Annotated in this window: 50 protein-coding genes and 1 pseudogene (2 of these 51 running past the window's edge); 31 read left to right on the plus strand and 20 right to left on the minus strand. The window is 73.1% G+C overall.

Features of this window, described 5'->3' with window-relative positions; genetic code table 11:
* From ACF07S_RS13110 to coxB, 4 genes are all read right to left on the minus strand, one after another.
* Positions 1-893: the 5' portion of an Ig-like domain-containing protein gene (locus ACF07S_RS13110; RefSeq protein WP_391965204.1), read on the minus strand. Its footprint begins 385 nt before the window's first position; only the first 893 of its 1,278 coding nucleotides appear in the window; its start codon is at positions 891-893; the stop codon falls past the left edge of the window.
* A gap of 129 nt (positions 894-1,022) precedes the next feature.
* Positions 1,023-1,421: a cytochrome c oxidase subunit 4 gene (locus tag ACF07S_RS13115; protein ID WP_391965205.1), complete on the minus strand. Its 399-nt coding sequence runs from the start codon at positions 1,419-1,421 to the stop codon at positions 1,023-1,025.
* Positions 1,418-3,154, minus strand: coding sequence for a cytochrome c oxidase subunit I (gene ctaD / locus ACF07S_RS13120; protein WP_391965206.1), 1,737 nt, complete (start codon positions 3,152-3,154; stop codon positions 1,418-1,420). Before ctaD ends, ACF07S_RS13115 begins: the two co-directional genes overlap by 4 nt.
* Positions 3,151-4,110: a cytochrome c oxidase subunit II gene (gene coxB / locus ACF07S_RS13125; RefSeq protein ID WP_391965207.1), complete on the minus strand. Its 960-nt coding sequence runs from the start codon at positions 4,108-4,110 to the stop codon at positions 3,151-3,153. Before coxB ends, ctaD begins: the two co-directional genes overlap by 4 nt.
* A gap of 272 nt (positions 4,111-4,382) precedes the next feature.
* Here coxB and ACF07S_RS13130 point away from each other — a divergent pair, with 272 nt between their 5' ends.
* Complete coding sequence (locus ACF07S_RS13130; protein ID WP_391965208.1) at positions 4,383-5,771, plus strand: cysteine desulfurase/sulfurtransferase TusA family protein; 1,389 nt, start codon at positions 4,383-4,385, stop codon at positions 5,769-5,771.
* Positions 5,772-5,820: 49 nt separating this feature from the next.
* On the opposite strand, the gene ACF07S_RS13135 is transcribed toward ACF07S_RS13130, so the two are convergent.
* Positions 5,821-6,795 carry a carbohydrate kinase family protein gene (locus ACF07S_RS13135; protein ID WP_391965209.1) on the minus strand — a complete coding sequence of 325 codons (975 nt, stop codon included), beginning with the start codon at positions 6,793-6,795 and terminating at the stop codon, positions 5,821-5,823.
* Positions 6,796-6,924: 129 nt separating this feature from the next.
* Between ACF07S_RS13135 and ACF07S_RS13140 the strand changes: the two genes are divergently transcribed.
* Both ACF07S_RS13140 and ACF07S_RS13145 read left to right on the plus strand, forming a co-directional pair.
* Positions 6,925-7,134, plus strand: coding sequence for a hypothetical protein (locus ACF07S_RS13140; RefSeq protein ID WP_391965210.1), 210 nt, complete (start codon positions 6,925-6,927; stop codon positions 7,132-7,134).
* Between the two features lie 141 nt (positions 7,135-7,275).
* Positions 7,276-8,952 carry a hypothetical protein gene (locus tag ACF07S_RS13145; protein ID WP_391974188.1) on the plus strand — a complete coding sequence of 559 codons (1,677 nt, stop codon included), beginning with the start codon at positions 7,276-7,278 and terminating at the stop codon, positions 8,950-8,952.
* 83 nt (positions 8,953-9,035) lie between these two features.
* On the opposite strand, the gene ACF07S_RS13150 is transcribed toward ACF07S_RS13145, so the two are convergent.
* Positions 9,036-9,392, minus strand: a complete 357-nt coding sequence (locus ACF07S_RS13150) for an iron-sulfur cluster assembly accessory protein (protein WP_184763313.1) — start codon at positions 9,390-9,392, stop codon at positions 9,036-9,038.
* Positions 9,393-9,677: 285 nt separating this feature from the next.
* On the opposite strand from ACF07S_RS13150, the gene nadA reads away from it, so the two are divergent.
* A complete protein-coding gene (nadA, locus tag ACF07S_RS13155; protein WP_391965212.1) occupies positions 9,678-10,862 on the plus strand; it encodes a quinolinate synthase NadA in 1,185 nt (394 codons plus the stop codon).
* Between the two features lie 216 nt (positions 10,863-11,078).
* On the opposite strand, the gene ACF07S_RS13160 is transcribed toward nadA, so the two are convergent.
* The 5 genes from ACF07S_RS13160 to ACF07S_RS13180 all read right to left on the minus strand — a co-directional run bounded on the left by ACF07S_RS13160 (position 11,079) and on the right by ACF07S_RS13180 (position 17,515).
* Positions 11,079-14,195: an efflux RND transporter permease subunit gene (locus ACF07S_RS13160; protein WP_391974189.1), complete on the minus strand. Its 3,117-nt coding sequence runs from the start codon at positions 14,193-14,195 to the stop codon at positions 11,079-11,081.
* A gap of 175 nt (positions 14,196-14,370) precedes the next feature.
* Positions 14,371-15,057, minus strand: coding sequence for a response regulator (locus ACF07S_RS13165; protein ID WP_391965214.1), 687 nt, complete (start codon positions 15,055-15,057; stop codon positions 14,371-14,373).
* A 22-nt stretch (positions 15,058-15,079) separates the two neighbouring features.
* Positions 15,080-16,303: a sensor histidine kinase gene (locus ACF07S_RS13170; protein WP_391974190.1), complete on the minus strand. Its 1,224-nt coding sequence runs from the start codon at positions 16,301-16,303 to the stop codon at positions 15,080-15,082.
* A gap of 105 nt (positions 16,304-16,408) precedes the next feature.
* Complete coding sequence (locus tag ACF07S_RS13175) at positions 16,409-16,690, minus strand: hypothetical protein (RefSeq protein WP_391974191.1); 282 nt, start codon at positions 16,688-16,690, stop codon at positions 16,409-16,411.
* Between the two features lie 39 nt (positions 16,691-16,729).
* On the minus strand, positions 16,730-17,515 hold the full coding sequence (locus ACF07S_RS13180; RefSeq protein ID WP_391965217.1) for a PspA/IM30 family protein: 786 nt from the start codon (positions 17,513-17,515) through the stop codon (positions 16,730-16,732).
* A 267-nt stretch (positions 17,516-17,782) separates the two neighbouring features.
* Between ACF07S_RS13180 and ACF07S_RS13185 the strand changes: the two genes are divergently transcribed.
* Positions 17,783-18,427: a DUF3043 domain-containing protein gene (locus tag ACF07S_RS13185; RefSeq protein WP_391965218.1), complete on the plus strand. Its 645-nt coding sequence runs from the start codon at positions 17,783-17,785 to the stop codon at positions 18,425-18,427.
* An 83-nt stretch (positions 18,428-18,510) separates the two neighbouring features.
* Complete coding sequence (locus tag ACF07S_RS13190; RefSeq protein ID WP_391965219.1) at positions 18,511-19,179, plus strand: class I SAM-dependent methyltransferase; 669 nt, start codon at positions 18,511-18,513, stop codon at positions 19,177-19,179.
* 54 nt (positions 19,180-19,233) lie between these two features.
* Here ACF07S_RS13190 and ACF07S_RS13195 read toward each other — a convergent pair whose 3' ends face one another.
* A complete protein-coding gene (locus ACF07S_RS13195) occupies positions 19,234-19,446 on the minus strand; it encodes a hypothetical protein (protein ID WP_391965220.1) in 213 nt (70 codons plus the stop codon).
* A gap of 116 nt (positions 19,447-19,562) precedes the next feature.
* Between ACF07S_RS13195 and ACF07S_RS13200 the strand changes: the two genes are divergently transcribed.
* Positions 19,563-20,762, plus strand: a complete 1,200-nt coding sequence (locus tag ACF07S_RS13200) for a bifunctional adenosylcobinamide kinase/adenosylcobinamide-phosphate guanylyltransferase (protein ID WP_391965221.1) — start codon at positions 19,563-19,565, stop codon at positions 20,760-20,762.
* Between the two features lie 12 nt (positions 20,763-20,774).
* Here the strand turns inward: ACF07S_RS13200 and ACF07S_RS13205 are convergent, their stop codons facing one another.
* Entirely contained in the window at positions 20,775-21,824 is a 1,050-nt protein-coding gene (locus tag ACF07S_RS13205; protein ID WP_391965222.1) for a class I SAM-dependent methyltransferase, read from the minus strand.
* Between the two features lie 257 nt (positions 21,825-22,081).
* On the opposite strand from ACF07S_RS13205, the gene cobT reads away from it, so the two are divergent.
* Positions 22,082-23,230 (plus strand): nicotinate-nucleotide--dimethylbenzimidazole phosphoribosyltransferase, encoded by a 1,149-nt coding sequence (gene cobT / locus ACF07S_RS13210; RefSeq protein ID WP_391965223.1) that lies wholly within the window; start codon positions 22,082-22,084, stop codon positions 23,228-23,230.
* A gap of 112 nt (positions 23,231-23,342) precedes the next feature.
* Here cobT and ACF07S_RS13215 read toward each other — a convergent pair whose 3' ends face one another.
* Positions 23,343-24,095, minus strand: a complete 753-nt coding sequence (locus tag ACF07S_RS13215) for a hypothetical protein (protein WP_391965224.1) — start codon at positions 24,093-24,095, stop codon at positions 23,343-23,345.
* 60 nt (positions 24,096-24,155) lie between these two features.
* Here ACF07S_RS13215 and ACF07S_RS13220 point away from each other — a divergent pair, with 60 nt between their 5' ends.
* Positions 24,156-24,947 carry an adenosylcobinamide-GDP ribazoletransferase gene (locus tag ACF07S_RS13220; protein WP_391965225.1) on the plus strand — a complete coding sequence of 264 codons (792 nt, stop codon included), beginning with the start codon at positions 24,156-24,158 and terminating at the stop codon, positions 24,945-24,947.
* 44 nt (positions 24,948-24,991) lie between these two features.
* Here ACF07S_RS13220 and ACF07S_RS13225 read toward each other — a convergent pair whose 3' ends face one another.
* Positions 24,992-25,780 (minus strand): endo alpha-1,4 polygalactosaminidase, encoded by a 789-nt coding sequence (locus ACF07S_RS13225; RefSeq protein ID WP_391965226.1) that lies wholly within the window; start codon positions 25,778-25,780, stop codon positions 24,992-24,994.
* A gap of 300 nt (positions 25,781-26,080) precedes the next feature.
* Here ACF07S_RS13225 and ACF07S_RS13230 point away from each other — a divergent pair, with 300 nt between their 5' ends.
* From ACF07S_RS13230 to ACF07S_RS13260, 7 genes are all read left to right on the plus strand, one after another.
* On the plus strand, positions 26,081-27,616 hold the full coding sequence (locus ACF07S_RS13230; protein WP_391965227.1) for a leucyl aminopeptidase: 1,536 nt from the start codon (positions 26,081-26,083) through the stop codon (positions 27,614-27,616).
* Positions 27,617-27,930: 314 nt separating this feature from the next.
* A complete protein-coding gene (gene lpdA / locus ACF07S_RS13235) occupies positions 27,931-29,319 on the plus strand; it encodes a dihydrolipoyl dehydrogenase (protein WP_391965228.1) in 1,389 nt (462 codons plus the stop codon).
* Between the two features lie 62 nt (positions 29,320-29,381).
* On the plus strand, positions 29,382-31,232 hold the full coding sequence (gene sucB / locus ACF07S_RS13240) for a 2-oxoglutarate dehydrogenase, E2 component, dihydrolipoamide succinyltransferase (RefSeq protein WP_391974192.1): 1,851 nt from the start codon (positions 29,382-29,384) through the stop codon (positions 31,230-31,232).
* A 210-nt stretch (positions 31,233-31,442) separates the two neighbouring features.
* Positions 31,443-32,066, plus strand: a complete 624-nt coding sequence (locus ACF07S_RS13245; RefSeq protein ID WP_391965230.1) for a GntR family transcriptional regulator — start codon at positions 31,443-31,445, stop codon at positions 32,064-32,066.
* A 390-nt stretch (positions 32,067-32,456) separates the two neighbouring features.
* Positions 32,457-35,159 carry a pyruvate dehydrogenase (acetyl-transferring), homodimeric type gene (gene aceE, locus ACF07S_RS13250; protein ID WP_391974193.1) on the plus strand — a complete coding sequence of 901 codons (2,703 nt, stop codon included), beginning with the start codon at positions 32,457-32,459 and terminating at the stop codon, positions 35,157-35,159.
* Between the two features lie 57 nt (positions 35,160-35,216).
* On the plus strand, positions 35,217-36,194 hold the full coding sequence (locus tag ACF07S_RS13255) for a helix-turn-helix transcriptional regulator (RefSeq protein WP_391965232.1): 978 nt from the start codon (positions 35,217-35,219) through the stop codon (positions 36,192-36,194).
* A 52-nt stretch (positions 36,195-36,246) separates the two neighbouring features.
* Complete coding sequence (locus ACF07S_RS13260; RefSeq protein ID WP_391965343.1) at positions 36,247-36,765, plus strand: DUF4240 domain-containing protein; 519 nt, start codon at positions 36,247-36,249, stop codon at positions 36,763-36,765.
* A gap of 253 nt (positions 36,766-37,018) precedes the next feature.
* Here the strand turns inward: ACF07S_RS13260 and ACF07S_RS13265 are convergent, their stop codons facing one another.
* Complete coding sequence (locus ACF07S_RS13265) at positions 37,019-37,906, minus strand: peptidoglycan recognition protein (RefSeq protein WP_391974194.1); 888 nt, start codon at positions 37,904-37,906, stop codon at positions 37,019-37,021.
* Between the two features lie 197 nt (positions 37,907-38,103).
* Here ACF07S_RS13265 and ACF07S_RS13270 point away from each other — a divergent pair, with 197 nt between their 5' ends.
* Positions 38,104-39,288, plus strand: coding sequence for a MarP family serine protease (locus ACF07S_RS13270; protein ID WP_391974195.1), 1,185 nt, complete (start codon positions 38,104-38,106; stop codon positions 39,286-39,288).
* Between the two features lie 11 nt (positions 39,289-39,299).
* Here ACF07S_RS13270 and ACF07S_RS13275 read toward each other — a convergent pair whose 3' ends face one another.
* On the minus strand, positions 39,300-39,791 hold the full coding sequence (locus ACF07S_RS13275) for a GNAT family N-acetyltransferase (RefSeq protein ID WP_391974196.1): 492 nt from the start codon (positions 39,789-39,791) through the stop codon (positions 39,300-39,302).
* Between the two features lie 72 nt (positions 39,792-39,863).
* On the opposite strand from ACF07S_RS13275, the gene ACF07S_RS13280 reads away from it, so the two are divergent.
* Positions 39,864-40,766, plus strand: coding sequence for a TIGR01777 family oxidoreductase (locus ACF07S_RS13280; protein WP_391965236.1), 903 nt, complete (start codon positions 39,864-39,866; stop codon positions 40,764-40,766).
* Between the two features lie 215 nt (positions 40,767-40,981).
* Positions 40,982-42,382, plus strand: coding sequence for an NAD(P)/FAD-dependent oxidoreductase (locus ACF07S_RS13285; RefSeq protein ID WP_391965237.1), 1,401 nt, complete (start codon positions 40,982-40,984; stop codon positions 42,380-42,382).
* 150 nt (positions 42,383-42,532) lie between these two features.
* Here the strand turns inward: ACF07S_RS13285 and ACF07S_RS13290 are convergent, their stop codons facing one another.
* Positions 42,533-43,999, minus strand: coding sequence for a regulator (locus ACF07S_RS13290; RefSeq protein WP_391965238.1), 1,467 nt, complete (start codon positions 43,997-43,999; stop codon positions 42,533-42,535).
* Positions 44,000-44,316: 317 nt separating this feature from the next.
* Here ACF07S_RS13290 and lipB point away from each other — a divergent pair, with 317 nt between their 5' ends.
* The 4 genes from lipB (at position 44,317) to ACF07S_RS13310 (ending at position 47,539) form a co-directional block, all read left to right on the plus strand.
* The gene (gene lipB / locus ACF07S_RS13295) at positions 44,317-45,117 is read left to right on the plus strand and encodes a lipoyl(octanoyl) transferase LipB (protein WP_391965239.1); all 801 of its coding nucleotides are present in this window, start codon (positions 44,317-44,319) and stop codon (positions 45,115-45,117) included.
* A gap of 153 nt (positions 45,118-45,270) precedes the next feature.
* On the plus strand, positions 45,271-46,236 hold the full coding sequence (gene lipA / locus ACF07S_RS13300) for a lipoyl synthase (protein ID WP_391965240.1): 966 nt from the start codon (positions 45,271-45,273) through the stop codon (positions 46,234-46,236).
* 294 nt (positions 46,237-46,530) lie between these two features.
* Entirely contained in the window at positions 46,531-46,731 is a 201-nt protein-coding gene (locus tag ACF07S_RS13305) for a hypothetical protein (RefSeq protein ID WP_391974197.1), read from the plus strand.
* A gap of 103 nt (positions 46,732-46,834) precedes the next feature.
* Positions 46,835-47,539 (plus strand): DUF4191 domain-containing protein, encoded by a 705-nt coding sequence (locus ACF07S_RS13310; protein WP_391965242.1) that lies wholly within the window; start codon positions 46,835-46,837, stop codon positions 47,537-47,539.
* A 113-nt stretch (positions 47,540-47,652) separates the two neighbouring features.
* Here ACF07S_RS13310 and ACF07S_RS13315 read toward each other — a convergent pair whose 3' ends face one another.
* Positions 47,653-48,123, minus strand: coding sequence for an RDD family protein (locus tag ACF07S_RS13315; RefSeq protein ID WP_391965243.1), 471 nt, complete (start codon positions 48,121-48,123; stop codon positions 47,653-47,655).
* A 210-nt stretch (positions 48,124-48,333) separates the two neighbouring features.
* On the opposite strand from ACF07S_RS13315, the gene glnA reads away from it, so the two are divergent.
* Together glnA and ACF07S_RS13325 are read left to right on the plus strand one after the other, a co-directional pair.
* Positions 48,334-49,743, plus strand: coding sequence for a type I glutamate--ammonia ligase (gene glnA / locus ACF07S_RS13320; protein WP_391965244.1), 1,410 nt, complete (start codon positions 48,334-48,336; stop codon positions 49,741-49,743).
* A 187-nt stretch (positions 49,744-49,930) separates the two neighbouring features.
* On the plus strand, positions 49,931-50,188 hold the full coding sequence (locus ACF07S_RS13325) for a hypothetical protein (RefSeq protein ID WP_391974198.1): 258 nt from the start codon (positions 49,931-49,933) through the stop codon (positions 50,186-50,188).
* A gap of 200 nt (positions 50,189-50,388) precedes the next feature.
* Here the strand turns inward: ACF07S_RS13325 and ACF07S_RS13330 are convergent, their stop codons facing one another.
* On the minus strand, positions 50,389-50,703 hold the full coding sequence (locus ACF07S_RS13330; RefSeq protein WP_391965246.1) for a hypothetical protein: 315 nt from the start codon (positions 50,701-50,703) through the stop codon (positions 50,389-50,391).
* A gap of 228 nt (positions 50,704-50,931) precedes the next feature.
* Here ACF07S_RS13330 and ACF07S_RS13335 point away from each other — a divergent pair, with 228 nt between their 5' ends.
* From ACF07S_RS13335 to ACF07S_RS13360, 6 genes and pseudogenes are all read left to right on the plus strand, one after another.
* The gene (locus ACF07S_RS13335) at positions 50,932-51,291 is read left to right on the plus strand and encodes an arsenate reductase family protein (protein ID WP_391965247.1); all 360 of its coding nucleotides are present in this window, start codon (positions 50,932-50,934) and stop codon (positions 51,289-51,291) included.
* Positions 51,292-51,406: 115 nt separating this feature from the next.
* Positions 51,407-52,069 (plus strand): hypothetical protein, encoded by a 663-nt coding sequence (locus ACF07S_RS13340; protein WP_391974199.1) that lies wholly within the window; start codon positions 51,407-51,409, stop codon positions 52,067-52,069.
* 267 nt (positions 52,070-52,336) lie between these two features.
* Positions 52,337-53,374 carry a glutamine synthetase gene (gene glnII, locus ACF07S_RS13345; protein WP_391965249.1) on the plus strand — a complete coding sequence of 346 codons (1,038 nt, stop codon included), beginning with the start codon at positions 52,337-52,339 and terminating at the stop codon, positions 53,372-53,374.
* Between the two features lie 64 nt (positions 53,375-53,438).
* Positions 53,439-53,624, plus strand: a pseudogene (locus ACF07S_RS13350) (winged helix-turn-helix domain-containing protein); the annotation flags it as partial.
* A 69-nt stretch (positions 53,625-53,693) separates the two neighbouring features.
* On the plus strand, positions 53,694-54,719 hold the full coding sequence (locus ACF07S_RS13355) for an SDR family oxidoreductase (protein ID WP_391965250.1): 1,026 nt from the start codon (positions 53,694-53,696) through the stop codon (positions 54,717-54,719).
* A gap of 420 nt (positions 54,720-55,139) precedes the next feature.
* Positions 55,140-56,571, plus strand: the 5' portion of a protein-coding gene (locus ACF07S_RS13360) for a DUF1996 domain-containing protein (RefSeq protein WP_391974200.1). 110 nt of this gene lie beyond the right edge of the window; the window shows 1,432 of its 1,542 coding nt (coding positions 1-1,432); it begins with the start codon at positions 55,140-55,142; its stop codon lies off the right edge, out of view.

Raw genomic sequence — 56,571 nt, forward strand, 5'->3', positions numbered from 1 at the left:
AGGCGTTCCCTGGCGAGGACGACCTTGACGCCGTTGCGGGTCTCGAAGCCGGGCTTGCCGGTGGTGACGGGGATCTCCTTGATCACCTCGCCGTTCCGGTGGACGGTCAGCCGGTGCGCGGCGGCGTCGGTAACGGCCGTCACCCGGTCGCCGGTGCGGATCGTCAGCGGCTCGGCCGTGCCGCCCCGCAGCCGGTCGCCGATCGCGACGCCCTCCAGGGCGCTGCGCACGCTGATGGTGGCGTGGGCCGGCCAGTAGTCCTTCGGGCGGTAGTGCAGCTTCTTGTCGTCCACCCAGTGCCAGGTGCCGGTCACGGCGGGCGTGGACTCGACCTTCAGGGCGCGTTCCACGACGGCCCGCCGGGCCCGGTCCGCGACGGGCGCGTCCAGTTCGGCGGTGAGGGGCTGGCCGACGCCGTAGGTGCCCGCCGGGGGGCCGAAGGTCACGGCCAGGCGCTTGCTCGTGGTGGGCTTGCCGGTGGTGAAGGTGAGGACCCTGCGGCCGGGGGCCCCGTCCTCGTCCTCGGTGCTCACCCGGACCGTGTACCGGGTGTGGGTGGCGAGCGGGGAGGTGCTGTGCCAGCGGCTGCCGTCGGCGGCCAGTTCGCCCGCCAGGTGGCGCCCTGAGGCGTCCACGGCGGTGACGTCCGTGACGCGCCCGGCCGGGTCTTCGGCGACGACCTCCAGGGGCTTGTCGGGGTCGGCCGTCCCGCCCGCTTCGACGGAGCCGCCGAAGGAGATCCGGTCCGTCGCGTCGTACGGCTCGGCGGACAGCGGGTCGCCGTCGGACGTGCAGCCGGTGACGCCCGCGCCGAGGGTGATCGCCAGCAGTGCGCAGCCGACGACGCGGCTCCGGCCGGCGCCCGCGCCACGAGGGGACTCCGTGTGTCTCATGGCCTCACGGTAGGAACGCGTCCGCGCTCCGGCTCACCGGGCGGCCCGAACGGGTGAGGCGGGCGGGCAACGGCAGGGGCCCGGACGCTCCTGGCGGAGTGTCCGGGCCCCGAAGTGCCGTGCCGCGTGTTACTGGGTGCGGTTCTCACCGCGGTAGTACTCGAAGACCCAGCCCCAGAGGCCGACCAGGAGCAGCGGCGCCGAGAAGTACATCAGCCACCAGCCGATCGCGACGGACATGAAGGCCAGCGCGCCGCCCACGGCCAGGGAGAGCGGCTGCCAGCTGTGCGGGCTGAAGAACCCGACCTCGCCGGCGTCGTCGGCGACGTCCGCCTCCTTGTCGTCCTGCGCTCCCACGTCGACCCGCTTGGCCGTGAAGCCGAGGTAGAAGCCGATCATGATGCTCAGGCCGAAGGCCAGGAAGAGGGCGGTGGTGCCGGCCGGCTCCTTCGACCACACGCCGTAGACGACCGCCATGGCGAGGAGGAAGACGCTCAGCCAGATGAACATCTTGCCCTGGATCTTCACTTGCCGGCCTCCTTGCCCCCAGCGAGGGCCTTCTCGCCGTGACCGGCGTTCTCGAGTTCGTCGAGTGCGGCGATCTCCGGGTGGTGCAGGTCGAACGCCGGGGATTCACTGCGGATCCGCGGCAGGGTGAGGAAGTTGTGGCGCGGCGGCGGGCAGGAGGTGGCCCACTCCAGGGAGCGGCCGTAGCCCCACGGGTCGTCGACGCCGACCGGCTTGCCGTACTTGGCCGTCTTCCAGATGTTGTAGAAGAACGGCAGGACCGACAGGCCGAGCAGGAACGAGGCGATCGTGGAGACGGTGTTCAGGGCGGTGAAGCCGTCGGCCGCGAGGTAGTCCGCGTACCGGCGCGGCATGCCCTCGGCGCCCAGCCAGTGCTGGACGAGGAAGGTGCCGTGGAAGCCGATGAACAGCGTCCAGAAGGTGATCTTGCCGAGACGCTCGTCGAGCATCTTGCCGGTGAACTTCGGCCACCAGAAGTGGAAGCCGGCGAACATCGCGAACACCACGGTGCCGAACACCACGTAGTGGAAGTGCGCCACCACGAAGTAGCTGTCGGAGACGTGGAAGTCCAGCGGCGGCGAGGCCAGGATGACACCGGTCAGACCACCGAAGAGGAACGTCACCAGGAAGCCCATCGACCACAGCATCGGCGTCTCGAAGGACAGGGACCCCTTCCACATGGTGCCGAGCCAGTTGAAGAACTTCACACCCGTGGGGACCGCGATCAGGAAGGTCATGAACGAGAAGAACGGCAGCAGCACACCGCCCGTGACGTACATGTGGTGCGCCCACACCGTCACCGACAGACCCGCGATGGCGATCGTCGCGCCGATCAGACCCATGTAACCGAAGATCGGCTTGCGGGAGAAGACCGGGATGACCTCACTGATGATGCCGAAGAACGGCAGCGCGATGATGTACACCTCGGGATGGCCGAAGAACCAGAACAGGTGCTGCCACAGCAGCGCCCCTCCGTTGGCCGAGTCGAAGATGTGGCTGCCGAACTTGCGGTCCGCCTCCAGGGCGAACAGCGCCGCGGCCAGCACCGGGAAGGCCAGCAGGACCAGCACACCGGTCAGCAGCACGTTCCAGGTGAAGATCGGCATGCGGAACATCGTCATGCCCGGGGCGCGCATGCAGATGATCGTGGTGATGAAGTTGACCGAGCCGAGGATGGTGCCGAAGCCGGAGAACGCCAGACCCATGATCCACATGTCGGCGCCGATGCCCGGCGAGCGGACCGCGTCCGACAGCGGGGAGTAGGCGAACCAGCCGAAGTCGGCCGCGCCGTCCGGGGTGAGGAAACCACCGACCGCGATCAGCGAGCCGAACAGGTACAGCCAGTAGGCGAACATGTTCAGCCGGGGGAACGCCACATCGGGCGCGCCGATCTGCAGCGGCATGATCCAGTTCGCGAAACCGGCGAACAGCGGCGTCGCGAACATCAGCAGCATGATCGTGCCGTGCATCGTGAACGCCTGGTTGAACTGCTCGTTCGACACGATCTGCAGACCCGGCCGGGCCAGCTCGGCGCGCATGAGCAGAGCCATGACGCCACCGATGCAGAAGAACGCGAACGACGTCACCAGATACAGCGTGCCGATCGTCTTGTGGTCCGTGGTCGTCAGCCACTTGATCACGAGGTCGCCACGGCTCTGGCGCCGGGCCGGCAGTTCGTCCTCGTAGTGGGACCCTGCCGCCGCGGCATCGCGGGGTTCGTTGAGGATGCTCACAGGATGTTCGCCTCCCGGTTCCTCTCGTGCTCCGTCTGGGAGATGCCAGCGGGCACGTAACCGGTCTGCCCCTTCTTCACAAGGTCCTTCAGGTGCTGCTCGTAGCGCTCCTGGGAGACGACCTTCACGTTGAACAGCATCCGGGAGTGGTCCACGCCGCAGAGCTCGGCGCACTTGCCCAGGAAGGTGCCCTCACGGTTGGGGGTCACCTCGAAGGCGTTGGGGTGTCCCGGGATGACGTCCTGCTTCATCAGGAACGGCACCACCCAGAAGGAGTGGATGACGTCGCGCGAGGTCAGCACGAAGCGGACCCGCTTGCCCTCGGGCAGCCACAGGGTGGGGCCCGGGTTGTTCGTCTGCGGGTTCCGGGTACCGGGGACGCCGCAGTCGTAGACGCCGCCGGCATCGGCCGGGAAGGCGTCCTTGTAGCGGTTCGGGACCGACTCCAGTTCCTTGGACGTCTTGGCGTCGCCCGTGGAACCGTCGACGTTCTCGACGTAGTTGAAGCACCAGCTCCACTGGAAGCCGACCACGTTGACGGTGACGTCGGGCTTCTTCTCGAGCTTCAGCAGCTCGGACTCGTCACGCGCGGTGAAGTAGAAGAACACCGAGACGATGATGAGCGGAACCACCGTGTACAGCGCCTCGATGGGCATGTTGTACCGGGTCTGCGGAGGAACCTCCACCTTGGTGCGGCTGCGCCGGTGGAAGAAAGCACTCCACAGGATCAGGCCCCACACCAGCACGCCGACGGCGAGCGCGGCAGCCCAGGATCCCTGCCAGAGGGAGAGGATCCGCGGAGCCTCTTCCGTGGTGGGGGTGGGCATACCAAGGCGGGGGAAGTCCTCCCATGTGCAACCGGTGGCGGTCGCCAGGACCAGGCCCGCGGTCAGTGCCTGCAGCAGCTTCCGCCGCATCGGGCGCCGCGGCGAGCGGTCGGAGCCGTTGGGACTCACGTAGCGCCTTCCCGAGAGTCTCGCCCGCGCTGTACGGCTGCGGCCTTCTCGCTGGTCGGTCGCCGCCCTGCGTCGGGCAGGGGTTTGGATGTTTATGCGGACCAAACCCTAGCCGACGCCCTCCGGGGGTTCGCGGGGAGGGGTGCCATACGCGCCGCGGGTTACACCGAGCGCCTCACGACCCGGGCTTGCGGGTTTGTCCCGCGGTCCCGGCGCCCTCGCGGTCGGTCGCGCGGTTCCCCGCGTTCCGTCAGGGCGCTTAGCGTTGGGGTGTGTCCTACTTCGATGCTGCTTCCGGCGCTCCCCTCCACCCCGTGGCCCGTCAGGCGTTGACGGCCTCCCTCGACGAGGGGTGGGCGGATCCCGCCCGTCCGTACCGGGAGGGAAGGCGCGCCCGGCTGCTGCTGGACGCGGCGCGCGAGGCCGCCGCCGAGGCCGTGGGGTGCCGGCCGGACGAGTTGGTGTTCACGACGTCCGGCACCCGGGCGGTGCACTCCGGGATCGCGGGGGCGCTGGCCGGGCGGCGGCGCGTCGGACGTCACCTGATCGTGTCGGCGGTCGAACACTCTTCGGCGCTGCACGCGGCGGAAGTTCACCGGGCCGACGGGGGGTCGGTCACCGAGGTCGCGGTGGGGCGTACGGGAGCGGTGAGCCCGTACGCCTACGCCGAGGCGCTGCGGCCGGACACCGCGCTGGCCTGTCTGCAGTCGGCCAACCACGAGGTGGGGACCGTGCAGCCGGTGGCCGAGGTGGCCGGGGCGTGCCGGGCGGCGGGGGTGCCGCTGCTGGTGGACGCGGCCCAGTCGCTGGGCTGGGGCCCGGTCGGGGGCGACTGGTCGCTGCTCACGGCGAGCGCCCACAAGTGGGGCGGTCCCCCGGGGGTCGGCCTGCTCGTCGTGCGCAAGGGGGTGCGGTTCGCTCCCCAGGGGCCGCGGGACGAGCGGGAGACGGGCCGGGCGGCCGGGTTCGAGAACCTGCCGGCGATCGTGGCCGCGGCGGCGTCGCTGCGGGCGGTGCGGGCGGAGGCGGCGCAGGAGGCGGTCCGGCTGCGGGAACTGACGGAGCGGATCCGGGCGCGGGTGCCGCGGCTGGTGCCGGACGCGGAGGTGGTCGGGGATCCGGAACGGCGGCTGCCGGGGATCGTCACCTTCTCCTGTCTCTATGTCGACGGGGAGGCCCTGCTGCACGAGCTGGACCGCGCGGACTTCTCCGTCTCGTCCGGGTCGTCCTGTACGAGCAGCACGCTGACGCCCAGCCATGTGCTGAGGGCGATGGGCGTGCTCAGCGAGGGCAACGTCCGGGTCTCGCTGCCGCCGGGGACGCGTGAGGAGGACGTCGAGCGGTTCCTGGCCGTCCTGCCGGAGGTGGTGGCGGGGGTGCGGGAGAAGCTGGGCGCCGCGGTGTCCGGTGGGGACGTCCTGACGCGGGAGAGGGGCGACGTCCTGGTCGTGGACGCGCTGGGGCGGCGGTGCCCGGTCCCGGTGATCGAGCTCGCCAAGGTGATCGGGGACGTGCCGGTGGGCGGCACGGTGCGGGTCCTCGCGGACGACGAGGCGGCCCGGCTGGACATCCCGGCGTGGTGCGAGATGCGCGGCCAGGAGTACGTGGGCGAGGAGCCGGCGGACCGGGGGACGGCCTACCTGGTCCGCCGGGTGGACTGACGCCCGGGGGGCGCGGGGCCGCGACCGGGTGCGGCCCCGCACCCGGCACTCAGCTCAGATGCCCCCGGAGCTCTTCCGCGGCCTCGTCGCCGTACGCCTTCGTGAAGCGCTCCACGAAGTGGCCGCGCCGCAGCTGGTACTCCTGTGTGCCGACGGTCTCGATGACCAGCGTCGCGAGCATGCAGCCGATCTGTGCCGCGCGCTCCAGGGAGACGCCCCAGGCCAGACCCGACAGGAAACCGGCGCGGAAGGCGTCGCCGACGCCGGTCGGGTCGGCCTTGCGCTCCTCGTCGGGGCAGCCGACCTCGATGGGGTCCTCGCCGGTCCGCTCGATGCGTACGCCGCGGGCGCCGAGAGTGGTGACGCGGTGGCCGACCCGGGCGAGGATCTCGGCGTCGGTCCAGCCCGTCTTGGTCTCGATGAGCCCCTTCTCGTACTCGTTGGAGAAGAGGTAGGTCGCGCCGTCCAGCAGGATCCGGATCTCGTCGCCGTCCATGCGGGCGATCTGCTGGGAGAAGTCGGCGGCGAACGGGATGCCGCGCGAGCGGCACTCCTCGGTGTGCCGGAGCATGCCCTCCGGGTCGTCGGCGCCGATGAGGACCAGGTCGAGGCCGCCCACGCGGTCGGCGACGGTCTTCAGCTCGATCAGCCGGGCCTCGCTCATCGCGCCCGTGTAGAAGGAGCCGATCTGGTTGTGGTCGGCGTCCGTGGTGCACACGAAGCGGGCGGTGTGCAGGGTGTCGGAGATGCGGACGGAGTCGGTGTCGACGCCGTGCCGGTCGAGCCAGGCCCGGTAGTCGTCGAAGTCGAAGCCGGCGGCCCCGACGAGGACCGGCCGGGTACCGAGCTGGCCCATCCCGAAGGCGATGTTCGCGCCCACGCCGCCCCGGCGCACGTCGAGGTTGTCGACCAGGAAGGACAGCGAGACCGTGTGCAGCTGGTCCGCGACGAACTGGTCGGCGAAGCGGCCGGGGAAGGTCATGAGATGGTCGGTGGCGATGGAGCCGGTGACTGCGATGCGCACGGCGTGGATTCTCCTGAGGGAGGCGGGTTGACACCTCACGCTACCGGGTGCGGACCACCCGCAGAAGCGGCCGAAACTACCCGATAGTAGATCTTTCTCCGCGACCTTCCGCGCGCATACGGTGCAGACATGACGAACCGCGAGCCGCAGTTGCATGTTCCGGCCGATCCCGAGGGCGATCTTGCGTCGCTGCGCGGCGACGGTGCCCGGATGGCCCCCCACTGGACGGTTCCGGACCGGGGCGCCGCCCGGCCGGTCTCCCCCTCCCTGATCCACGGCGTGAGCGTGCCGGCGGCGTCGGCCCGGATGCTGGACGCCATGTCGGAGTACGGCGACTGAGCAGCCGGGGGAACCGTGCGCTCCCCCGGCGCGTCCCATCGCTGTCCCCCGTAAAGGGGATGCGGGATACGACCCGCCAGCGGCCCCGGTGCGATCGGGCAGGGTCCATGGGGACAGTTGGGCAGCCGAAGGAGCGATGCGGTGAACACCGAGCGACCCGACAACGACGACGCGGAGGCGCGCGACACCTCCGGCGGCGCGCGCGGCACCGGGAGCGCTTCGGGCGACGACGGGCCGACGGGTGCGCCGGAGCGACGGGAGCGGACGCCCGCCGCCGCCGGACCCGGGACGGCCGGCGCGGCCGGCGCGGGGAGGACCGGCGTCGGGGAACACCTCGTGGACGGGCGGCGCTCCCCCGAGGGGCACCCCGACGGGCCGGCGGGGCGGCGCCGTTCGCCCGCCCTCATCGCCTCCGTCGTCGCCGCCGTGCTGGTCGCCGGGGGTGGCGGGGCGTATCTCGCCGCCGGTGCCTCCGGTGACCCGGGGGGCGGTACGGCGCCGGGGGCGAACGGTGACGCCACTCCCCCGCCGCTCGTGCTGGACGGTCCCTCCGAGGACGCCGCGAACGGCATCGCCCCCGGCGAGCCCGATCCGTACGGCGCCACGTACCGCGCCGGCGGCTCGCTCCCCGGCGGTCCCGGCTCGGCGCCGGTGTACCGCGTGCGGGGGCGGATCGCCGAGGGCCGGGTGGTCGCGCTGGCGAAGGCCCTGGGACTCGACGGGAAGCCCGTGCTGGAGGGCGGGGCCTGGCGGATCGGCGGCCAGGACGGTTCCGGTCCCTCGCTGCGGGTGGACCGGGAGGCTCCCGGCGCGTGGACGTTCCACCGGCACTCCCCCGGCACCGACAACTGCAAGGGCGACGTGTGCGAGGCGCCCCCGGTGAACGTCCCTCCGGTGGGCGAGGAGGCCGCGAGGAAGGCCGCCGCGCCCGTCTTCAAGGCGGTGGGCCAGGGCGACGCGAAGGACGACGCCGGCCAGGTCCACGGCATCAACCGGGTGGTGAACGCCGATCCCTCGGTCGACGGGCTGCCGACCCGCGGCTGGACGACGTCGGTGACGGTCGGCTCCGACGGCACGGTGGTCGGCGGCGGCGGCCTGCTCGGGGAGCCGGTGGAGGGGGACGTCTACCCGGTGGTGAGCGCCCGGAAGGCGCTGGACCTGATGAACGCGGCGCCGGGCGCCGGCGGCCGCGCGGGCATCGGCGGCTGCACCGGTCCGGTACCGCTCGACGACGGACGGCAGGAGGCCTGCGAGACGCCGGGCGTCCCGCCGGACCAGGAGCGGGACCGGGACACGATCACGGTCGAGAAGGCGGTGTTCGGGCTGGCCGCGCACTCCGTGGACGGCCGGCCGGCCCTGGTGCCGTCCTGGCTGTTCGAGGTGGTACCGGCGAACGGGCGCGGCACGCTCACGGTGACGCATCCGGCGGTGGACCCGGCGTATCTCGCCTCCGGGACGCCGTCCGGTCAGGCCAGTCCCACGCCCTCCGAACCCGGTGACGGGCCGGCCGCGGCGCCCTCCGCCCGTGAGGTCGGGGTCGAGGGCTACACCGCCGAGGGCGACGAGCTGACCGTGACCTTCACGGGCGGGGTGTGCGCCGACTACGAGGCGACGGCGAGCGAGAGCGGCGACCGGGTGACGGTGCGGGTGACCGGGACGCCCTGGCCGGACAAGGTGTGCATCCTGATCGCCAAGCAGTACCGGCAGACGGTGCGGCTGGACGCGCCGCTCGGCGACCGCGACGTCGTGGACCGGCGGGGCGAGCCGGTCCCGCTGCACAAGGACGGCGCCCGGCTGCCCTCACCGCCCACGCGGTAGTCCCGCCGGAGGAAGCCCGAAGGCGGCGGCCCCGTCGGAGGGGGCCGCCGCCTTCGGGCCGTGTGCCGGGAAGGGATCCCGGCTCAGCTGAACGAGTCGCCGCAGGCGCAGGAGCCGGTGGCGTTCGGGTTGTCGATCGTGAAGCCCTGCTTCTCGATGGTGTCGACGAAGTCGATGGTGGCGCCGCCCAGGTACGGGGCGCTCATCCGGTCGGTGACGACCTTCACACCGCCGAAGTCCTTCTCCACGTCACCGTCGAGCGAGCGCTCGTCGAAGAAGAGCTGGTAGCGCAGGCCGGAGCAGCCGCCGGGCTGGACGGCGACACGCAGCGCGAGGTCGTCGCGGCCTTCCTGGTCGAGCAGTGCCTTGACCTTGGCCGCGGCGGCTTCGGTCACGATGATGCCGTCGGTGACGGTGCTGGTCTCGTCCGATACGGACATCTACATCTCTCCCGGGTTGTACGGAGACTGCTTGCCGACGGTTGCAACCGGCGGGACCGCGGATTCATTCCGGGCCGGGCGCTCGTCCTCGGCTCCCTCTTCCTTCATGCTCGCACACGCGGTGCGGCGCGGAAACCGTCGCTTGAACGGCCCGGCGGGAATGGATCTCCCCCGCCGGGATTCACGTCACATGGACGCTATGGCCATCGTCAAAGTGACATGAACCGGTTATGATAAATAGCGTCATTTAGACGAGAAGTCGCCAGAACAGAAAGGGTGCGTGCCGTGACCACCGCCCAGCCCCAGGAGCTCGACGTCCAGCCGACGCCCCTCGCCCTGCTCCTCCTCGGCCGTGAGGCCGACCCGAGGAGCGAGCGCGGTGTGGAGTGTCCCGGCGACCTTCCCTCGCCGTCCGACCCGGACCTGGTGGAGCGCGCCCGCGCGGCCAAGGAGAGGCTCGGGGACAAGGTCTTCGTCCTCGGCCACCACTACCAGCGTGACGAGGTCATCCAGTTCGCCGACGTCACGGGCGACTCCTTCAAGCTGGCCCGGGACGCGGCCGCGCGCCCGCAGGCCGAGTACATCGTGTTCTGCGGTGTGCACTTCATGGCGGAGTCCGCGGACATCCTCACCGGCGACGACCAGAAGGTGGTCCTGCCCGATCTGGCGGCCGGCTGCTCCATGGCCGACATGGCCACCGCCGAGCAGGTCGCCGAGTGCTGGGACGTACTGACCGAGGCCGGGGTGGCCGAGCAGGTCGTCCCCGTCTCGTACATGAACTCCTCCGCCGACATCAAGGCCTTCACGGGCAGGCACGGCGGCACCATCTGCACCTCCTCCAACGCCAGGCGGGCCCTCGACTGGGCCTTCGAGCAGGGCGAGAAGGTCCTGTTCCTCCCCGACCAGCACCTGGGCCGCAACACGGCGGTGCGGGACATGGGGATGTCCCTGGAGGACTGCGTCGTCTACAACCCGCACAGGCCGAACGGCGGGCTGACGGCGGACGAGCTGCGGGCCGCGAAGATGATCCTGTGGCGCGGCCACTGCTCGGTGCACGGCCGCTTCGGCCTCGACTCGGTGAACGACGTGCGCGAGCGCATCCCGGGCGTGAACGTCCTGGTCCACCCCGAGTGCCGGCACGAGGTCGTGGCCGCCGCGGACCACGTCGGGTCGACCGAGTACATCATCAAGACGCTGGAGGCCGCCCCGGCCGGATCCAAGTGGGCCATCGGCACCGAGCTGAACCTGGTGCGCCGGCTGGCGAACCGGTTCGCGTCCGAGGGCAAGGAGGTCGTCTTCCTCGACAGGACGGTCTGCTTCTGCTCCACCATGAACCGCATCGACCTCCCCCACCTGGTGTGGACCCTCGAGTCCCTCGCCGAGGGCAACCTGGTCAACCGCATCGAGGTGGACAAGGAGACGGAGGCGTTCGCGAAGCTGGCGCTGGAGCGGATGCTGGCGCTGCCGTAGCCGGGCCGTTCCCCGCCGGTGCCGGGAGGGCGGCCCGCCGACGCGCCCTCCCCGGCCGGACACGCCGGCGTGGACGGTGGCGAGGGCCGGCCACGCGTCCACCGAGCCGTCGACGACCTGCCGCGGGACGTCTTCGCCGACTCCCCCGAGGCCTGGGCACGCACACGAAAAGGGGCGCCCGTCCACGGGGCGCCCCTTCCGGCGTACGGAGGGAGGTCAGACCTGGGTCGGCCTCGGCTCCCGCGAAGGCTCCGGCTGCGCGGACCCGCCCCTCTTCGCCGCGCGCTTCTCCGCGCGCCGCTCCTTGCGGAGCTCCAGCATCGTGTAGAGCGTCGGGACCAGCAGCAGCGTGAGCAGGGTCGACGTGATCAGACCGCCGATCACCACCACGGCCAGCGGCTGGGCGATGAAGCCGCCCTCGCCGGTGACGCCGAGCGCCATCGGGAGCAGGGCGAAGACGGTCGCCAGGGCCGTCATCAGGATCGGCCGCAGCCGGTGGCGGCCGCCCTCCAGTACGGCCTCGACGACGCCGTGGCCCTGCGCGCGGTACTGGTTGATCAGGTCGATCAGCACGATGGCGTTGGTGACCACGATGCCGATCAGCATCAGCATGCCGATCATCGCCGGCACGCCCATCGGGGTTCCCGTGACCAGCAGCAGACCGATCGCGCCGGTCGCCGCGAACGGGATGGAGACCAGCAGGATCAGCGGCTGGGCGAGCGAGCGGAAGGTGCCCACCAGGAGCATGAAGACGATCGCGATCGCCGCGAGCATCGCCAGGCCCAGGTTGGCGAACGCCTCGTCCTGGTCCTCGGAGACACCGCCGATCTCGGCGGTGGCGCCCGCCGGGAGCGTCAGCGCGTCGATCTTCGCCTGCAGGTCCGTGCTCACCGCGCCCGTGTTGTCACCGGTCGGCTTGGCGGTGACGGTGGCCGCGCGCTGGCCGTCGATCCGGGTCATGGAGACCGGGCCGTCGACCAGTTCGACGGTGGCGACGTCACCCAGCTTCACCGGACCCAGGCGCAGTTTCTTCAGCTGGTCCACCGTGGTGGCCGGCTTCGCCGAGCGGATGACGACGTCGCGCTCGGTGTCGTCGATGACCGCCGTGGCGGCGGGGGTGCCCCGCACCGCCTGGGTGACGGCCGCGCCGAGGGTCTGGTCGTCGAAACCGGCCGCGGCGGCCCTGTCGTCGGCCCTGACCGAGATGCGGGGCACGCTCTGCGCCAGGTCGCTGGTGACGTCCGTGACGTCGTCCAGGGAGGCCACCGCGTCGCGGACCTGGTCCGCCGCCTTGCGCAGCGCCTGCGCGTCGGCCGCCTTGACGACCACGCTCAGGTCCTGGCTGCCGAAGCCGTCACCGGCCGCGATCGTGGTGGTGCCGATGCCGTCGAGTTCGCCGAGGCCCTTCTCGAGGCTGTCCCGCACGTCCTCGGAGGACGCGTCGTCCTCCAGCATCACCTGGTGCGTCGCCTGGTTGGTGTCCGTACCGCCGCCGAAGGCCGCCATGAAGCCGGACGAGCCGATCGTCACCTGGTGGTCCTTGACACCCTCGGTGTCCCCGAGCAGCTTCTCGACCTTCTCCGCCTGGGCGTCGGTGGCGCTCAGGCTGGTGCCGGGCTTCAGCTCCTGCCGGACGGTGAGGACCTGCTGCTCGCCCTGGTCGAAGAAGTTGGTCTTCAGCAGCGGCGCCATGGCGAACGTGCCGATCAGCACCACGACCGCGAGGGCCACGCTGGTCAGCCTGCGCCGGGTGGCGAAGCGCAGCACGGGGACGTAGAGGCGCTGCAGACGGCTCTTCGCCTCCTTCTCCTCCGCGAGCCGGCGGGCCTCCTCGGCGTCCTCGGGGGTGCCCTTCGGGGCGCGCAGGAACCAGTACGACAGCACCGGGACGACCGTCAGCGACACCAGCAGGGACGCCAGCAGCGCCGCCGTGACGGTGAGGCTGAAGGAGCCGAACAGCTCGCCCACCATGCCGCCGACCAGGCCGATCGGCAGGAAGACGGCGACCGTGGTGAGCGTCGAGGACGTGACCGCGCCCGCCACCTCGCGCACCGCGTTCATGATCGCCGACTGGCGCTCCTCGCCGTAGCCGAGGTGGCGCTTGATGTTCTCCAGGACCACGATGGAGTCGTCCACGACGCGGCCGACGGCGATGGTCAGGGCGCCCAGGGTCAGCATGTTCAGCGACAGGTCGCGGGTCCACAGCACGATCAGGGCGAGGACCACGGACAGCGGGATGGACACCGCGGTGACCAGGGTGGAGCGGACCGACGCCAGGAAGACCAGGATCACCAGGACCGCGAAGAGCAGACCGAGCGCGCCCTCGGTGGTCAGGCCGTCGATGGCCTGGGAGACCGCCGGGCCCTGGTCGCTGACGACGGTGAGGGTGGCGCCGGAGCCGAGGTCCTCGCGCAGGCCGGGGAGCTTCTCCTCGACGGCCTCGGAGATCTCCACCGCGCTGCCGTCGTGGTCCATGGTCGCCATCACGGCGAGGCTGGGCTTGCCGTTGGTCCGGGTCAGGGAGTCGGCCCGGGCCTCCTCCTGCCGCACCGTGGCGACGTCACCGAGGCGGACCGGCCGGCCCCCGCCGGGCTCGCCGGCGACCATCAGGTCCTCGATCTGCCGCAGCGAGGTGAGGCCACGGCCCACCTGGACGGTGCGGTTGGCGCCGCCCTCGTCGAAGGAGCCGGCCGGCACGGTCGCGCCGCCCGCCTGCAGGGCCTGGGACAGCGACTGGGCGGTGAGGCCCGCCCTGGCCAGCTTCGCGGTGTCGGGGACGACGGTGACCTGGAGGTCGCGTACGCCGTCCACGGTGACCTGGCCGACGCCGTCGATCTCCTCCAGCGCGGGCACCACGGTCCGGTCGAGCCGGTCGGCGAGCGCCTGCTGGTCCTCGCCGGAGGTGACGGCGAGGACCACGGTCGGGATGTCGTCCGTGGACCCGGCGACGACCTGCGGGTCCACGTCGTCCGGGAGGCGGGCGCCGGCCCGGTTGACGGCCTGCTGGACGTCGGCGACGAGCTGCTGGCTGTCGTTGCCGTAGTCGAAGGACGCCATGATCACGGCGTTGCCCTCGCCGGCCGTGGAGGTCACCCCGGTGAGGCCGTCGACGGCCTCCAGGCTGTCCTCGAGGGGCTCGACGACCTGCTTCTCGACCACCTCCGGGGACGCGCCCTGGTACGGCGCGATCACGGAGACCATGGGGAGTTCGATGGTGGGCAGCAGCTGCTGCTTGAGCTGGGGTATCGCGATCGCCCCGAAGACGAGCGCGATGATCGACATCAGTCCGATCAGCGCCCGTTGCGCGAGGCTGAATCTGGACAGCCAGGACATGGTCAGGGTCTCTCTTCCGTGGAGCGGCGGGAGTACGGCGCGGCAGAAGTCCGGCAGCGGGCGCGCGAGTGGGCGCCCGCTCTACACCCTGGTCCATCGATGAGGGCCGATCCGTAGACCCGAGGTCCGAATCCTCACGCGGCGCGTACTCCGGCCGCAGTACGGCCGGGGAAGCTCACTCCACCCTCGGACGGACCAGCCCTGTCTCGTAGGCGATGACCACCAGTTGTGCCCGGTCGCGGGCGCCCAGTTTGGCCATGGCCCGGTTGACGTGGGTCTTCACGGTCAGCGGACTGACCTGGAGGCGTTCGGCGATCTCGTCGTTGGAGTGTCCGCCGGCCACCTGGACCAGCACCTCCCGCTCGCGCACGGTCAGCGAGTCGAGCCGTTCGGCCCGGGCGGGGTCCCGGTCGGCGTCGTCGGCCGCGCCCTCGTGGGCGAGGAAGCGGGCGATCAGGCCCTTGGTGGCCACCGGGGAGAGCAGCGCCTCCCCCTCGGCGGCGATCCGGATGGCGTTCAGCATCTCCTCGGGTTCGGAGCCCTTGCCGAGGAACCCGGAGGCGCCGGCCCGCAGCGACCGCACCACGTAGTCGTCGACCTCGAAGGTCGTCAGTATGACCACCCGCACCCCGGCGAGTCCGGGGTCCGCGCTGATCATGCGGGTGGCGGCGAGTCCGTCGGTGCCGGGCATCCGGATGTCCATGAGGACGACGTCGGCGCGCTGCTCCCGGGCCAGCCGGACCGCCTCCGCGCCGTCGGACGCCTCGCCCACCACCTCCATGTCCGGCTCGGAGTCGACGAGCACGCGGAAGGCGCTGCGCAGCAGTGCCTGGTCGTCGGCGAGCAGGACACGGATCGTCATACGGGCTCCAGCGGGACGGGGGTCACGGGCGGCCGTCCCGGGCGCGGGACGTGCGGGGCTCGACGGGCAGGATCGCATGGACGCGGAATCCGCCGCCGTAGCGGGGGCCGGTGGTGAGGGTGCCGCGCAGGGCGGTGACGCGCTCGCGCATGCCGAGCAGTCCGTGCCCGCCGCCGGAGGTGTCGTCCTGGCCCTCGCCGCTGCCGTCGTCGAGCACGGTGATCTCGATGTGGGGTCCCACGCGGACGACGCTGACCTCGGCGCGCGCATCGGGGCCCGCGTGCTTGCGGACGTTGGTCAGGGCCTCCTGGATGACCCGGTAGGCGGCCAGGTCGACGGCGGCGGGCAGGTCGGTGCCCTGGTCGGTGCGGGCGACCTCGACGCGCAGTCCGGCGCTGCGGAAGGTGCCCGCGAGTTCGTCGAGGCGGTCCAGGCCGGGCGCGGGTTCGGTGGGGGCCTCGGGGTCGTCGGACTGGCGCAGCAGCCCGACGGTGGCCCGCAGTTCGCCGAGCGCGGAGCGGCTGGCCTCGCGCACGTGGGCGAGGGCCTCCTTGGCCTGGTCGGGCCGCTTGTCCATGACATGGGCGGCGACCCCGGCCTGCACGTTGACCAGGGCAATGTGGTGGGCCACCACGTCGTGCAGGTCGCGGGCGATGCGCAGGCGTTCCTCGGCGACGCGGCGGCGGGCCTCCTCCTCGCGGGTGCGTTCGGCCCGTTCGGCGCGTTCGCGGATGGCCTGGACGAAGGCGCGGCGGCTGCGGACGGCGTCCCCGGCGGTGGCGCCTATCCCGGTCCAGGCGAAGATCGCCAGGTTCTCCTGGGCGTACCAGGGCAGGGGCCCGGCGGCCATGGCGCTGCCGGTGAGGACGGTCGTGGTGAGCAGGCCGATCCGCCAGGTGGTGGGGCGGTCGGTGGTGGAGGCGACGGTGTAGAGCGCGATCACCGCGCACATGGCGACGGGGGCGCGGGGGTCACCGGTGACGGACTCCGCCACGGAGAGCCCGCCCGCCAGGGCGAGCACCGCCCGGGGGGCGCGGCGCCGCAGGACGAGGGCGGCGGCGCCGAGGGTCATGAGGACCAGGCTGAGCGGGTCGGGGGTGCGCATCCCCCAGTCGACGCCGTCGGGGCCGTGCGGTTCGACGAAGGACCCGGCCACCATGCACGCCAGGACGGCCGCCGCGAGGGCCGCGTCCGCGGCGAAGGGATGTGCCCGTAGCCGGCACCGGGCGCGCGTCAGGGTGCTCACGGCTGTTTACGGTAACCGGGGTCCTCGTCCGGGGCTCCGTCCCCGGCCCCCTCCGGCCCCGCGGGGGCCTCGTCACGGAACGCCGGACGGGCCGGCCGGCACCGATCAGGTGCCGGGGATCAGACCGTCGTCGCTCAGGAGGTCCTGGACCTCCCGGAGCGTGGCGTCCGGGGACGGCAGGATCAGGTCGGAGGGCTCCAGGGAGTCGTCCGGCAGGGGCTCGCCGAGTTCGCGGACCTTGGCCAGCAGCGCCTGGAGGGTCGCGCGAAAGCCCGGCCCGTCGCCGTTCTCCATCTCGGCGAGCAGTTCCTCGTCCAGCTCGTTCAGATCGGTGAGCCGGCTCTCGGCCAGCGTCACCTGCCCCTCCCCCATGATCCGTACGATCATGTCGCCCTCCTAGGCGTGGGCCCCTGCCGCCGTCGGCGGCTACTGCTTGTCGAAGCGGGGGGTGTCCTGCGGCTGCTGCTGGGACTGCTGCCGGTCGGCGCCGCCCTCGATGGCCTGCTGGCCGCCGGACGGGCCGCCGGCCAGCTCGGCCTTCATGCGCTGCAGTTCCAGCTCTACATCCGTACCACCGGAGAGCCGGTCCAGCTCGGCCTGGATGTCGTCCTTGTGCATGCCGGACCGGTCGTCGAGGGCGCCGGAGGCCAGCAGTTCGTCGATGGCGCCGGCCCGGGCCTGGAGCTGGGCCGTCTTGTCCTCGGCCCGCTGGATCGCCAGGCCGACGTCGCCCATCTCCTCGGAGATGCCGGAGAAGGCCTCGCCGATCCGGGTCTGCGCCTGGGCGGCGGTGTAGGTGGCCTTGATGGTCTCCTTCTTGGTGCGGAAGGCGTCCACCTTGGCCTGCAGGCGCTGGGCCGCGAGGGTGAGCTTCTCCTCCTCGCCCTGGAGCGTGGCGTGCTGCGTCTCCAGGTCCGTCACCTGCTGCTGGAGCGCGGCACGGCGGGAGAGGGCCTCGCGGGCCAGGTCCTCGCGGCCCAGCGCGAGTGCCTTGCGGCCCTGGTCCTCCAGCTTGCCCGACTGGGACTGGAGCTGGTTGAGCTGGAGTTCCAGACGCTTGCGCGAGGTGGCCACGTCGGCGACGCCCCGGCGGACCTTCTGGAGCAGTTCCAGCTGTTTCTGGTACGAGTAGTCGAGGGTCTCGCGCGGGTCCTCGGCCCGGTCAAGGGCCTTGTTCGCCTTCGCGCGGAAGATCATCCCCATACGCTTCATGACACCGCTCATGGGCTTCGCGCGCCCCCTTCTGACGGACTCCGGCTTCAGCACCTGCGACAGAACCCACAGTACGGGCCCCGCATCCATTACCGCACTGTCCGGGGACGGATGCGCTCATCCCCAAGGACGACTGAGTACCCTCCCGATCCGGCGTAGGGAGTAGGTGTTCCCCGGGGTCGGCCGGCCGGACCACCCGGAGACCCGCGCACGCACGACGTCCTCTCTGTCCCAGGGGAGACGCCCGGTGTTGCCGGATCGTTCCCCATGGGGCTGGGGTCCAACCCCGGGCACCCCGTACCCTTGGGTTTTGTGTTCCGTAGCCGCGCCAAGGAAGAGAAGGCACCGGTCGCCGACAAGGCGACGGTGACCGGCTCCCAGTCGATCCGCCACCCCGAGGCCCCCAAGGGCCGCCCCACGCCCAAGCGCAGCCAGGCCCAGAGCCAGCGTCGCAGCGTGGCCAATACGACGATGTCGCGCAAGGAGGCGTCCAAGCGGCAACGTGAGGAGCGCCGTGCCGCGCTGGAGCGCCAGCGCCAGGCGCTGGCCAGCGGCGACGAGCGCTATCTGCCCGCCCGCGACAAGGGGCCGGTGCGCCGGTTCGCGCGCGACTTCGTGGACTCGCGGTTCAACATCGCGGAGTACTTCCTGCCGATGGCCGTGGTCATCCTGGTGCTGAGCATGATCCAGGTGCCCCAGCTGCAGAACGCCGCGCTGCTGCTGTGGCTGGTGGTGATCGTGATGATCGTGCTCGACTCGATCGTGACCGGGGTCCGGCTGAAGAAGCGGCTGGCCGAGCGGTTCCCCGACGACAACCGGCGCGGCGCGGTGGCGTACGCGCTGATGCGCTCGCTCCAGATGCGCCGGCTGCGGCTGCCCAAGCCCCAGGTCAAGCGCGGAGAGCGGCCCTGAGCGTCACACCGTTCGCCGACGGCGCGGCACGGGGCCGGCCGAGCGGGCCCGGCGGTCTGCGGGACGTGGTCCGGCAGGAGCTGGTGGCCCGTCAGCTGGAGGAGCAGATGGCCGGGCGCTTCGCGGTGGGGCGGCGGCTGCGGGTGCTCGACGTGGGTATGGGCCGGGGGGCGCAGGCGCTGTGGCTGGCCCGGTACGGTCACCACGTCACCGGCGTCGAGAAGGACCCGGCGATGATCGCCGCCGCGCGGGAGGTCCTCGCCGGGGAACCGGAGGGCATCCGGGAGCGGATGCGCATCGTCGTGGGCGACGGCCGGGACACCGGGGTGCACTTCCTGCCGGGCAGCTTCGACGTGGTGCTGTGCCACGGCGTGCTCATGCGGATGGAGGAACCGGACGCGCTGCTGGCCGGGCTGGCCCGGGTACTGGCGCCCGGCGGCCTGCTGTCCCTGCTGGTGCGCAACGGCGACGCGCCCGCGATGCGGTCCGGCCTGTCCGGCGACTGGGCCGGGGCGCTGGCGTGCTTCGGGACGGCGTCCTACGGGCTGAAGCGGCTGACGGCGACCCTCGCGGGGATCGGGGCACCGCTGCACACCTGGTACGGCGTGGGGGTCTTCACGGACACCGCCGCGGACGACGCGGCGCTCCCGGACGACATGGACACCCTGCTCGCGGTCGAGGACCGGGCCGGCCGCACGGACCCCTACCGGAGCGTGGCGGCCCTGCTGCACCTGTGCGGTGTGCGGGGCTGACGCCCGCCGTCGCGGTGAGGTGGGCGAGGGCCCGGGCGGCCCCCGCCCGGGGACTCACTCCCCCTCGGCGTGGAGACTCATCGGGCCGTAGATCTCCGTGGTGTCCTCCAGCAGGCGTACCTGGTCGGCGCCGCCCTCCGCGAGGGCCTTCCAGTTCTCCCCGATCCAGGACTCGGCGTCCCCCTGGGTGGAGAACTCCTCCGGCGGCACCGCGGGCTCGACCTGCGTCCCGTCTGCCTTCTCGAACCGCCACGTCCATGCCGCCATGTACGCCTCCCATGAATGCGAACTCACTGCACAGGTGAAGCCGGATCTCGGCCCGGCTCCTGCCCGAGAGCCTAGTCGGACGGGCAGCGGCCGTGGGGGCGGGCGAAAATCAGGGCGTGGAACTGACTCTGCTCGGCACCGGTGCCCCGGCGGGACTGCCCCGCCCCGACTGTCCCTGCGCCGCGTGCGCGTCCGCGCTCGGCGCGGACGCGCGGGCGGCCGCCTCGCTGCTCGTGGACGGGGCGCTGCTGTTCGATCTCACACCGGGCGCGGCGTTCGCCGCCGCTCGCGCGGGGCGTTCGCTGGGCGGCGTGCGCCAGGTGCTGCTGTCGCACCCGCACCACGGCCCCGCGGTCGAGCTGCCGGCCGGGCTGCCGGGGCCCGGGAGGGTGCCGGACGGGCGGGAGCTGGCGCTGCTGACGGGGCATCGGGTGCGGGCGGTGGCGCTGGACGCGCCCGGCACCGGGTACGCGGTGACCGGTCCGGACGGGCAGCGGCTGCTGTACCTGCCGCCGGGCGGGGCGCCGGCCGGGCTGGAGGAGCCGGCCGAGCCGTACGCCATGGTGCTGCTGGACGTCGTGGGGCGTCCGGACGCGCTGGCGAGGCTGCGGGAGGTGGGCGCGGTGGGACCGACCACGGATGTGGTCGCCGTCCATCTGGACCATGACGTGCCGCCGGGCGCGGAGCTGCGGCGCCGGCTCGCGGCGGCGGGGGCGCGCGCCGTGCCGGACGGGGTGACGCTGGAGGTGGGCGCCTACGAGGACGTGCCCGACGTGCCGCGGCGGACGCTGGTGCTGGGCGGGGCGCGCTCGGGCAAGTCGGTGGAGGCCGAGCGTCGGCTGGAGTCGTTCCCCGAGGTGCTGTACGTGGCGACCGGCGGGACGCGGGGCGGGGACACCGAGTGGGCCGCGCGGGTGTCGGCGCACCGGGAGCGGCGTCCGGGGGCGTGGCGCACCCTGGAGACCTGCGACCTGGTGCCGCTGCTGACGGACGACGGGCCGCCGCTGCTGGTGGACTGCCTGTCGCTGTGGCTGACGGACGCGATGGACGCCGTGGGGGCGTGGGACGACGCGGAGTGGGCGGACGGCGGGGAGCGGGCCCTGCGGGAGCGGGTGCGGGAGCTGGCCGCGGCGGTGCGCGGGGCCCGGCGGACGGTGGTCGCCGTCTCCAACGAGGTGGGCTCGGGCATCGTGCCCGCCACCGCGTCCGGCCGCCGGTACCGGGACGAACTCGGGCGGCTGAACGCGGCGTTCGCGCGGGAGTGCGAGCAGGTGCTGCTGGTGGTGGCGGGCCAGGCGGTGGTCCTGCGGGGGTGAGACGCCGGGCGGTCAGTCCTCCGGTTTGCGCGCGATGATCCGGTAGGCGTTGGCGAACGGGGTGTGGCGCACCAGGGGTGCGAGGGCGAGGTCCGTCACCGCCGCCGCGACCACCAGCGGGGTGCCCGCGCCGAGCAGGGCCGTGCGCAGGTGCCGCTGGAAGGGGGTCGGCGGGACGGCCCGCCAGGGGGTGTCCGGGGCGGGCAGGGCGTGCGAGAGGGCGAGGGCGGCCAGGCCGGCCAGGTCGTGCGGCACGTGTGCGGCGCGGTGCCCGGCGCCGACGACGGCGCAGCCGCGCCCTTCGAGCTCCGCGCGCAGGTTGCGCGGCGGCAGCAGGTGCAGCCGGCGGGGCTGGTCGTAGGGCAGCCACCAGCGGCCGAACAGCGCGGCGTACGCGCACCGCGGGTCCAGGGTCTCGACGAGCAGATGACCGCCGGGGCGCAGGGCGTCGAGGGCGGCGTGCAGTTCCGCGCGGGGGTCCGTGGTGTGCTCCAGGTGGTGCAGCAGGCTGACCACGTCGTAGCGGCCGGCCAGCCGGGCCATGACCCGCGGGTCCGTCAGTGGCCCGACGTGGGCCTCCTCCACGCGGCCGAGGGCGCGGGCTCTCTCGACGCGCGCGGTGAGGTCGGTGCCGTCGAAGGAGGTGTACGGGAAGAACTCCCGTGCGGTGTCCGGGAAGCGGGCGAGTCCGGTGCCGACGTCCAGCCAGCTCTCCGGCTCGCCGAAGCGGAGCATCGCGCGGGCGGCGGAGCGCCGGCGGTGCCGGGCGGAGTGCAGGGCGAGGACGCGTTCGGTGGCGGGGTCCCGGGGGGCGCCGCGCACGGTCCGCCGGTGGAAGGCGAGGCCCTCGGGGGTGAGGCGCGGGTTCTGGAAGGTGTGGCCGCAGTCCCGGCAGGTGTCGACGGTGAACAGGCCCGGCCGGTGCCGGCGCAGATCGCCGGTTCTCAGCCGGTTGCGCAGCCGTGCGGAGCCGCACCAGGGGCAGTCCTCGCGGCGCGGTTCGTGCACCCGGACGGAACCGTGGGGGACGGGGTGCGCGGTGTCGGGGGTGGGCGCGGACATGGGCGGCTCCCGGCGTGAGGGCGTACGGCACGGAGGTGGAGGGGCGGGCGGGACGGACGTGCGGCGGGGACGGGGCGGAGACGGACGGAGCGGACGGAGCGGATACGTGGATGTCCGGCATTACCCTGCAAAACGTTACGTTTGGCAGGGCGTTACGGAGTGCATCGGCGCCGGGGTGGCGTGGTGCGGGTGGGGCCGTGCACGCGGCGCCGACCGGCACGCCGTCGGGTTCGAGCGGGGCCGGTACTGTTCGGCGAATGAGCTCGCTTAATCTCGACGACTTCACCGATCTGATCGAGCGTCCGGACGGCGGGGTGCGCCGTGACGCGGAGGCGCGCCGGGAGCGCCTGATCGTGCCGCCCGGGTCACTGGGCCGGCTCGACGAGCTGGGTGAGTGGCTGGCGGCGGCGCAGTCCGCGGTGCCGGTGCGGCCGGTCGAACGCCCGCGGGTCGTGCTGTTCGCCGGTGATCACGGGATTGCCGGGCTGGGTGTCTCCGCGCGGGCCGCGGGCAGCGCCGCCGGCCTGGTGCGGGAGGTGCTGGAGGGCGGCCGTCCGGTGTCCGTGCTGGCCCGGCGGCTCGGGGTGCCGGTGCGGGTGGTCGACATGTCCCTGGACTGCGACCCGCAGTCGCTGCCCGAGGACGTCGTACGGCACCGGGTGCGGCGGGGCAGCGGGCGCATCGACACCGAGGACGCGCTGACCCCGGAGGAGGCCGAGGAGGCGTTCCGGGCCGGGATGGCCGTGGCCGACGAGGAGGCCGACTCCGGTACGGATCTGGTGGTGCTCGGCGATGTGAGCGTGGGCGGCACCACCGCGGCGGGGGTGCTGGTGGCCGCGCTGTGCGGCACGGACGCGTCGGTGGTGACCGGGCGCGGCGGGCTGGCGATCGACGACCTGGCGTGGATGCGCAAGTGCGCGGCGATCCGTGACGCGCTGCGCCGGGCCCGGCCCGTGCTGGGCGATCAGCTGCAACTCCTCGCGACGGTCGGCGGGGCCGACCTCACCGCGATGACGGGCTTCCTGCTGCAGGCCGCGGTGCGCAAGCTGCCGGTCGTGCTGGACGGGGTGGTGACGGCGGCGTGCGCGCTGGTGGGCCAGCGGGTCGCGTTCCGGGCGCCGGACTGGTGGCTGGCCGCGCACGCCAGTGGCGAGCCGGGCCAGGCGAAGGCCCTGGACCGGATGGCCCTGGAGCCCCTGCTCTCCCACGGTGTCACGGTCGGCGAGGCCACGGGTGGGCTGCTGGCCCTGCCGCTGGTCCAGGCGGCTGCGGCGCTGGCGGCGGAGCTTCCGGAGCGGCCCGAGGGCTCTTCGAAGCCGGAGGAGCCGGAGGAGCCGGCGGAGGCAGAGGGCCCGGCGGAGACAAAGGGCCCGGCGAAGGCAGAGGGCCCGGCGAAGCCGGAGTGACGGAGCCGGGCGCCCGCCCTGTTTCCCGCCCCCGCCGCCCCTCCCCGTCCCGTCCCCGGGGACTCCGCCCCCGGACCCCCGTTCACGCGGTTCCCCGCGGCCCTGACGGGGTTCAGGGATGTGGTGGGGGTGGGTCCGGTTTGCCGCCGAGCCAGTCCTGGACGGCCCGGCGCGGGCCGGACCAGCGGCGGTCGTGGCGGTGGGCGCGCAGGGCGGCCCGGGCCCGCGCACGCGGCCGGCGCCGGTAGAAGCGCCTGGCCCACGGGGAGCCGGGGCGGGCCAGCCGCAGGGCCCCGATCAGGGCCACGACGGGAACGATCACGCCGAAGGCGGCGATCCGCGTCTTTCCCTTGCTCAGGGCGATGAGCGAGAAGAGGAAGTTCACGGCGACGTTCGCGGCCGCGCCCGCGCGGTTCTGCAGTTCACCCTCGGACAGGTCGTTGACCCCGAACGGCGCGAACCCGGCCAGCAGCAGCCCGACCAGGGCGGCCGTGAGCACGACCATCTCCACGCTCTTGCGGCCGGCCTCGGTCCAGTAGACGTCGTCGAGGTGCAGGATCAGGGCGAACTCGTCCAGGACGAGGCCCGCGCCGATGCCGAAGACGACCGCGCCGAGCGCGGCCCCCGGGCCGCGCCCACCGCCCGCCACCGTGCCGAAGCCGCCGGTCACGGTGAGGATGACGCCGGGCACGACGTGGTGGATGTGCACATCGCCGGCCGTGACGTTGCCGAACGGACCCCGGCCGGCCCGGATCAGACGGGTGACGACCCGGGTGATCACGAAGGTGAGGACGAAGGCGGCGAGGGCGAGGAGCAGCGGAAGCTTGCCCGGCTCGATGATGTTCCGGTCCAGCCAATGTCCCATATGGGCACTTTATCCACAGCTGCCGTGGGCGCCTCGGCGGCCGCCGAGTACGCTGCGCCGATGCCCGCGCACTTCGCCATCCCTCCGGCCGACGGCCTCCGCTTCGCCTTCGGCACCCTCACCGTGCTGCCGGTCCGGGTCACCCGCTGGGACCGCCCGGCCGCGCGCGCGGGCATGTTGTGCGCCCCGCTGGCCGGACTGGCGGTCGGCGCCGTGTCCGCCGCCGTGGGCCTGCTGCTGCTGTTCCTCGGCGCGGGTGCGCTGCTCGCCGCCGTCGCCGCGGTCGCCGTACCGGCCGCGCTGACCCGGGGGCTGCACCTCGACGGGCTCGCCGACACCGCGGACGGGCTCGGCAGCGCCAAGCCGGCCGAGGACGCGCTGCGGATCATGAAGCAGTCGGACATCGGGCCGTTCGGGGTGCTCACGCTCGTCCTCGTCCTGCTGGCCCAGGTGGCCGCGCTGGCGCGGGCGTACGACGGCTCCTGGGCGCGCGGCGCGCTCGCCGTCGTCGTCTCGGCGGTCGCGGCGCGGCTGGTCCTCACCCTGGCCGCGCGCACCGGTGTGCCGCCCGCCCGTCCGGAGGGGCTGGGCGCGGCGGTCGCGGGGGTGGTGCCGGGGGCGGGCGCGGCGGTCGCCGCGCTCGTGGTGACCGGGGCCGCGGCGGCCGGGGGCGCGTTCCTCGGGGCGTACGGCGCCGTCCGCGCCGTTCTCGCGGTGGTGCTGGCCGTCGCGGCCGCCGAACTGCTGCTGCGGCGCTGCGTCCGCCGGTTCGGCGGGGTCACCGGCGACGTGTTCGGCGGACTCGCGGAGACGGCGGCGACGACCGCGCTCGTCGTCATGTCACTGGGCTGACACGATCCCCTCGAGGTCGGGCACGGCCGTGACCGGCGTGCGGCTCAGCACGCCCGCCGCCATGCGTCGAGTTCGTACTTCTTGAGCAGCGAACTCAGCTCCAGGCGCCGGGATTCGGCGCAGAAGCGGTCGGTGGACAGCTCGTACTCGGCGTGGAAGACGGCCTTGCCGGCCTCCACGAACGGCGTCAGCCGTGCGCATTCGCCGTACTGGGCGCACTGCTCGTTGACCGCGAAGTCGAAGTCGTCGACCAGCTGCGGGATCTGGTCGAGGTCGTTCTTCAGGCCGACGGCCAGGCCCCGTTCGTGGGCGAGCCGGGCGACAAGGCGGTTGTAGCGGAGCTGGTCGCCGGCGGTGAGCGGGAAGCCGGTGCGGTTGCGGTAGCCGTCCATGTTGTCCGGCTCCACCGCGTCGAACCCCTTGTCGCGGCACATGTCGATGCGCTCGGCCATGATCGGCTCCAGGACGTCGGTGCGGCGGATGTCGAGCCAGCGCTCGCCCTCCCAGCCGTTCCCCCGGCCGATCACCGACTTCGGGAAGTCGCCGGCGTCCGGGCGGAAGTCCTCCCAGGCACCGGTGGACAGGTAGCAGATGACCTTGCGGCCGTCGCGGTGCAGCCGCTCGACGGTGTCCCGGGAGTGGTCGAAGCCGTCGATGTCGTAGACCGGGACGTCCACGGAGGTGTCGAGGCGCCCGCTGAGCTGCCACTGCCAGGCGGTGCCGGGCCGGGGCCGCCAGCGGTCGCCGGGAGTCTTCGCGTCGGGCCCGGGCGCGGTGGCGCAGGCGGTCAGCAGCAGGGCGAGCAGCGTGACAAGCAGGGGCGGTCGTCTCACCGGGCGGTCTCCAGATCGGGCGGGCCGTGGTCGGCGCACAGGAACCTCAAGGATGATCGTCGCCGTACGACGGCCCGTCGGCGGGTACCCGGGGACGGCCACCGTGCCACGGGCGGGTGAACACCCGCGTGCGGGGGCCGGCGCACCGACGCGCGTAGGCTCGTCCCGAGTGTTCGCCGCACCGGGGGAGGCCCCGACGGGACCGCACCCGCACATCGCGACTAGGGTCGGCTGCCGGGCCCGGTCGACCCACACCCATCGGCCACAGCAACTTCACATCGGAAGCGAGATTTCACCACCGTGACTGCTCTCACTCTCAGCACCGCCGCGGTCCCCGGCCTGCGGGCCGACGCGATCGTGATCGGTGTCGCCAAGGGGTCCGCGTCGAAGTCCGGGACCCCGGTCGTCGCACCGGGCGCCGAGGCCGTGGACCAGGCGTACGACGGCGGCCTGGCCGGCGTCCTGGAGACGCTCGGCGCGTCGGGTGCCGAGGGCGAGGTGACGAAGCTCCCCGCGCCGGCCGGCTTCAAGGCGCCGCTCGTGCTGGCGGTGGGCCTCGGTGCCCAGCCCGAGAAGGGCGCCGGCTACGGCACCGAAGCCCTGCGCAGGGCGGCCGGCGTGGCCGCCCGCGCGCTCACCGGTTCGAAGAAGGCCGGGTTCGCCCTGCCGCTGACGGACGCCGCCGACGCCGGCGCGGTCGCCGAGGGCGTGGTGCTCGGCGCGTACTCCTTCGACGCCTACAAGGACCACGGCAAGAAGGGCGGCAAGAACGGCAAGGCGCCGCTCGCCGAGGCCCTGCTGCTCGGCGGCAAGGCCCGCGACAAGGCGTTCAAGGCCGCCGTCGAGCGCGCCACCGCCGTCGCCGAGGAGCTCAACCGCGCCCGCGACCTGGTCAACACCCCGCCGAACGACCTCAACCCCGAGGCGTTCGCCGCCGTCGCGCAGGTGGCGGCCAAGGAGCACGGCATCAAGGTGCAGGTGCTCGACGAGAAGGCCCTGGCCAAGGGCGGCTACGGCGGCATCCTCGGCGTCGGCGCCGGCTCGGCGTCGGGCCCGCGCCTGGTGAAGCTGTCGTACACCTCGTCCAAGGCGAAGAAGCACCTCGCCCTGGTCGGCAAGGGCATCACCTACGACTCGGGCGGCATCTCGCTGAAGCCGGCCGGCCACAACGAGACGATGAAGTGCGACATGAGCGGTGCCGCCGCCGTGTTCGCCGCGGTCGTCGCCGCCGCCCGCCTCGGCCTGGAGGTCAACGTCACCGGCTGGCTGGCGCTGGCCGAGAACATGCCGTCCGGCTCGGCGACCCGCCCCGGTGACGTGCTGCGCATGTACAGCGGCAAGACGGTGGAGGTGCTCAACACCGACGCCGAGGGCCGGCTGGTCCTCGCGGACGCGCTGTGGGCCGCCTCGCAGGAGAAGCCGGACGCGATCGTGGACGTCGCGACCCTGACCGGCGCGATGGTGCTGGCACTGGGCAGCCGCACCTTCGGCGTCATGGCCAACGACGACGCGTTCCGCTCCGCGGTGCACGAGGCCGCCGAGGAGGCGGGCGAGCCGTCGTGGCCGATGCCGCTGCCGGAGCACCTGCGCAAGGGCATGGACTCGGCCACCGCCGACATCGCCAACATGGGCGAGCGGATGGGCGGCGGGCTGGTCGCCGGCCTGTTCCTGCGCGAGTTCGTCGGCGAGGGCATCACCTGGGCCCACCTCGACATCGCCGGCCCGGCGTTCAACGAGGGCGGCCCCTTCGGCTACACGCCCAAGGGCGGCACGGGTTCGGCGGTGCGGACCCTGGTCCGGCTCGCGGAGCGGGCCGCCGCCGGCGACCTGGTCTGATCGTCTCCCGGGTGGCGGGACCCCGCGCGGGGTCCCGCCACCCGCCGGTCCGGTCCGTCACGCGGCGCCCGCGGACCGGGGTGCGGTCGGCCGCGCGGTCCCCGGCGCCCCGGCGGGCCGCCCCGCCGCCCCCGGCACGTGAACGTGGGACGTCTCACACCACGGCCCGGCGTCTCGTTCGGCGTCGACAAGTGCGAAGATGGGGCTCGGCAGGACAGGGCCCCCACCGAAGGGCCGAGGCAAGAAGCGGCCGCACACCAGCCGCCGACCGGTCACTGGAGACCGGCGTGGCGCACATGCATGGAGGACGTGACGTGGCGAACGACGCCAGCACCGTTTTCGACCTAGTGATCCTCGGCGGTGGCAGCGGTGGTTACGCCGCGGCCCTGCGCGGGGCTCAGCTGGGCCTGGACGTCGCCCTGATCGAGAAGGACAAGGTCGGCGGTACCTGCCTGCACCGGGGATGCATCCCCACCAAGGCCCTGCTGCACGCGGGCGAGATCGCCGACCAGGCCCGCGAGAGCGAGCAGTTCGGTGTGAAGGCCACCTTCGAGGGCATCGACGTACCGGCCGTCCACAAGTACAAGGACGACGTCGTCTCCGGCCTGTACAAAGGCCTGCAGGGGCTGATCGCCTCCCGCAAGGTGACCTACGTCGAGGGTGAGGGCCGGCTCTCCTCCCCCACCTCCGTCGACGTGAACGGCCAGCGGATCCAGGGCCGCCACGTCCTGCTGGCGACCGGCTCCGTGCCGAAGTCGCTGCCGGGCCTGGAGATCGACGGCGACCGCATCATCTCCTCCGACCACGCCCTGGTCCTGGACCGCGTGCCGAAGTCAGCGATCATCCTGGGCGGCGGTGTCATCGGCGTCGAGTTCGCCTCCGCGTGGAAGTCCTTCGGCACCGACGTCACGATCATCGAGGGCCTGAAGCACCTCGTGCCGGCCGAGGACGAGAACTCCTCGAAGCTCCTCGAGCGCGCCTACCGCAAGCGCGGCATCAAGTTCAACCTGGGCACGTTCTTCCAGAAGGCCGAGTACACCCAGGACGGTGTCAAGGTCACCCTGGCGGACGGCAAGGAGTTCGAGGCCGAGGTCCTGCTCGTCGCCATCGGCCGCGGCCCGGTCTCCCAGGGCCTGGGCTACGAGGAGGCCGGGGTCGCCATGGACCGCGGCTTCGTCCTGGTCGACGAGTACATGCGCACCAACGTCCCCACCATCTCCGCCGTCGGTGACCTGGTCCCGACCCTCCAGCTCGCGCACGTCGGCTTCGCCGAGGGCATGCTGGTGGCGGAGCGCCTGGCCGGTCTGAAGACCGTCCCGATCGACTACGACGGTGTCCCGCGGGTGACGTACTGCCAGCCCGAGGTCGCCTCCGTCGGCATCACCGAGGCCAAGGCCAAGGAGATCTACGGTGCGGACAAGGTCGTCGCTCTGAAGTACAACCTGGCGGGCAACGGCAGGAGCAAGATCCTCAAGACCGCGGGCGAGATCAAGCTCGTCCAGGTCAAGGACGGTGCCGTCGTCGGCGTCCACATGGTCGGCGACCGCATGGGCGAGCAGGTCGGCGAGGCCCAGCTGATCTACAACTGGGAGGCGCTGCCGGCCGAGGTCGCCCAGCTCGTCCACGCCCACCCGACCCAGAACGAGGCGCTCGGCGAGGCCCACCTGGCCCTGGCCGGAAAGCCCCTCCACGCCCACGACTGACGCCCCCAGTCCATCGGGCGCGACGACCAGACTTCCGCACTTTTAAAGGAGCAACCGAAACCATGCCGGTTTCCGTAACCCTTCCGGCGCTCGGCGAGAGCGTCACCGAGGGCACTGTCACCCGCTGGCTGAAGGCCGAGGGCGAGCGCGTCGAGGCCGACGAGCCGCTGCTCGAGGTCTCCACCGACAAGGTCGACACCGAGATCCCCGCTCCCGCCTCCGGCGTGCTGTCCTCCATCAAGGTCGCCGAGGACGAGACGGTCGAGGTCGGCGCCGAGCTGGCCCTGATCGACGACGGCAGCGGCGCCCCCGCCGCCGCCCCGGCCGCCGAGCAGGCGCCCGCCGAGCAGGCGCCCGCCGAGCAGGCCGCCCCGCCGGCTCCCGAGCCGCAGCCGCAGGCCGAGCCCTCCACCGAGCAGGCCGCTCCGGCTCCGGCGCCCACCGCCGAGGCCGCGGCCGGCGGCGGCAGCGCCGAGGGCACGGACGTGGTCCTGCCCGCGCTCGGCGAGTCCGTCACCGAGGGCACCGTCACCCGCTGGCTGAAGTCGGTCGGTGACACCGTCGAGGCCGACGAGCCGCTGCTGGAGGTGTCGACGGACAAGGTCGACACCGAGATCCCCGCCCCCACCTCCGGCACCCTGCTGGAGATCGTGGTCGGCGAGGACGAGACGGCCGAGGTCGGCGCCAGGCTCGCCGTCATCGGCGAGGCCGGTGCCGCTCCGGCCGCCGCCCCCGCCCCGGCCGCCCCCGAGGCCCCGGCGCAGCCCGAGCCCGCACCGGAGCCGCAGCAGGCCGCCCCGGCGCCTGCTCCGGCCGCCCCCGCCCCGGCCGCCCCGCAGGCACCGGCCGCCCCCGCCCCGCAGGCGCCTCCGGCTCCGGCTCCGGCTCCGGCTCCGCAGCAGCAGGTCGCCCCGGCTCCCGAGCCGGCGCCGGCCGCTCCGGCCCCGGCCGCCGCCCAGGCTCCGGCCGCCGCCCAGGCCACGGACGAGGGCGCCTACGTCACCCCGCTGGTGCGCAAGCTCGCCGCCGAGAACGGCGTCGACCTGTCCACCGTCAAGGGCACCGGCGTCGGCGGCCGCATCCGCAAGCAGGACGTGCTCGCCGCCGCCGAGGCCGCGAAGGCCGCCGCCCCGGCGCCTGCCGCCGCCACCGCGCCGGCCGCGAGGAAGGCCCCGGTCCTGGAGGCGTCCCCGCTGCGCGGCCAGACCGTGAAGATGCCGCGGATCCGCAAGGTCATCGGCGACAACATGGTCAAGGCCCTGCGCGAGCAGGCCCAGCTGTCGTCGGTCGTCGAGGTCGACGTCACCCGTCTGATGAAGCTGCGCGCCCGCGCCAAGGACGCGTTCGCGGCGCGTGAGGGCGTCAAGCTCTCGCCGATGCCGTTCTTCGTCAAGGCCGCGGCCCAGGCGCTGAAGGCGCACGCGCCCATCAACGCCAGGATCAACGAGGCCGAGGGGACCATCACCTACTTCGACACCGAGCACGTCGGTATCGCGGTGGACTCCGAGAAGGGCCTGATGACCCCGGTCATCAAGAACGCCGGTGACCTCAACCTCGCCGGTATCGCCAAGGCGACGGCCGAGCTGGCGGGCAAGGTCCGCGCCGGCAAGATCACGCCCGACGAGCTGTCCGGCGCGAGCTTCACCATCTCCAACACCGGGTCGCGCGGCGCGCTCTTCGACACGATCATCGTGCCGCCGGGCCAGGTCGCGATCCTCGGCATCGGTGCCACGGTCAAGCGTCCGGCCGTCATCGAGACCGAGGAGGGCACGGTCATCGGCGTCCGCGACATGACCTACCTGACCCTCTCCTACGACCACCGCCTGGTGGACGGTGCCGACGCGGCCCGTTACCTGACGGCGGTCAAGGCGATCCTGGAGGCCGGCGAGTTCGAGGTCGAGCTCGGCCTGTGACCCGCGGTCGCTGACACGGCCCCACGGTGCCCCCGTCCGGAAGCTTCCGGGCGGGGGCACCGCCGTGTTCCCGGCGTATGGAGCGTGTAAGTCTCGTCTCACCTGGGCGAAAGCGCCCCCGCGCGCCCTTCCCGCGCGCTCTCGCGGCCGTATTGTCTAAGCGTCAGCGCCCCCCGGGGTCCCGTGGGCCCCTCCCTAAGGAGAGCCCTCATGACCGCGCCCGTCGTCCACTCGCTGCGCGAACAGATCCGCGAGCACATCCTGGAAGGGATCATCAGCGGACGCTGGAAGCCGGGCGAGCGGATCGTGGAGCGGCGGATCGCGACCGAGCTGGAGGTCAGCCAGACGCCGGTGCGGGAGGCGCTGCGCGAGCTGGAGTCGCTGCGGCTGATCGAGTCGGCGCCCAACAAGGGCGTGCGGGTGCGGAATCTGACGGCCGCCGACCTGGAGGAGAGCTACCCGGTCCGGGCCGGTCTGGAGGCGATCGCCGCGGAGCTGGCGGCGGGGCGGCTGGCGGAGGACTGCTCGGCGCTGGAGCCGCATGTCGCGGCGCTGTACGAGGCGGACCGGCTGGCCGACGGGACGGGGCAGGTGCGGCACACCGTGGCCTTTCACCGGGAGCTGGTGCGGGCGGCGGGGAACTCCGTGCTGCTGCACACCTGGGAAGGGCTGGGGATCGAGGTGTTCACGGCACTGTCGATACGGTGGCTGGGGACGGTGCAGCAGTCGTACGCGGAGGAGCACGAGGAGCTGGTGGCGGCGTTCCGGCGGCGCGATCCGCGGATCGCGGACCTGGTCAAGTCCCATGTGCTGGGGTGCGCGCCGCGGGCGTAGAGGGTGTTTCGCCCCCGGGGCCCCTTCCCGTCCCTGGGGACTTCGCCCCGGACCCCTTCGCGCGGCTCCCCCGCCCCTGAAGCGGTCGCACCCGCTCCACAGCCGTCGCACCGGGCTCTCCGGCGCACCCGGGGGCCGGCGGGGACACCCCCTCTCACCTGCGCAAACCCTCGAAGCGAACGTCACCCGGTGCCACCGCCGGAGGCACGCCGTGCCTACTTTCTCGTGATCAAGAGATTTTCCCCCTCAACCCTTTGATCGATCATCGATCAGGGGGTTACAGTCGCCAGCGGGCTCGCACCCGAGCCCTCGCCCTGTCCTGCCAAAGACCAAGGGCACCCCGAACCCTTACCGATGAGGGAACCCCCTTCGACTGAGGAAGGCGGCGACATGACCGACCCCAACGCCATCCAGCCGAGCGAGCTCGACCAGCTCCCGGACCGCGACCCCGAGGAGACCGCCGAGTGGCAGGCCTCCCTGGACGCCGTCACCGAGGCGGCCGGGCCGCACCGTGCCGCGTACCTGATGCGCCGCACGCTGGAGCGCGCCGAGGGCGCCGGCATCGCGCTGCCGAAGCTCCTCGAGACCGACTACGTCAACACCATCCCCACCTCCGCCGAACCGGCCGTGGACGGCGACGAGGAGATGGAGCAGCGGATCACCGCCTGGAACCGCTGGAACGCGGCGGCCATGGTGACCCGCGGCAGCAAGTACGGCGTCGGCGGCCACATCGCCACCTTCGCCTCCGCCGCCTGGCTCTACGAGACCGGCTTCAACCACTTCTTCCGCGGCAAGGAGCGCGACGGCTCCGGCGACCAGCTCTACATCCAGGGCCACGCCTCCCCCGGCATCTACGCCCGCGCCTTCCTCGACGGCCGGATCGGCGAGGAGCAGCTCGACAACTTCCGCCGCGAGGCCGGCGGCAACGGCCTGCCGTCGTACCCGCACCCGCGGCGGCTGCCCTGGCTGTGGGAGTTCCCGACCGTCTCCATGGGCCTGGGGCCGATCTCCGCGATCTACCAGGCGCGCTTCAACCGCTATCTGACCAGCCGCGGCATCAAGGACGTCGCCGAGTCGCACGTCTGGGCGTTCCTCGGCGACGGCGAGATGGACGAGCCCGAGTCGACGAGCGCGCTCACCCTCGCCTCCCGCGAGCAGCTGGACAACCTCACCTTCGTCGTCAACTGCAACCTGCAGCGTCTGGACGGACCGGTCCGCGCCAACTTCAAGATCGTGCAGGAGCTGGAGGCCCAGTTCCGCGGCGCCGGCTGGAACGTCGTCAAGACCCTGTGGGGCACGGCGTGGGACGAGCTGTTCCAGCTCGACACCACGGGCGCGCTGGTCCGCCGGCTGCGCGAGGTGCCCGACGCCCAGGTGCAGACGTACCAGACGCGCGACGCCGCCTACATCCGCGAGGACTTCTTCGGCAAGGACCCGGCGCTCGCCGAGATGGCGAAGCTGCTGAGCGACGACAAGATCCTCGAGTGCTTCCACGTCTCGCGCGGCGGCCACGAGGCCCGCAAGGTCTACGCCGCGTACAAGGCGGCGCTCGCCCACAAGGGCGCGCCGACCGTGATCCTGGCGCAGACGGTCAAGGGCCACACCCTCGGTGAGGGCTTCGCCTCGAAGAACGCCAACCACCAGATGAAGAAGCTGACGGTGGACGAGTTCAAGGCGATGCGCGACCGCCTCGGCCTGCCGGTCAGGGACAGCGACTTCGTCGACGGCGTGGTGCCCTACGCCCACCCGGGCGCCGGCTCCCCCGAGGTCCGCTACCTCCAGGAGCGCCGCGCCGCCCTCGGCGGTCCGGCCCCGGCCCGCCGCGTCCACCCGGTCGCGCCGCTGCCCCAGCCCGCCGACAAGGCGTTCGCCGCCTTCGACAAGGGCTCCGGCTCGCAGAACGTGGCCACCACCATGGCCTTCGTCCGCCTGGTCAAGGACCTGGTCCGCGACAAGGAGACCGGAAAGCGCTGGGTGCCGATCGTCCCCGACGAGGCGCGCACCTTCGGCATGGAGAGCCTCTTCCCGTCCCTGGGCATCTACTCGCCGATGGGCCAGACGTACGAGCCGGTCGACCGCGACCAGCTGATGTACTACAAGGAAGCCAAGAACGGGCAGATCCTCAACGAGGGGATCACCGAGGCCGGCGCCATGGCCGAGTTCATCGCCGCCTCGACGTCGTACGCGACGCACGGCGAGACGATGATCCCGTTCTACATCTACTACTCGATGTTCGGCTGGCAGCGCACCGGCGACCAGATGTGGCAGCTCGGCGACCAGCTCGGCCGCGGCTTCCTGGTCGGCGCCACGGCCGGCCGGACGACCCTGACGGGCGAGGGCCTGCAGCACGCCGACGGCCACTCGCCGGTCATCGCGGCGACCAACCCGGCGGCGCTGACGTACGACCCGGCCTTCGCGTACGAGATCGGCGTCATCGTCAAGGAGGGTCTGCGCCGGATGTTCGGCGAGGCCCTGCCCGGCGAGGACCAGAACGTCTTCTACTACCTGACGGTCTACAACGAGCCGCTGCCGCAGCCCGCCAAGCCGTCGGTGGCCGGCATCGACCAGGGCATCGTCAAGGGCCTGTACCGCTTCAACACGGCGGAGACGGCCGGCCTGTCCCCGGTCGCCGACGCCCCGCGGATCCAGCTCCTCGGCTCCGGTACGGCGATCCACTGGGCGCTGAAGGCGCAGCGGATGCTCTGCGAGGAGTGGGGCGTGGCAGCCGACGTGTGGTCCGCCACCTCGTGGACGGAGCTGCGCCGGGACGCCATGGAGGCCGACGAGGCGCTGCTGCGCGGCGAGGAGCGGGTGCCGTTCGTCCGGCAGGCGCTGCAGGGCGCCGAGGGCCCGGTGCTGGCGGTGTCCGACTACATGCGGCAGGTCCCGGACCAGATCGCGCAGTGGGTCGAGCAGGACTACACGTCGCTGGGCGCCGACGGCTTCGGCCTGTCGGACACCCGTGACGCGGCCCGCCGCCACTTCGGCGTGGACGCCGAGTCCATCGTCGTGGCGGCCCTGGCCCAGCTCGCCCGGCGCGGTGAGGTGCGGGCGGCGGCCGTGAAGGAAGCGCGCGGGAAGTACGGCCTGTGACGGCCTGACCGTGGAGGAGGCCCCCGCCCCGGCGGGGGCCTCTTGCATGATGGGCCCATGCGTGCCGCCCGGTTGATCAAAATGGTCCTGCTGCTCCAGTCCCGGCCCTCCATGACCGCCGCCGAGCTGGCGCGGGAGCTGGAGGTGTCGGAGCGGACCGTCACCCGGGACGCGCAGGCGCTGTCGGAGGCCGGGGTGCCGGTCCACGCCGACCGGGGGCGGATCGGCGGCTACCGGCTGGTCGGCGGCTACCGGACCCGGCTGACGGGGCTGGCCCGGGGCGAGGCGGAGGCGCTGTTCCTGTCCGGGGTACCGGGGGCGCTGCGCGAGATGGGGCTCGAGGACGCCGCCTCGGCGGCCCGGCTGAAGGTGTCGGCGGCGCTGCTGCCGTCCCTGCGGGACGCCTCCCGGACGGCCGCGCAGCGCTTCCACCTGGACGCCCCGAACTGGTTCCGCGAGCCGGAGACGCCCGAGCTGCTGCCCGCCGTCGCGGACGCGGTCTGGGACGACCGGCGGATCACCGCCCGCTACCGGCGTGACGACACCGACGTGGAGCGGGAGCTGGAGCCGTACGGGCTCGTGCTCAAGGCGGGCGTCTGGTACCTGTGCGCGCGGGTGACGGGGCGCGGGTCCCTCCGGGTGTACCGGATCGACCGGTTCACGGCGGTGGAGGCGGGCGAGGAGCGCTTCGAGCGGGCGGCGGAGTTCGATCTGCCCGCGTTCTGGGAGGAGCGGGCGGAGCAGTTCGCGCGGTCCCTCCTGCGGACGGAGGTCGTGGTGCGGCTGACGGCGGAGGGCGCGCGCCGGCTCGCGCACACCGTGGATCCGCTGTCGGCGCGGGAGGCGCTGGCCGGGGCGGACGGGCCCGACGCCGCGGGGCGGGTGACGGTGACCCTGCCGGTGGAGTCCGAGGAGGTCGCCCATACGCAGCTGACCGCGCTGGGGGCGGAGGTGGAGGTGCTGGCGCCGCCGGGCCTGCGGGAGCGGTTCGCCGCTCAGGCGGCGCGGCTGGCGGAGCTGTACCGGCCGCGGTAGTGCGCGCACTCCGGGTGCGTCGCCCGGCCCCAGGACCGATGCTGGACGCGTGATGGACGAGACGGAGTTCTGGCAGCTGGTGGACGCCGCCCGGGAGGACGCCGAGGGCGATCCGGAGGAGCAGGCCGACCTGCTCGTGGAGCGGCTCCTGCGGCTGGACCCGGAGGCGGTCCTGGACTTCGCCCGTCACTTCGAGTCCCGCTACCACCGCGCCTACCACTGGGATCTGTGGGGCGCCGCGTGGGTGCTCCTCGACGGGGCGAGCGACGACGCGTTCGACTTCTTCCGGTGCTGGCTGATCGGCCAGGGCCGGGAGGTGTTCGAGGGCGCCCTGCACGACCCGGACGCGCTCGCCGGTCTGCTGGAGGACTTCGACGAGGAGATCGACGGCGACGGCGAGGACCTCGGTTACGCGGCGGACGAGGCCTACGAGCAGCTCACCGGCACGGTGGCGCCCGACCTCGAGCTGCCGCCGGCCCCGGCGGAGCCGGAGGGCACGCCCCTCGACTTCGAGAACGAGGCGCTGCTCGCGGAACGCTACCCGCGGCTGTGGGAGCGGTTCCGCGGCTGAGCCGCGAGGGCTCGCGCCCTGCTTTCCGCAACCGGGCCGCAGGGGCGCCCCGCCGGTTCACGGGCGCCGGTGCGCGCCCGGTGCGTGGGGCGGGGGGCGGCGTTGGCCCGCGTCAGGGCGGGGGGCGGCGTTGGCCCGCGTCAGGGCGGAGGCGGTGTGCGCGGCCGGGCCCTGGACGACGGCCGCGGCGGCGCACGGGGCCGCCCGGGGACGGCGCAGGGCCTGCGTCCAGGTGGTGCTTCGTCCGAGGCTGTCACTCACCGGCTCCGCGCTTCGTTCCGTGGGCCGTTCGCAGGGCGTTCCGGCTGTCGCCCCGTGTCTCGCGGCCCTGGAGGCGGGCCGCGAGGGTCCTGATGTCCGGGAGGCGGGCCTGCAGGGCGGCGCCCGGGCAGTCGGTCATGTAGCCGTCGGTGTGACCCGCGAGCGCGGGCAGCGTGGCGGTGGTGCCGGCCGCGTAGCGGCTGCCGCCGTTGCTGGAGACCAGCCGGACGTCCGCGCGCGGGTCGGTGCCGGACGTGCCGAGCTTCCAGGCGGCCAGCGCGGCGATGGAGTGCAGCATCTCGGGCGGCACGTGCGCGCCCTCGGTGAAGGTGCCGAGGGCGGCGATCCCGGTGGTGCGGTGGTTGAAGCCCTGGGTGTGGGCGCCGGTGACGGGCCGGTCGACGCCGCCCGCGCGGCCCTCGTAGACGGTGCCGCAGCGGTCGACGACGAAGTTGTAGCCGAGGTCGTCCCAGTCGCGGCCGAGGATCTGTCCCTCGTACAGGCTCCGGATGATGCCGGGCGCGTCCGCGCAGTCGTAGTCGTTGGGCGAGTCGGTGTGGTGGACGAAGACGGCGACGACCTCGTCGTCGTAGCGCGGGGGCGGCTGCTCGCGGGCGCCGTCGCCCAGCCAGACCGCGCGCGGCACGACGGCCGGCCGGGGCGCCCGGTGGGGGGCCGCGGTCCGCGCGGCGGGGCGGGCGGACTCGGCGGCGTGTTCGACGCCGTACGCGCACAGCACCAGGGCGACGGCGGCGGCCAGGCCCGGCAGACAGCCGAGCGAGGACGTGGCGGCGCCGGGCAGCCCCGGGGTGCCGGGCCCGCCGGGTATCCGGGGGGAGTGGCGCTTCCGCGCTCCGCGCGGTCTCCTGAGGACACGCATGGTCCCACTGTGGGGCGGGTCCGCCCGGCCCGCGAGAGGTGCTGTGCCACCCGGTGGAACCATCGTCGCGGTCCGCGGTGTTTCCCCGGTGCACGGGCGCGTGGCCGCATTCGGGCGGCCGTCGCGCGCGTGGCTGGTCACCGGGCCCCTCCTGTCCGTGCCGACGGGCCGGTGGGCCCGGGAGGAAGGCGGCGTCCGTGGACCTGCTCGACATCCTGCTGCCGCTGGTCGTCCTGGCCCACGCGGCGTCCGGTCACCGGCGCGGGCTGCTGGCCTGCTGTGTCTCGCCGGCCGGTTTCGCGGGCGGTGCGGCCGTCGGCGTGTGGCTCCTGCCGTGGGTGAGGGACCTGGTGACGCCGGGGACGACCCGGGCGACGGTGACGGCCGTGGTCGCGGTGCTGCTGCCGGCGGTGGCCGGCCACGGGCCGGCGGGGCGGCCGGCGCTGCGGCTGCGGCGGAAGCTGGACCGGGGGCCGCCGCGGGCGGCGGACGGGACCGCCGGGGCGGTGGCCAGCGCGGTCGCGGTGCTGATCGTGGCGTGGGCGGCGGCGAGCGTGCCGGGCGCCTCCTCGTCCCCGCCGGTGACGTCGGCGATCCGGGACTCCCGGCTGCTGGGCGCGGTGCAGGACACGGTGCCGGGGACCACGCCGGGCTGGTTCCCGCGGGCCGCCCCGGCGCTGACCGAGGCGGGTTTCCCGCAGGTCCACGACCCGTTCGAGAACGGGCCGGCGGCCCGGGCCGCCGGGCCGTCCGGGGACGGTGTCACGGAGGCGGCGGCCCAGGCCGCCCGGCGGAGCACGGTGAAGGTCGAGGGGGTCGCGGGCGTCCAGGGCCGCGAGGGCAGCGGCTTCGTGTACGCGCGGGAGCGCGTGATGACCAACGCCCATGTGGTGGCCGGCATCGGCGAGCCGACCGTGCGCGTGGGCGGGGCCGGGCGGACGTACGAGGCGCGGGTGGTGCTGTTCGACCCGCGCGGGGACGTGGCCGTGCTGTACGTGCCGGACCTGCGGGCGCCCGTGCTGCGGTTCGCCGGCGACGCGGCGCGCGGCGACCCGGCGGTCGTCGCGGGCTATCCGCAGGACGGCGGCCTCGATCTGCGGGCGGCCACGGTGGCGAGCCGGGTGCGGGCCGGGGGGCAGGACATCTACAACGACGAGACGGTCGTCCGGGAGGTCTACTCGATCCGCTCCACCGTCCGCCCCGGCAACTCCGGCGGCCCGCTGCTGACCCCCGACGGCCGGGTGTACGGGGTGGTCTTCGCCCGCTCCGCGTCGGACGCCGGGACCGGTTACGTGCTCACGGCGGCCGAGGTGGCGGACGACGCCGAGCGCGCGGCGCGGGCGACGGCGCCGGTGGAACCGGGGGAGCTGGTGACCTCGTAGCGACGGGCCGGTCAGACCAGGGACCGGCCCATCAGGACGTCGTCGGCGTACTCGCCGTCGAGGAGGAACTCGCCCGGCTGGACGCCCTCCACGACGAAGCCCTCGGACGCGTACAGCGCCCGGGCGGGGGTGTTGTGGCCGAGCACGCGCAGGGTGATCCGGCGGGCGCCGCGCTCCCGCGCCTCCGCGACGGCGGCCCGCACCAGGGCCCGGCCCACGCCCAGGCCGCGCGCCTCCTCGGCGACGGCGAGGCCCTGGATCTGCCGTACGTGCCGGTTGGCGGCGAGCGCGGTGGGGAAGCCGAGGCGGACGTAGCCCACCAGCCGGCCCCCGTACTCGGCGACGCGGTGGTCACGGGGCCCGGAGCGCTCGCCGAAGAAGGAGTCGTACGGCGGCCGCGGCGGCGGGGTCACGGCGTGCAGGGGTGACCAGGTCGCGCGGTCCAGCAGGGCCAGCTCCCCTTCGTCGTCGGGGCGGGCGATGCGTATGAGCGGCTCGGGCATGGGGGCCACTGTACGGCCGGGTCGTGGCGTTCCAGCCGTGATTTCCGGGCCCCGAGGGGCAGGATGGACGCCATGGAACGTTCCCGAATCGCGGTGGCCGGTGCGTCCGGGCTCATCGGTGGCGCCCTGGCGCGGTCCCTGGCGGCGGACGGGCACGAGGTGGTCCGGCTGGTGCGGGGTGCGCCCCGGGCGGCGGACGAGGTGCAGTGGGATCCGGAGCGGGGGTCGGTGGACGCGGAGGGGCTCGCCGGGTGCGACGCCGTCGTGAACCTGGCGGGGGCCGGGGTCGGCGACCACCGCTGGACGGCCGCGTACAAGGGGCGGATCAGGGCCAGCCGGGTGCGGGGCACGACCGCGCTCGCCGAGGCCGTCGCCGCGCTGCCGCGGGACGTGCGGCCCCGTGTCCTCCTGAACGGCAGCGCGACCGGCTACTACGGCGAGACCGGTGACCGGACGGTGGACGAGGACGCGCCGCCGGGCGCGGGCTTCCTGCCGCGGCTGTGCGTGGAGTGGGAGGCCGCCGCGGCACCGGCGCGGGAGGCGGGCGTACGGACCGTCTTCGCGCGGACCGGGCTGGTGGTGGCCCGCGGGGGCGGGGCGTGGGGCAGGCTCTTCCCGCTGTTCCGGGCGGGGCTGGGCGGGCGGCTGGGGGACGGGCGCCAGTACTGGTCGTTCATCGCGCTGCACGACGAGGTGGCCGCGCTGCGCCATCTCCTGGACACCGAGGGGCTGTCGGGACCGTTCAACCTGACGGCCCCGTACCCGGTGACCAACCGTGAGATCACCGAGGCGATGGCCCGCGTGCTGCACCGGCCGGCGGTCTTCGCGGTGCCGGCGCCCGTGCTGCGGACGGTGCTCGGGGAGATGGCCGGGGACGTGCTGGGCAGCGCCCGGGTGGTGCCGGCGCGGCTGCTGGAATCGGGCTTCCGGTTCGCCTTCCCCCGGATCGAGGGGGCGGTCAGGGCGGCGCTGTGAGTGTGCGTGGGCGTGATGCGTACGGAACTGGGCTCCCTGCTACCACATCGTGCCCATCCGGTGCATGTATGCGACCGTCGTGCGCCCGTGCTCTGTCCATGCGCGACTGACCCGATGACCGGTCACGGCCCTAACCTCGACCGGAACTCGGCTATCCCTGGGGCCTGTTGAGGGCATGACGTCTCCAGCGCCCGCTCAACCTCGAGGAGGGGCACGTGCTTGAGCCCACGTACCAGGCGGACGTCGTCGTCGTGGGGGCCGGGGTCGCCGGACTCTCCGCGGCGCGACGACTGACCAGCGCAGGAGTCACCACCGTGGTCCTGGAGGCCGCCCACGAGGTGGGCGGCCGCATGGCGACCGAGCAGGCCGACGGCTTCCGGCTCGACCGCGTCGGACGGCTGCTGTCCACGGCGTACCCCGAACTACGGCTGACGCCGGGTCTCGACGGCCTCGTGCTGAGTCCGTTCGCCCCCGGCGTCCTGCTGCACAGCGGCGGGCGGCACCACCGCGCGGGCGCGGGAGGCGTTCGAGGGGCGCGGAGCGCGAGGGGCGCGCTGCACGCGGTGCGCGCTCTGACGAGCGCCCCACGGCCGGGGGCCGGTCCCAGGAGGCCGGTGGCCGTGCCGGGACGGCAGGTCTCCGTGCCCCGCAGCCGTACCGGCGCTCCGCTGGGCACGGCGGTCGACCAGGCCCGGCTGGGCGCCGCGTTCGGCAAGCTCGCGGGCACGCCCGTGGAACGGCTGCTGGCCCGGCCCGAGATGCCGGCGGCCGAGGCGCTGGTGGCCCGGGGGCTGCCCGCCCGCACCATCGACGGCTTTCTCCGTCCGCTGCTCGCCGCCCTGCTGTGCGACCCCGATCTCACCACGTCCAGCCGGTGCGCGGACCTCGCGCTGCGGGCGTTCGCGAGCGGGCGGCTGTGTCTGCCGGAGGGCGGCGCCGAGGCGCTGCCGCGGGAGCTGGCGCGGACCCTGCCGCCGGGCACGGTGCGCACGGGCGTGCGGGTCACCTCCGTGTCGACGACCTCGGTGACCACCGCCGAGCACGGCGAGTTCCGGTGCGGCGCGGTGCTGATCGCGACCGGGGCGCGCGCCGCCGCCGAACTGCTGCCCGGCCTGCGCGTGCCGGACTTCCACCCGGTGACGGTGCTGCACCACACCACCGACGAACCCCCGGCGACCGGCGCCTCGCTGCTGCTGGACGCCGACCGGGGCGGCCCGGTCGCGCACACGGCGGTCGTCAGCGAGGTCGACCCGTCCCGCGCCCCGGGCGGGCGCGTCCTGGTGACGTCGACGGTCCTGGGCCCGCCCGAGCCGGAGATCGACACCGCCGTGCGCAGGCACCTGGCCCGGCTCTACGGCATGCCGACGGCCCGCTGGGAGACGCTGGCCGTGCACCACACCGCGGAGGCGGTTCCCGCCATGCGCCCGCCGCACGACCTGCGCCGCGCGGTGCGCCTGCTGGCGGGCCTGTACGTCTGCGGCGACCACCGCGACACCGGGACGGTCCAGGGGGCCCTGCACTCGGCTCACCGGGCCTCGGCGGCGATCCTGGCGGACCTGGGCGTGGACCGTCCGCTGCACACGGCGGACCCGGTGCCGACGGCTCGCGCGGCCTGACCCCGCCCCGGGTGGGGAGCGGGCCGCGCGGTCCGGCGTCTGCGGGGTGCCGCCGCGCCCTCCCGTGCCCTCCCGTGCCCTCCCGTGCAGCCCCGGGCGGCACGGCGGCCCGCGGCGGCACGGCGGGCCCGGGCCGCCGTGCCGCAGGCGTCAGGCGTAGGTCGCGACCTTGTCCCGGTACGTGCGTACCGGGGCCGCGTCGCGGTAGGGCTCCAGCCGGCGTTCGAAGTCCCGGACGTACTCCACCGCCCGCACCGAGCGCATCTCCGCCGCCTGGGCAGCCGCCTCGGCCGCCAGCTGGCAGGCCTGGTCGAGTTCGCCGAGGCCGAGGCGGGCGGTGGCCAGCACCACCCGGCAGAACAGCCGGCTGCGGGCGTAGCCCGGGGCCCGCAGTTGCAGGGAGCGCTCCGCGTGCTGGGCGGCGGCGCGGAACTGCTGGAGGTCCCGGTGGCAGTGCCCGAACTCGTCGGCGAGCTGCGCCTCGTCGAAGAAGCGCGCCCAGGGCGGGACCTCGTCGCCGGGCGGCCGGGCGCTCTCCAGGGCGCGCTCGGCGCGTACCAGCGCGGCCGTGCAGGCCCGCACCTCGCCGAGCACCGCGTGCCCGCGCGCCTCGGCGGCGTGCAGCAGCGCCTGCACGGCCGGCGGGGCGGAGCCGCCCGCGCCCTGCTGGGCGACCCGCGCGAGCTGCACGGCCTCCCGGCCGTGACCGAGGTAGACGGCCTGCCGGCTCATGGTGACCAGGACGTAGGCGCCGTAGGGCCGGTCCCCCGCCGCCTGCGCCAGCCGCAGCGCCTGCACGAAGTAGCGCTGCGCGAGCCCGTGCGCGGCGATGTCGTACGACGTCCAGCCGGCCAGCCGGGTCAGCTCGGCGGCGGCCGCGAACAGCCGGCGCCCGGTCTGCTCGCCGTAGGTGCCGCGCAGCATCGGCTCGCACTCGTGCTCCAGGTAGCGCACCAGGGCCTGGCGGGCGTGACCGCCGCCGTAGGCGTCGTCGAGGGTGCGGAACAGCTCGCCGACCGAGCGCAGCGCGGCGACGTCACCGCCGGTGACGCGGTGGCCGGGGCCCCGTTCGGCCGCGCCGCGCCGGCGGGCGGCGAGTTCGGCCGGACCCGGGAGGCGGGGCGACGGACGGCTCTGGGCGGGGACCCGCGGCGGCGGCTCCGCGCGGGCCACCTTCTCGTCGGCGCGCCCGATGAGCCAGTCCCGGCTCGGCACGACCAGCCCCGCCGAGGTGAAGGCGATCTTGCGCAGCTCGGCGTGGCTGCCGGAGTCCTTGCGCCACAGCCCGCTGACGATGTCCACGGCCTCCTCGGGAGAGGCGGCGAACTCCAGGCCGGCGTAGACCGGCGCGCAGGCGTCCAGGCCCAGGTCCTGGGCGGTGAGACGGCGGCCCAGGCGCCGGGTGAAGACCTCGGCGATCAGCGCCGGGGTGGTGCCCCTCGGCTGCTGTCCGCGCAGCCAGCGGGTGACGGAGGTCTTGTCGTATCTCAGGTCGAGCCCGTGTTCCAGACCGAGCTGGTCCACGCGACGGGCGAGTCCCGCGTTGGAGAACCCCGCTTCTGCGATGAGCGCGGCGAGCTGTCGGTTGGGGGTGCGCTGCGCGGGTCGTTCCGTCATCTGCGGTGCGGTCTCCTGCCTTCCGGTGAACGATGTGCCCGGATTGCCTGTGAGCAGCCCTTATGGCCTTCTGGACGGCGCGAATGTAGCGGAGAGTGAACGCCCGATCGCGGGGATCGACCGGCATTCATCCGATCGTGTGAGGATTGTCCTGAGGCTGACGGGCGGCCGACGAGCGCCCCGGACGGCGACCGGGGACGAACCGCGGGCGACCGGGGCGGGCCCCGGGGGGCGGCCCCCGGCCGGGGCCCGCGGCACGGTCGTACAGTGGCTTGGGCGCGTTTCGTGCCTTACGACCTTCTAGGGAGGCGCTTGCCGTGAGTGAGTTGCGGTTCGTCCGCATGGGCTTCGGGGCCGAGGCCGTGGACTATCAGCTGGCCTGGGACGAGCAGCGCCGGGTGCACGCGGCACGGTTCGCCGACGAGGTGCCCGACACCGTGATCCTCCTGGAGCACCCCCCGGTCTACACGGCGGGCCGGCGCACCGAGGAGGGCGAACGCCCCCTCGACGGCACCCCGGTCATCGACGTGGACCGCGGCGGCAAGATCACCTGGCACGGCCCCGGCCAGCTCGTCGGCTACCCGATCCAGAAGCTGCCCCGCCCGGTGGACGTGGTCGCGCACGTCCGGCGGCTGGAGGAGGCCCTCATCCGCACCTGCGCCGAGTTCGGCCTGGAGACCACCCGGATCGAGGGCCGCAGCGGCGTGTGGGTGCTCGGCGACCCCGTGGAGCGGCGCCCCGCGCTCGGCGGACTCTCCCTGGACTTCGACCCCCGGCTGAACGACGAGGAGTTCGACCCCCGCCTCGACGGCCCGGAGTACGCGCCCTCCAACGCCGGCCAGCGCCGCGAGGACCGCAAGATCGCGGCGATCGGCATCCGCGTCGCCAAGGGCGTCACGATGCACGGCTTCGCGCTCAACGTGAACCCCGACAACAAGTGGTTCGACCGGATCATCCCGTGCGGTATCCGTGACGCCGGGGTTGCCTCGCTGGCCGCGGAACTGGGCCGCGACGTGACCATCGACGAGGTCCTGCCCGTCGTGGAGCGCCACCTGCGGGACGTGCTGGGGAACGCGGAGCCGAAGCCGCGGGAGGTCGAGAGGACACCGGCGGCGTGAAGCCGCCCCCGTCCGGCGTGGGCGGTCGCGCCGGCCCGGGCCGGGGCGGGATCCGCGCGGGGCGGTCGTCGGCAGGCGGGCACCCCGCCGGGCTTTCGGAACAACGGGCGTACGCTTGAGGACGCCGAAGAATCAATCGCTAGGGAGCCGGTCGTGTCCGCAGTCGCACCCGACGGACGCAAGATGCTGCGCCTGGAGGTCCGCAACAGCCAGACCCCCATCGAGCGCAAGCCCGAGTGGATCAAGACCCGGGCGAAAATGGGCCCCGAGTACTCCAAGATGCAGAACCTCGTCAAGAGCGAGGGCCTGCACACGGTCTGCCAGGAAGCGGGCTGTCCGAACATCTACGAGTGCTGGGAGGACCGCGAGGCGACCTTCCTCATCGGCGGCGACCAGTGCACCCGGCGCTGCGACTTCTGCCAGATCGACACCGGGAAGCCCGAGGCCCTCGACCGCGACGAGCCCCGCCGCGTGGGCGAGTCCGTGGTCACCATGGACCTGAACTACGCCACCATCACCGGCGTCGCCCGCGACGACCTGGAGGACGGCGGCGCCTGGCTGTACGCCGAGACGGTGCGTCAGATCCACGCGCAGACGGCGGGCCGGGAGGCCGGACGCACCAAGGTGGAGCTGCTCGCCCCCGACTTCAACGCCGTCCCCGAGCAGCTGGCGGAGGTCTTCTCCGCCCGCCCCGAGGTGTTCGCGCACAACGTCGAGACCGTGCCCAGGATTTTCAAGCGGATCCGCCCCGGCTTCCGCTACGAGCGCTCCCTGCAGGTCATCACCGCCGCCCGTGACTTCGGTCTGGTCACCAAGTCCAACCTGATCCTCGGCATGGGCGAGACCCGCGAGGAGGTCGGCGAGGCGCTCCGGCAGCTGCACGACGCCGGCTGCGAGCTGGTCACCATCACGCAGTACCTGCGCCCGTCCGTGCGCCACCACCCCGTCGAGCGCTGGGTGAAGCCGCACGAGTTCGTGGAACTGAAGGAGGAGGCCGAGCGGATCGGCTTCTCCGGTGTGATGTCCGGCCCGCTGGTGCGCTCCTCGTACCGGGCCGGCCGGCTCTACCGGATGGCGGTCGAGAAGCGGGGCGCCTTCGTGGCCTCCCAGGCCGTCTGACGCGGCGTCACCCGTCTTGTCCCGCACGGGACGAGAGCGGTGTGTGAATTCACGCACAAGGAACTACCCGCCAGTACCGGCCGAGAGCACGCGGCCCCGACCGTCCTCGCAGATGAGGGCACCGGTCGGGGCCGCGTCGTCGTCACCGGCCGCCCCACCGCGGCTTCACGCCTGTTTGACCGGCCGGTCACGCCCTGGTAACACCAGTCGGTGAGCCTGGAATCACGTCACGTACAGCCGCCACGTCACACGCCACGTACATCCGTACCCGGAGCACCGAGGGGGACCTCCACCATGCAGGCCGCGCCCGTACGCGCCACCGCCATCCCGTCCTTCACCACCGCGCTGCGCGCCGTCGAGTCGCTGCTCATGAGCGGCGGTCAGCGCACCGCCCGCCGCAACGCCTGGACGTCGGTGCTGGAGGACCGCCGTCGCGCCCAGGACCGGGTCGAGGCACAGCGCGTCCTCGAGCGGACCCCGGCCGTCCGCCTCTGAGAACCGCCCCGGCCGTCCTTCCAGGGGAGCGGCCGACGCGGGTTCCGCTCCCCCACCGGCACTGCCGTCGAAGGCGCTTCCGGGGACACGTAGACTTCATGGCATGGCGAGGAAGGAAACCGCGGCGGACGCTGCGAACCCCGGGCGACTGAAACAGATCGCCCTGACCTACAAGATGACCCGCAGGGCCGACAAGAAGATCGGTCTTGTACTCGCGGCTGTCGGAATTGTCACCTTCGGTGTCTTCCTCGCGATCGGTTTCTTGATCGGGTACCCCATCTATCTCGGCATCCTGGGCCTCCTGCTCGCCTTCCTCGCGACGGCGATCGTGTTCGGGCGCCGGGCCGAGCGGGCGGCCTTCGGGCAGATGGAGGGCCAGCCGGGCGCCGCCGCGGCCGTGCTGGACAACATCGGCCGGGGCTGGACGACGACCCCCGCGGTGGCGATGAACCGCAACCAGGACGTCGTGCACCGCGCGGTCGGCAAGGCCGGCATCGTGCTGATCGCGGAGGGCAACCCGAACCGGGTGAAGAGCCTGCTGGCCGCCGAGAAGAAGCGGATGAACCGCATCGTCGCGGACGTCCCGGTGCACGACCTGGTCGTGGGCACCGGCGAGGGCCAGACCGAGCTGAAGAAGCTGCGCACGACCATGCTGAAGCTGCCCCGCGTGCTCAGCGGCCCGCAGGTCACCGCGACCAACGACCGACTGCGTGCCCTGGGCGACCTGATGAGCAACATGCCGCTCCCGAAGGGGCCGATGCCCAAGGGCATGAAGCTGCCGAGGGGCGGCAGCCCGAGGGGCCGCTGAGACCCGCTCGCGATACGACGAAGCGCGCGGTACGACGACGGGGGCGCCGGAATCACATCCGGCGCCCCCGTCGTCGTACCGCCGCGATCACCGCGACGGCCGCGCGTGCGGGGTCAGATCCGCACCTCGACCGTGCGGGCCAGCCGGTCGTGCAGACCGCGGCCGTCACGGTCCCAGACCAGGGCGGGGACGGCGAGGCAGAGCAGCGCCGAACGCGTCAGACCGCGCAGCGGCCGGACCCGGCCGGAGCCGAGGGCCACCACGCGCAGGCCGAACAGACGCTTGCCGGGGGTGAAGCCGACCGTGCCGACGGTGAGGACGCTCATCACGAGGAACACCAGCAGCGCCCAGTTGCCGGTGGTCCCCCCGTCGTAGCCGTCGGTGATCAGACCGTATGCGATCAGCAGGCACAGGCCCCAGTCCACGGCGAGGGCGCCGAGCCTGCGTCCGGGGCGTGCGATCGAGCCCGGTCCGTCCTCCGGCAGCCCCAGCTGCTCACCCCGGTAGCCGAAGTCGGCACCGGCGTCCTCCATGGCCGCGCGCGGCCCGGAGAGCCATGATCCGATTGCTTGCCTGTTGTCCACCCGTCCACGGTACTGCGCCCGTATATGACCGGGAGACGGCGGGGTGCGACGGGGCTACCGTGGGAGAGGTGCCGGTTAACTTGCGCGAAACAAATGGGTCACGCCGGAGAAATGACCCGTCCCTAGGGTCGAGTGCAGCGTGGGCCACCCGCACTGGTCGCACGAACGATCTACCACCCCGGCGGGACGGTCGGGAGTAGGAGGAGCTGGATGTTCCAGAACGCCGATGACGCCAAGAAGTACCTCGCGGACGAGGACGTCAAGTTCGTCGACGTCCGCTTCTGCGACCTCCCGGGTGTGATGCAGCACTTCACGATCCCTGCCGAGGCGTTCGACCCGGACGAGGAGCTGGCGTTCGACGGATCGTCGATCCGCGGCTTCCAGGCCATTCACGAGTCCGACATGGCGCTGCGCGCGGACCTGTCCACCGCCCGTGTCGACCCGTTCCGCCGCGACAAGACGCTGAACGTCAACTTCTTCATCCACGACCCGATCACGGGTGAGCAGTACTCCCGCGACCCGCGCAACGTGGCCAAGAAGGCCGAGGCCTACCTCGCCTCCACCGGCATCGCGGACACCGCGTTCTTCGGCCCCGAGGCCGAGTTCTACGTCTTCGACAGCGTGCGCTTCAAGACGTCCGAGAACGAGTCCTTCTACCACATCGACTCCGAGGCGGGCGCCTGGAACACCGGTGCGGTGGAGGACAACCGCGGTTACAAGGTCCGCTACAAGGGCGGCTACTTCCCGGTCCCGCCGGTCGACCACTTCGCCGACCTGCGCGCCGAGATCTCCCTGGAACTGGCCAAGTCCGGCCTGCAGGTCGAGCGCCAGCACCACGAGGTGGGCACCGCCGGCCAGGCGGAGATCAACTACAAGTTCAACACGCTGCTCGCCGCCGCCGACGACCTCCAGCTCTTCAAGTACATCGTGAAGAACGTCGCCTGGCGCAACGGCAAGACCGCGACCTTCATGCCCAAGCCGATCTTCGGTGACAACGGCTCCGGCATGCACGTCCACCAGTCGCTGTGGGCGGGCGGCGAGCCCCTCTTCTACGACGAGCAGGGCTACGCCGGCCTGTCGGACCTGGCCCGCTACTACATCGGCGGCATCCTCAAGCACGCCCCGTCGCTGCTGGCCTTCACCAACCCGACGGTGAACTCCTACCACCGTCTGGTGCCGGGCTTCGAGGCGCCGGTGAACCTGGTGTACTCGCAGCGCAACCGCTCCGCCGCGATGCGTATCCCGATCACCGGCTCGAACCCGAAGGCCAAGCGCGTCGAGTTCCGCGCCCCGGACGCCTCCGGCAACCCGTACCTCGCCTTCTCGGCCCTGCTGCTCGCGGGCCTGGACGGCATCAAGAACAAGATCGAGCCGGCCGAGCCGATCGACAAGGACCTCTACGAGCTGGCTCCCGAGGAGCACGCGGGCGTGGCCCAGGTCCCGACCTCCCTCGGCGCCGTCCTCGACCGCCTCGAGGCCGACCACGAGTTCCTCCTCCAGGGCGACGTCTTCACGCCGGACCTGATCGAGACGTGGATCGACTTCAAGCGCACCAACGAGATCGCCCCGCTCCAGCTCCGCCCGCACCCCCACGAGTTCGAGCTGTACTTCGACGTGTGACCGGCTGACGCGTGTGTGACACGCGGACTCCCGTGGCGCCCCCGTCCCTGGTTCTCCAGGGCGGGGGCGCCGTCGCGTTCCCCCTGTCCGCCGTCGCTGTCGTCGTCGCTGTCCGGAATGCTTCCCCCGGTGGGTGTGGAGGGGGATCATGGAGAGTGACACTGTTGTTCGAGAGAAGGTCACGGGGATGTCCGAGAGGGACGACGAGAAGCGGGAGTTCGACCTCAGGTGGGCCGACGGGGCCGAGCACAAGGAGCCCTCGGCGCGGGCCCGGATGCTCGCCGCGCGCTGGAAGGACAACCCGCCCGGACCGGTCCCGTTCCGGGCCGGCCCGGAACACAGGGGATCGTCCGGCCGCTCGTCCTGGATGTCGACGGCACTGGTCCTCGGCTGCGTCGCGGCGGTGATCGTGCTGCTCGGGTACGTCAACTCCCGCCCGTACTGATCCCCGCGGCGCGCCGTCGTCCCGCCCCTCCGATCGCCCGGGCCACCCGGCGCGGCCGGGTGGGCCGTCACCGGCCCGGCGGCGCAGACCCGGCTCGCTCCCGCGCCGTGCCGTCCGGACGGGCGGGTGCGCCCGGGGGCGCTGCCCGGCCGGCCCGGCGCCGGGCGTTCCGTGGGCGGGCGTCCGGCGCCGGGCCCGGGTCAGCGGTTGTAGCGCATGAACGCGCGGACCATGTGGCAGGTGGTGTCCGACGGCGGGTGGACGCCGATCAGCTCCGCCGTGCTCCGGATCTTCTGGTTGCGGGCCTGGTCGGGCAGGTGGACACCGGAGTCGAGCAGGGCGATGGCGAGGCGCATCGCCTTCAGCCGGCGGTTGTGCGTGACGTACCACTCACGCGGGCGGCCCGGCGGCAGCGGACGCTTCGCCACCGGGGCGCAGGGCGTCTCGAGCGGCACCGGACGCTTCGCGGTGGACTGGGTGGGCAGGGGCTTCGGCTTGAGTGCGGCAACGGGCACAGGCATCCTCCTGTCGCGGTCGGGGCGCCCGCCGAGATCCACGGCGACCCCGGCGATTCCCTCGAACACTGCTTCCATTCTACCGCCCGGCACTGACATCCGGGAGGCCCGGAATGCGGGTAAAACAGCAGGCCAGAAGGGAAGTTAGCAGGCCGTCACGGCAGGTTCCGAGGGTGCGGGTGAGGCGCCGGATATTCGAACACCGCTTGTCGGCGTAGCGTGTGGGACATGGAGATCTGGATCAACCCGGCCTGTTCCAAGTGCCGGAGCGCCGTCAGCCTGCTCGACGCCGAGGGCGCCGAGTACACCGTCCGCCGCTATCTGGAGGACGTACCGAGCGAGGAGGAGATCCGTGCGGTGCTGGACCGGCTCGGCCTTCAGCCGTGGGACATCACCCGGACCCGGGAGGCCGCCGCGAAGGAGCTGGGGGCCGGGGAGTGGCCGCGGGACGCCGGGACGCGGGACCGCTGGATCGCGGCGCTCGCCGCGCACCCCGAACTGATCCAGCGGCCGATCATCACGGCCGACGACGGCACGGCGGTGGTGGCCCGCACGGAGGAGGCGGTACGGGACGCTCTGTCCCGTTAGCCGTCGGCATCCTGTGACGCGGGTCACCTCGGGGACCTGGTGCGGTCGCTGAGCAACTCCGTTCGGCATCTCGTACATAGCGGCGTACGCTCCCCTACCGCCGCAGGAGGCGCGCATGTCGCGCAGGAGAACGCTCGGCCCGAAGAAGAAGCTCGCTCTGCTGGTCAGTGCCGCCACGGTGGCGGGAGGCGGCGCCTTCGTCATGGCGAACACGTCGAACGCCGCGGCGCCGCCCGCCACCAAGGCGGCGGACTCCACCGTCTGCCAGGGGCTCGCCACGGCGCTCGGCAACAACGAGAGGTTCATCGAGGGGCAGCGGGCCGCCCCCGACGCGCAGTCCGCGGCGCGGATCGCCAACCGCGAGGCGGTCATCGCCCAGATCCGGCTCCAGCAGGAGGCGTCCGGGTGCACGGCGGGGGAGTCGGCTCAGAACTCCCGGCCCACGCAGCCCGCACAGCCCGCACAGCCCGCACAGCCCGCGGAGAACGACCGGGGCGGCCAGGCCGGTGGTGAGGGCGCGGCGGCCTCCGGTGAGCAGGTGTGCGACGGGTCCACCGTCACCCTCTCCGGTGAGGACGGCGCACCGGCCGCGTCCAGCAACCGGTTCCCGGCCGGCACGAAGCTGAAGGTCACCAACCTGGACAACGACAAGTCGACGACGGTGGAGGTCACTTCGGTGTCCGGCAGCTGTGTGCTGCTCAACAACGCGGCCTTCGAGCAGGTCCGGGAGGCGGGGAAGTTCCTGATCCGCCGGGCGGTGATCGAGAAGGTGGGGTGAGGCCCGGATCCGCCGGGGATCCGGATTCCCGGGGCCCGCCCCCCCGGGGCGGCGGGCCCCGCGCGTCGCGCCCCTCGCATACGGACCGCCCCCGCCCGCGCGTGCTCACGGGGCGAAGCGGGACACGGCAGGGCCAGGTAACACGGGGTTCACGTTCGGGCAATGGCCGGGAAATCGCCTGTTGACAGTCTGCCTGGCATCGACGGCGGCGCCCCAGTGCCGCAGCACCCGCACCAGCGCCCAGCCCCACCCCGAAGGATGTGGACCGTGAGCTTCAAGGCCGAGTACATCTGGATCGACGGCACCGAGCCGACCGCCAAGCTGCGGTCCAAGACGAAGATCCTGGCGGACTCCCAGAAGCCTGCCGAGGGTGCCGACCTGCCGATCTGGGGCTTCGACGGGTCCTCCACCAACCAGGCCAAGGGCCACGCCTCCGACTGCGTGCTGAAGCCGGTCTTCGTCTGTCCCGACCCGATCCGCGGCGGTGACGACGTCCTGGTGCTGTGCGAGGTCCTCACCACGGACATGACGCCGCACGAGACCAACACCCGTGCCGCGCTGGCCGAGGTGGCCGAGAAGTTCGCGGACCAGGAGCCGGTCTTCGGCATCGAGCAGGAGTACACCTTCTTCCAGGAGGGCTACCCGCTCGGCTTCCCCAAGGGCGGCTTCCCGGCCCCGCAGGGCGGCTACTACTGCGGTGTCGGTTCCGACGAGATCTTCGGCCGTGACGTCGTCGAGGCGCACATGGACAACTGCCTGAAGGCGGGCCTGGGCCTGTCCGGCATCAACGCCGAGGTCATGCCCGGCCAGTGGGAGTTCCAGGTCGGCCCGCTGGCCCCGCTGGAGGTCGCCGACCAGCTGTGGGTGGCCCGCTGGCTGCTCTACCGCACCGCCGAGGACTTCGGCGTCGCCGCCACCCTGGACCCCAAGCCGGTCAAGGGTGACTGGAACGGCGCCGGCGCGCACACCAACTTCTCCACCAAGGCGATGCGCGAGGGGTACGACGCGATCATCACCGCGTGCGAGTCGCTCGGCGAGGGCTCCAAGCCGCTGGACCACGTCAAGAACTACGGCGCCGGCATCGACGACCGCCTCACCGGCCTGCACGAGACCGCCCCGTGGAACGAGTACTCCTACGGCGTCTCGGACCGCGGCGCCTCGGTCCGCATCCCGTGGCAGGTCGAGAAGGACGGCAAGGGCTACATCGAGGACCGCCGCCCGAACGCCAACGTCGACCCGTACGTGGTGACCCGTCTGCTGGTCGACACCTGCTGCTCCGCGCTGGAGAAGGCCGGCCAGGTCTGATCCGTACCGCAGCCGATACGAGGGGCGCCCACCGGCGAGGTGGGCGCCCCTCGCGTCGTCCGGTCCGGGCCGGGTGCACACCCGGGACCGGTTGGTCGGCACGGTGTGGGGCTACGGCCATCTGGGCGACGGCCGCACCGTCGACGTCCACATCGCCCGGCTGCGCCGCAAGCTGGGCGCCGAACACCGGGACGCCATCCGCACGGTGCGCCGCGTCGGCTACAAGTACCTGCCGCCGGCCGGGCGCTGAGCACGCGGCCCGTCTGCCGACAGCAGATCCCCGTTCCCCCGCACCGCCCGAGCGGGCAGAGTCGCCGGTATGAGACTTCTGATGCTCGGTGGTACGGAGTTCGCGGGACGGGCCGTCGTCGAGGCGGCGCTGGGGCGGGGCTGGGAGGTGACCGTCTTCCACCGGGGGCGGCACGAGGCGCCGCGGGGCGTGCGGACGCTGCTGGGCGACCGCACCGCCCCCGGCGGGCTGGCCGCGCTCGAGGGGGACCCCGGCGAGTGGGACGTCGTCGTCGACACCTGGTCGGCCGCCCCGCGCGCGGTGCGGGACCCGGCGCGGCTGCTGCGGGGCCGCGCCGGGCGGTACGTGTACGTGTCGAGCTGCTCGGTGTACGAGTGGGCCCCGCCCCCCGGCTACGGCGAGCAGGCCCCGCTGGTGGAGGGCGCCTCGGCGGACGCCGGTCCGACGGACTACGCGCGGGACAAGCGGGGCGGCGAGCTGGCCGCCGTGGACGCCTTCGGCGCGGACCGGTCGGTGCTGGTGCGGGCCGGGCTGATCCTCGGGCCGTACGAGAACGTGGGCCGGCTGCCGTGGTGGCTGAACCGGATGGCGCGCGGCGGTCCGGTCCTCGCCCCGGGTCCGCGGGACCTGCCGCTGCAGTACATCGACGTCCGTGACCTCGCCGAGTGGATCCTCGGCGCGGCCGAACGGGGGCTGAGCGGGCCGTACAACCTGATCTCCCCGCAGGGGCACACGACGATGGGCGGGCTCCTCGAGGCGTGCGCCGGGGTGACGGGGGGCACGGCCGAACTGCGGTGGACGGCACCGGAAGTGATCCTCCGGGCGGGCATCGAACCGTGGACCCAGCTGCCGGTGTGGGTGCCGCCGGGCAGCGATCTGCACGACGCGCTGCACTCGGCGGACGTCTCCCGGGCCGTCGCGACCGGCCTGCGCTGCCGGCCGGTCACGGAGACCGTGTCCGACACCTGGGACTGGCTGCGGGACCTCGGCGGCGTCGCGCCCCGGCGCCCGGACCGGACGGACAAGGGACTCGATCCGGAGGTGGAGGCGAAGGTGCTGGCCGGCACCGGGGGCGCGGGCGGCACCACCCCCTGACCGGGGGCACCTCCCGCTCGAACGGAGCCGGCCGCGGGAAGGGCGGGGTGGGCCGTCCGCCGAGGACCGGGTCGTCGGCGCGGAGCACAGGGGCGATCGCGCGACACACCGCGGACGTCTTCGCCGAACCGGGACCGGAGGTGCCGGACGACGGCAACCGGCGCGCGCCGGCGCTGCCCGGGCCCGTCCCGAGCACGGCCGGCGAGAGGGGACCCCGTCCCCTCACCCGGCGTGGGCGATCAACAACTCCCGGTGTGGCAGGGGCTGTTGAAACCCGTGTGCGCCGACGGACTTCTCATCGGTTTCCGGGGCGGGTGAACACCCGTGGGGCGGCCCCCGTACTGAAGGGCGCCGCTTCACTCCTGTCGGGCGCCTCGATGCCCCGCAAGGGGAGCCCCGCAAGGAAGTCAGAGGAGTTCCATGGGACGCAACACAAGAAAACGCCGCACGCCGCTGGCCACCAAGGCCGTTGCCGCAACGGCGGCACTGGCGCTCGGTGGGGGCGGGCTGGTCTGGGCGAACTTCTACGCCTCGGCGCACGAGGAGAACGGAGGCCACAACCGGACCAAGGCGCGGGGGGCGCAGGTCGCCACGATCGACTGCCCGGACATCGGCCAGCAGCTCTCGGACGTGCCGGAGCGGGCGCGTGGTGAGGTCGACGGCGAACTGGCCTCGCTGGACCAGCAGATCACCGACGCCTACCAGCGCCTCGTCACCACGCGCCAGGCGCAGGACGGGGACCCGCGGTTCGTCCAGAACTCCATCCTGGGTCCGCTCGAGGACCGGCGGAAGGTGCTCATCGACCGCATCAAGCTGGAGATCAGCCGGGCCGGCGGCAGGGCCGACGACGGACTGGACCGGCTCGCGGGCTGCAAGGGCCGCCCCGCCGACCAGCAGCCCGGCGGGGGCCAGAACGGCGGGGACCAGAACGGCGGCGGCCAGAACGGCGGGGACCAGGGCGACGGCGGCCAGGACCAGGACGGCGGCGGTCAGGACGAGGGCGACGGCCAGAATCCCGGCGACAACGGCAACGGCGCCGCGGGCCCGTTCGCCGAGGACTTCGTCGACATCGACGACGTCCGGCCGAACTCCCGCGACCTGCCGAACGGACTGGCCGCCGACGGGGACACCGGTTCCACCGGCTCCTTCACCACGCAGTGCGGTGTCAACGAGAACGACCTGTTCAACAGCGACAACATCATCGTGGCCCCCGGTGTCGACAACGGCGCGCACCACACGCACGACTACGTCGGCAACCAGGGCAACACCGCGTTCGCCAGTGACGAGGACCTCGCCGGCGCCGACACCACCTGCCGGAACCAGGGCGACAAGTCCACGTACTACTGGCCGGTGCTGCGTCTGCAGGACGGCACCCAGGAGTTCGACGCGAACGACCTGGGCGGCGGCGCCGAGGGCAACGTCGGCAGGATCCTGAAGGCCGACCAGGCGGAGATCAGGTTCGTCGGCAACAAGCAGGGCGACGTCGTCGCGATGCCGAAGTTCCTGCGCATCATCACCGGTGACGCCAAGGCGTTCACCAACGGCCTCGCGAACGCCAACACGTCGTTCAGCTGCACCGGCTTCGAGGACCGGCAGGTGACGGACAAGTACGTGCTGTGCCCCGAGGGCAGCCAGGTGGTGCGCACGTCCAACTTCCAGAGCTGCTGGGACGGGCAGAACATCGACAGCGCCAACCACCGCGACCACGTGGCGTTCGTCCAGCAGGACGGCAGCTGCCCGAACGGCTTCCAGGCCATCCCGCAGCTCCAGGTCCGCCTGGTGTACGACGTCCCCGCCCCGACCGTCGAGAACGGTCAGGTGCGCAACCCGTACGCGGTGGACGGCTTCCCCG

It is taken from the genome of Streptomyces sp. NPDC016640, assembly GCF_043076215.1.
In the GTDB taxonomy this organism is placed as follows: Bacteria; Actinomycetota; Actinomycetes; order Streptomycetales; family Streptomycetaceae; genus Streptomyces.

What these genes read in the sequence shown, in the direction of transcription:
- ACF07S_RS13140 (WP_391965210.1), top strand. Translation starts at nt 6,925, where the DNA reads ATGACGAACCGCGAGCCGCAGTTGCATGTTCCGGCCGATCCCGAGGGC.
- ACF07S_RS13150 (WP_184763313.1), bottom strand. Translation starts at nt 9,392, where the DNA reads ATGTCCGTATCGGACGAGACCAGCACCGTCACCGACGGCATCATCGTG.
- ACF07S_RS13160 (WP_391974189.1), bottom strand. Translation starts at nt 14,195, where the DNA reads ATGTCCTGGCTGTCCAGATTCAGCCTCGCGCAACGGGCGCTGATCGGA.
- ACF07S_RS13165 (WP_391965214.1), bottom strand. Translation starts at nt 15,057, where the DNA reads ATGACGATCCGTGTCCTGCTCGCCGACGACCAGGCACTGCTGCGCAGC.
- ACF07S_RS13175 (WP_391974191.1), bottom strand. Translation starts at nt 16,690, where the DNA reads ATGATCGTACGGATCATGGGGGAGGGGCAGGTGACGCTGGCCGAGAGC.
- ACF07S_RS13180 (WP_391965217.1), bottom strand. Translation starts at nt 17,515, where the DNA reads ATGAAGCGTATGGGGATGATCTTCCGCGCGAAGGCGAACAAGGCCCTT.
- ACF07S_RS13185 (WP_391965218.1), top strand. Translation starts at nt 17,783, where the DNA reads ATGGGGCTGGGGTCCAACCCCGGGCACCCCGTACCCTTGGGTTTTGTG.
- ACF07S_RS13195 (WP_391965220.1), bottom strand. Translation starts at nt 19,446, where the DNA reads ATGGCGGCATGGACGTGGCGGTTCGAGAAGGCAGACGGGACGCAGGTC.
- ACF07S_RS13205 (WP_391965222.1), bottom strand. Translation starts at nt 21,824, where the DNA reads ATGTCCGCGCCCACCCCCGACACCGCGCACCCCGTCCCCCACGGTTCC.
- cobT (WP_391965223.1), top strand. Translation starts at nt 22,082, where the DNA reads ATGAGCTCGCTTAATCTCGACGACTTCACCGATCTGATCGAGCGTCCG.
- ACF07S_RS13215 (WP_391965224.1), bottom strand. Translation starts at nt 24,095, where the DNA reads ATGGGACATTGGCTGGACCGGAACATCATCGAGCCGGGCAAGCTTCCG.
- ACF07S_RS13220 (WP_391965225.1), top strand. Translation starts at nt 24,156, where the DNA reads ATGCCCGCGCACTTCGCCATCCCTCCGGCCGACGGCCTCCGCTTCGCC.
- sucB (WP_391974192.1), top strand. Translation starts at nt 29,382, where the DNA reads ATGCCGGTTTCCGTAACCCTTCCGGCGCTCGGCGAGAGCGTCACCGAG.
- ACF07S_RS13245 (WP_391965230.1), top strand. Translation starts at nt 31,443, where the DNA reads ATGACCGCGCCCGTCGTCCACTCGCTGCGCGAACAGATCCGCGAGCAC.
- aceE (WP_391974193.1), top strand. Translation starts at nt 32,457, where the DNA reads ATGACCGACCCCAACGCCATCCAGCCGAGCGAGCTCGACCAGCTCCCG.
- ACF07S_RS13255 (WP_391965232.1), top strand. Translation starts at nt 35,217, where the DNA reads ATGCGTGCCGCCCGGTTGATCAAAATGGTCCTGCTGCTCCAGTCCCGG.
- ACF07S_RS13260 (WP_391965343.1), top strand. Translation starts at nt 36,247, where the DNA reads ATGGACGAGACGGAGTTCTGGCAGCTGGTGGACGCCGCCCGGGAGGAC.
- ACF07S_RS13265 (WP_391974194.1), bottom strand. Translation starts at nt 37,906, where the DNA reads ATGCGTGTCCTCAGGAGACCGCGCGGAGCGCGGAAGCGCCACTCCCCC.
- ACF07S_RS13275 (WP_391974196.1), bottom strand. Translation starts at nt 39,791, where the DNA reads ATGCCCGAGCCGCTCATACGCATCGCCCGCCCCGACGACGAAGGGGAG.
- ACF07S_RS13280 (WP_391965236.1), top strand. Translation starts at nt 39,864, where the DNA reads ATGGAACGTTCCCGAATCGCGGTGGCCGGTGCGTCCGGGCTCATCGGT.
- ACF07S_RS13290 (WP_391965238.1), bottom strand. Translation starts at nt 43,999, where the DNA reads ATGACGGAACGACCCGCGCAGCGCACCCCCAACCGACAGCTCGCCGCG.
- ACF07S_RS13305 (WP_391974197.1), top strand. Translation starts at nt 46,531, where the DNA reads ATGCAGGCCGCGCCCGTACGCGCCACCGCCATCCCGTCCTTCACCACC.
- ACF07S_RS13310 (WP_391965242.1), top strand. Translation starts at nt 46,835, where the DNA reads ATGGCGAGGAAGGAAACCGCGGCGGACGCTGCGAACCCCGGGCGACTG.
- glnA (WP_391965244.1), top strand. Translation starts at nt 48,334, where the DNA reads ATGTTCCAGAACGCCGATGACGCCAAGAAGTACCTCGCGGACGAGGAC.
- ACF07S_RS13325 (WP_391974198.1), top strand. Translation starts at nt 49,931, where the DNA reads ATGTCCGAGAGGGACGACGAGAAGCGGGAGTTCGACCTCAGGTGGGCC.
- ACF07S_RS13335 (WP_391965247.1), top strand. Translation starts at nt 50,932, where the DNA reads ATGGAGATCTGGATCAACCCGGCCTGTTCCAAGTGCCGGAGCGCCGTC.
- ACF07S_RS13340 (WP_391974199.1), top strand. Translation starts at nt 51,407, where the DNA reads ATGTCGCGCAGGAGAACGCTCGGCCCGAAGAAGAAGCTCGCTCTGCTG.
- ACF07S_RS13355 (WP_391965250.1), top strand. Translation starts at nt 53,694, where the DNA reads ATGAGACTTCTGATGCTCGGTGGTACGGAGTTCGCGGGACGGGCCGTC.